Source organism: Exiguobacterium sp. s152 (genome assembly GCF_018618335.1).
Taxonomy (GTDB): Bacteria; Bacillota; Bacilli; order Exiguobacteriales; family Exiguobacteriaceae; genus Exiguobacterium; species Exiguobacterium chiriqhucha.
On the sequence record NZ_JACSLX010000002.1, the window covers coordinates 457340 to 515010 of the forward strand.

Sequence of the window (57671 nt, forward strand, 5' to 3'; positions counted from 1 at the left end):
GTGAAAACGTTTGCATCCTCACCTCAATTTTTATTATACAGTTGTGTAAGCGTTTTACAAGACTTTTTTTTTAGGAATTTTTCCTGCTGTTGTCCCATTTATCTCTTTTTGAACTTTTTGTAGGTGTTTTTCTTATGAAACAAGGAATCGAACGATTGACAAAATGTAAACGCTTTATTACCCTTTGCTTGAGCAAACGTTTTCACAACTGTTGTTTCTTTTCTGAACAGACAGTGTAAAATGGTTATAACTCTTAATAGAGAAAGGAATTCAAACCCATGATCAAAGAAGCCATCTACCACCGCGCCATGTCCCCTTTCGTGTACAAGTACGACCGAGAAACGATACATATTCGATTCCATACGAAAAGAAATGATATCCAATCTGTTGACTTAATTTGGAACGACCCGTACGACTGGCATTCGGAAGACCCGGCCATGTGGAACTTCGATCCGGACAAGCCGAGCTTTTGGCGCACGTTCGAGACACCGATGGAAAAGATCGGACACGACGACCAATACGACTATTGGTTCATCGCCATCAAGCCGCCATTCCGCCGGCTCCGTTACGGCTTCCGTCTCCATGACGGCAATGAGACGGCCGTCTATACGGAAAAAGGTTGGTTCGAAGATAAGCCGCTCGATGACACGGGCTACTATTTCTGCGTCCCGTTCATCAACCCGGTCGACATCTTCCACGCCCCATCGTGGGTGAAGGATACGGTCTGGTATCAAATCTTCCCGGACCGGTTCGCGAACGGTGACCCTTCTAACGACCCCGAAGGCACGCTCCCATGGAATAGTACCGAGCCGACGGTCACCAACTTCTTCGGTGGCGACTTCCAAGGAATCATCGATCATATTGACCACATCGTCGACCTCGGCATCACCGGCATTTACTTCTGCCCGATCTTCAAAGCGACGACGAACCATAAATACGACACGCTCGATTATATGGAAATCGATCCGCAGTTCGGAACGAAAGAGCAGTTCAAACAACTCGTCGATCTTCTCCACGAGAACGGTATCAAAGTCATGCTCGACGCCGTCTTCAACCATGTCGGCTACAACCACCCTTGGTTCTTAGACGTCGTCGAAAAAGGACCACAGTCAGAGTACCGGGACTGGTTCTATCTTCGTGACTTCCCGATCGAGACGACGCCGAAGCCGAACTACGACACGTTCGCGTTCGAAAAAAACATGCCGAAAATCAATACGGAGCACCCGGCGTTGAAAGCTTATCTATTAGAAGTGGCCCGCTACTGGGTCGAAGAATTCGGCATCGACGGATGGCGGTTAGACGTGGCCAACGAGGTTGATCACGCGTTCTGGCGCGATTTCCGTAAAACGGTCAAACAAGCGAATCCGGATGCGTACATCCTCGGTGAGATTTGGCATGACGCGCAGCCGTGGCTTCAAGGCGATCAGTTCGATGCGGTTATGAACTACCCGTTCACGAACGCGAGCCTTAACTATTTCGCGCTCGACCGGACGTCCGCTTCCGAGTTCCGGGATGAATTGACGCGCGTCGAGATGATGAACACGACGAACGTGAACGAAGTGACGTTCAACTTGATCGACTCGCACGACACCCCGCGCGCCCTCACTCGGGCAAAAGGGCATAAAGGGAAGTTCAAGTTGCTCATGACGTCGATGCTCACGTACACGGGCAGCCCATGTATCTATTACGGTGATGAAATCGGTCTCGAGGGTGAACAAGACCCGGGCTGCCGCCGTTGCATGCCGTGGGATGAGACGCAGGAAGACCGTGAACTGTTCCGCTATATCCAAAAATTGATTCGCCTTCGTAAAGAGCACCCGGTGCTCGCCAACGCCGGCTCGTATCGTTTCAACCTCGTCGATGACGAGTCGAACGCGCTCATCGTCGAACGCTGCACGAAAGACGAGACGTATTTGATATACTTCAATAACTCAGAGACGGTATCGAAGCTGAACCCGCTCTGGCATACAGGAAGCGCTTACGATTTGCTTCACGACCGCGATGTAGACTCACTCGAAGTCGAGCTCGCACCGTTCAGCGCGACGATTTTGAAAATGAAATAAATTCGGTTTTGCACCCGTCTCGGCGGGTGTTTTTTTGTTGAAAATAATTTGCTAAATCCCTTTCTTTTTCATTTCAAAAGGAGTAACATGACCCTTGTGATTTTGACAACGTAAATATTTCATAGAGAGAATTGTAGAAACAAGGGAGAATACACATGCCGAATAAAAACACCGAACAGCTCAGTTTATTTAAAATATCGTGGCCAATCTTCATCGAGCTCGCGCTCCATATGGGGACCGGGATTATCGCCACGCTCATGCTTGCCCATTACTCTGATGCCGCCGCTTCTGCCGTCGGCGTCGCCAACCAAATTTTGAACGTCTTCTTAATCGTCTTCAGCGTGACGTCGGTCGGCGCGACCATCTTAATTGGTCAAGCCATCGGCGCCAATCGGATGAAGAAGAGCCGTGACTTCGCCCGTTCTGCCGTCAGCTTGAACATGTGGCTCGGTGTGATCATGGTCGCCGTCGTGTTCTTGTTCGGTGAGACGTTCCTTCGCCTGTTCGGTCTATCGGATGAGCTGTTCGACCACGGTCTCTTGTTCTTACAAATCGTCGGGTTGTCGCTCTTCACCGAGGCGCTCATCATGGCGCTCAGTTCCGTCCTCCGGAGTCACGGGATGACGAAACATGCGATGCTCGCGACTCTTCTCATCGATATCATCACGGCCATCGGAGCCATGATCGCCGTCATGGGTTGGTTCGGCCTCCCGGTGACAGGTGTCGCCGGTGTCGCCTGGGCCATCGTCATCGCCCGTTTCTCGGCGATGGTACTCTTGTTCTGGATCGTCAAGAAGCGACTCATGCTCCGCTTCCCGCTCAAAGAATTGATTAAGCCGCAACGCGATGATATCCGTGCCTTGCTCCAAATCGGGGTACCATCGGCCGGAGAGAACTTGTCGTATCAGTTCTCACAAATCATCATCACCGGTTTCATCGCCACGATGGGTGAGGCGTCCCTCGCCGCCCGCGTCTACGTCATGAACCTGTCGATGCTCGCCTTCTTGTTCACGGTCGCCGTCGCGCAAGGGACGCAGCTGTTGATTGCCCGTGACATCGGCGGGAAACGGTTTAAAGAGGCGTATACCCGCGCCGTCAAGACGTTGAAGCTCGCCATGTTCGCATCACTCGTGGCCTCACTCGGACTTGCCGTCTTCGGTAAGTCGTTGCTCGGCCTGTTCACGTCGAACCCGGACATCATCGCCGTCGGCGTACCGATTTTATGGGCGACGCTCATCCTGGAGCCAGGTCGTGCCATGAACATCGTCTTGATGGGCTCGCTCAAGTCGGTCGGCGACGTTCGCTTCCCGGTCATGATTGGAATCGCCTCGATGTGGGGCGTCGCCGTCGTCTTCAGTTATTTGTTCGGTCTCCAGATGGGGCTCGGCGTCCTCGGGATTTGGCTCGCCTTCTCACTCGACGAGTGGTTCCGCGGTTTCTTCGCCTTCCGGCGCTGGAAATACGGGACGTGGCAACAAAAAGGCTTCCAGTTCGAACCGAAGCCAACTTCATAACCAATCAAAAAGAAGCGGTCGCTGTGACCGCTTCTTTTTTATCGATTATCGATTTAAGAATGCCTGCATCGCCTGGCGATGAACGTCCGTCTGCCCACATTTCCGTTGCCAGATAATCTCTTGCTCGAGCCCGTCCTCGAACGAATCGGCTCGGAACAACGCCTTCATGCCTTGCACCGCTGTCGGTGACTTGGCTGCGAGCGTCTCGGCGTATGTCGTCAACCGCTCCAAGTATGCCTCATCCTCGACGAGCTCCGTGACGAGACCGAACGTCTCGGCCTGTTCGGCGTCAATCGTGCTGCCGCTCCACATCCAAGCGAGCGCGAGATCTGGTCTCATCAAGCGTCGTAAATGGTATGGTCCCCCGGCGTCGGCGACGAGACCGATTTTGATGAACGCCGAACTGAACTTCGTCGACCTTGCGACGAGCCGGACGTCCGCGGCGAGCGCCAGACTGAGACCCGCCCCCGCGACGACCCCATGAATGCCGGCAATGATTGGTTTCGGACAGTCGGCAAGCGCCCGCACGAGCGGATGATACACCTCTTCTAAATACACTCCATAGTCGGCGTCACTCTCAATCGTCAAGTCCTGTCCCGATGAGAAGGCACGTCCTTGCCCGACGAGCACGATGACGTGGACGGCCTCATCCGCCACGAGCTGCTCCATCGCTTCCCTCGCCTCGCGAAGCAACGTCTCATTTAATGCGTTCAATTTTTCCGGCCGGTCCCATTTCAGCCAGCCGACCCCGTTCCGCTGTTCCAGTTGAATCGTTTCCATCCTAATTTCCCCCTTCATGATAAAATGAATCACTATTCATTTCTCTATCATGGATTCTGTTTCCTTCTTGTCATGAAAACTTTCCGAGTTCGATTGCCCGACGCTACCACTATTTGCTATTCTTAAAAGAGTCGTTCAACGAAAGGGTGGGACCGATGCAACTGACAAACGCCGCAAGACAACTGAAACAACGGAACGTCCCGTTCACGTATCACACATATGAAGTGGACGAGTCCGACGTCTCGGCCAAGCATGTCGCCGCATCACTTGGTAAACCGCTCGACCAACTGTATAAAACGATTTGTCTCGAGAACGAGCAACGCCGATTCGCCTTCTTTTTGATTTCAGGAGAGCTCGATATCGACTTAAAAGCGGCCGCAAAAGCCTGGGGCGCCAAAAAGGCTTCGCCCGTACCGGTGAAGGAACTCGAGGCACTGACCGGGTACATCCGGGGCGGGGTCTCGCCGATTGGTGCGAAGAAACGATTCCCTGTGTTTCTTCACGACAGCGCCAAACAAAAAGACACGATTATCATCTCGGCCGGAAAACGCGGCTATCAACTCGAACTCGCTCCGGCTGACTTGCTCGGATTCACGGACGGTCGCTGGTTCACTCAATAACAAAGATGGAGGCAATACCTATGTGGAAAGAACGAATCCGCTCGTGGATTCCTAACTCATTTACGTTCGGCAACTTGTTCTGTGGCGTCTTGGCCATCGTCTATGCGGCGCGCGGCGACTTTTCGAACGCGACGTTACTGATTATCATCGCCATGATGCTCGATAGTCTCGACGGACGGCTGGCCCGTATGCTCGGAGTGGCCGGTGACTTCGGGAAAGAACTCGACTCGCTCGCCGATGTCGTCACGTTCGGGGTCGCCCCGGCGTTACTCGCCTACTACACGTTCTTTATCGATTACGGCAATTACGGCCTCTTCTTCGCCGCCCTATTCCCGCTGTTCGGCGCCTACCGCTTGGCCCGCTTCAACTTATCGGCGACGAACGTCACGGCCAGCTACTTCTCAGGCGTCCCGATCACCGCGGCCGGCGGACTGCTCGCCGTCGTGACGACGTTCGGGGACCAGATTAATGAACTGCTCACCCCAATCTTTTTCACGGGTCTCGCCCTGCTCATGGTCAGCCGCGTGCGTATCCCGAGTTTCAAAGATGTGCCGCTCCCGCGCCATTCGTTCATCATCACAGTCAGTCTCATCTACTTGACGTACATGATTTTCGCCCGGTGGAAAGAATGGCCGTCGTTCTGGTTCATCGCCGTCACATTCTACGTCTTATTCATCGCCTTCTCGTTCGTCAAGAAACGAAAACGGATGGCGAATTGATGGGTCCCTCTCGAGGGGCTCTTTTTTTGCATGCATTTATTAGACGGATGTCACAAACCTCTCTAGAATGGTAATAGAGGTGATGAAATGAAAGTGTATCCATGGATTTGGAAATGGTTTTTAGTTTGGTATGTCATCGGGGTCGTCCTCGTTGGCTTTGATTTGTTGCCGAGTTGGCTCGAATGGGCAAACCCGGTATTCTTATGGCTCGCTGGGGCCATCGGTGGTTGGGTGATCGCGGACGGCGTCCGCCACGCCCGCTGGATTGTCCCGTTCATCTTCTTCGGCTCAATCGCTGTCGAGACGCTCGGTGTCAAAACCGGGTTCCCGTTCAGCGAGTATATCTACGCCGAGGCGTTCGGTCCGACCGTGTTCGGTGTACCGGTCACAATCGGTGCAGCCTGGCTCGCCGTCATCGGCTCGAGTTTTGCCGTCGCCCGCTTGTTCTCGTTCAAGAACCGCACGCTCTGGCTCGTCCCATTCCTCGCTGTTTGGCTCGATATGGCGATTGACCCGGTCGCCGCGAACGTGAAAGGCTATTGGGAATGGGCCAATGACGGTTTGTATTATGATATCCCGACGCAAAACTTCGTCGGCTGGTTCGGACTGTCTCTCATTTTCTCTTGGTTACTCGACCGGTTTGAAGTCGAGGCGGAACCGATGTTGCTCGGGCACGGCCGTTATTTGTTCGTCATGCTTCACGCCTTGTTCGGAGTCACGGCCGTCAACGCCGGTCTCTACGGGATCGGTGTCCTCAGCCTCGTGACCGCCGCAGGTCTCATCTTGATAGAACGGAGGAGCCGTCATGATCGAAGCGAGCAAAAAGAAATGGTTCAATAACCTGTTCTCGACGTTCGTCAAAGAGCGTCAAATCCGTCCGTTTTTCCATACGATTCACGTCCGGACCGATGACGTGCCGACACCTGGATTGTTTTTGAGCACACACAGCTCGTGGTGGGACGGGATGATTCTGCTCATGTTGAACGAATATTATTTGCGTCACGACGTCCACGTCTTGATGGATGAGGATGGACTGCGCCGCTTCCCGTTCTTCCGCCACTTAGGTGCGTTCTCCATCAAAAAAGGCAAACTATCGGACGTGCGCGCCTCGCTCGACTATGCTAATCGGCTGTTACTCGCTGGCAAGTCCGTCTGGGTGTTCCCGCAAGGACGTGAGTATCCACAGGAGCATCGCCCGCTCGAGATCGGTTCCGGTGCAACGATGCTGATTCACAATCCAGAAGTCCGGTTGTGCGCCATCTATTATACGTTCGCGTCCCACGCCGCCCCGCTCGTCTATGTGCGGTTCCGCAACCATACGGTCGTCTCTAAGACGCGACGTGACCAAAAACAAGAGCTCGCCAAAGCACTTGAGCGACTATATGACGATACGCGCGACGACGTGATCGCACAATCCGACCGCTATATCGAGCTGTTCCCTCCGAAGCGCAGCTTGGCGGATTGGACAGAGCACGTGCTCCAACTCGGAAGAGGCCGCTCATGATTCTGTTCGTCATCACGTCCCTGATGCTCGTCTTCACGCTGGTGAACTTGCTATTCCTCCGGCCGCTCACCGCTCCGGCCCCTGTCCCTTCGACCGCGATTTGCATCCCGCTTCGGAACGAGGAGCGGAACGTGCCGAAACTCGTCACAAGTTTAAAGGCAGCCTTGACGGATGAATGTCACGTTTATTTGTATGAGGACCGGTCCGAGGACGGTACATATGAGGCGCTCGTTCAAGCGATTGCGGGCGATTCCCGCTTCACCATCTTCCGTGGGGTGCCGCTCCCGGAAGGCTGGGCCGGTAAAGTCCATGCATGCCATCAGTTGGCGACCCGGACGACCGAGCCGTATGTATTGTTCCTCGATGCCGACGTGACGATCGACCCGACGTTCATCGGTCGACTTCACGGCACACTCGCCCGCGAAGGAGCGGTCTTCTTGTCCGGCTTCCCCCGTTTCCCGACACCGACTTGGCTCGGCAAACTGTTGATTCCGATGCAGCACGTCTTAATCGCCCAGCATTTGCCCCTGTTTTGGCGAAAAGTCCGTCATCCTGCCTTCGCCGCGGCCAACGGGATGAACGTCCTCGTCGAGCGGGCGAGCTACGAGGATGTCGGAGGGCACGCCTCGATTCATGATTCATTGATTGACGACATCGATCTCTGCCGCGAGTTCAAACGTCGGAAAAAGATCACGTCGCTCGTCAACGTCTCGCCGTATATCACGTGTGACATGTATGCAACGAATGAAGAAGTCTGGAATGGGTTTTCAAAGAACGTATTCAAGGGAATGAATGAAGCAGTGGGCATCGCCCTTTATTTCTTTCTCTACTACGGCATCCAGCTGTCTGCTTTCATCGTCTTTCTCGTCCGCATGGACTGGATTTCATTCTTGGCGTGCGCGTTCGTTTTGCTCGCGCGCCTCGCCATCGATGTCAAATCGGGTGGCCGCCAGTTTTGGCTCCACCCGTTCAGTCTCATCGCCTACTTGCTCCTCTTGTCGAGCGCGGTCGTGCGCAAATGGCGACGGAAGCCGATTTCATGGAAAGGCCGGACGTATCAATAATTAGGAGGCATACTATGAAACATATCGCCATTATCGGGGCCGGTCTCGGCGGCTTGAGTGCCGCCGTCACCTTGGCCGCCCGCGGTTACGACGTGACCGTCATTGAAAAGAATGAGCATGTCGGTGGGAAGCTCATGCCGATTATCACCGATGGACACCGCTTCGACTTCGGACCGAATACGATTACGATGCCGGACGTGTTCCGCTCCGTCATCCGCAACAGCGGCGCCAACCCGGATGACTATTTTGAGCTCGTCAAACTCGAGTCGCACACGGTCAACCACTTCTCCGACGGTTCGACGTTCACATTCGATTCGGACCGCGAAAAAATGGAAGCTGAGGTGCGCCGTCTGACCGGCGATAAAGCCGATAAAAATCAATTGGCCGCTTACTTAGACGAGGCGGAAAAACTGTTCGAGATTGCCAATCACCGCTTCTTCACGCGGATGGACTCGAAAATCGATACCGGTCTTTGGGCCGATATGATGAAAGTACATCCGCTCAAGAGCCTGCATGCGCTCCACAAAAAGTACTTCAAGGACCCGCGCATCATCCAAGCGCTCGATCGATATGCAACGTATATCGGCAGCAGCCCATACGTCACTCCGGGCACGTTCGCGCTCATCTCGCATCTCGAGCTGAATGACGGCGTCTATTTCGCCAAAGGCGGGAACTGGACGATTGCGAAAGGCTTCGCGAAACGGGCGAGCGAGCTCGGCGTCGAGTTCCGGCTCGGCCATGAGGTGACGAAAATCGAAGTGACGAACGGGAAGGCACACGCGGTCGTCATCGACCACGAAGAGGTCATGTCTTGCGATGCCGTCCTTCTGAACGGGGAACTGCTCACGCAATATCCGCGTCTCGTCGACGCCATGGACCGTCCCTCGTTCCCGGTACCGACACGCGACACGATCGAGCCATCGGTGTCCGCTTTCGTCATCATGATCGGCTTGAACAAACGATTGAACCTCGCCCACCACAACGTCTATTTCTCAGACGACTACGAGGCCGAGTTCCGGGCCTTGTTTGAAGAGGAACGCTATGCCGATGAGCCGACGATCTATATCTCGAACTCGGCCCATACCGACCCGTCAATGGGAGAAGCAGGCGATAACTTGTTCATCCTCGTCAATGCGCCGGCCCATATGACCGATATCGATGCCGAGACGTATGAGCATTTGATTCGTCGACGGCTCCGCACGTTCGGTGTCGATTGGGAAGACAGCGATGTCTTGTTCCATCGCCGCGTCACTCCACTCGATTTGACCCGTGATTTTTACGCCTATTACGGAGCGTTGTACGGGACGTCGGCCAACTCGAAAAAAGGAGCGTTCTTCCGTCCGTCGGCCCGTTCCGAAGACGTCTCAAACATCTGGTTTGCGGGCGGTTCGACCCACCCTGGTGGCGGTAGCCCGATGGTGACGCTTTCAGGACAATTCGCGGCCCGATCGATGTTAGAGGACATACCTCTGACAATTTGAACATTTTGTGAACAGAGGATTCGACACTTGTCGACACGGGACAGACGTGATAATATCATATTCGAGTTCAAGCAGTTTTGTAACGTTAGTTACACCTGTAGCGATCGAATGGCTTCCCCGAGCCTATCGCGTTTTGAACTTGTCACACCCGAGAAAAAAGTGATGAGCGAGTTTCCCCACTCGTATCCCGCAGCTGGAACAGCATGCATCTGATGTTCCCCCTTAGTCCATCAAGCATCCTGCTTCAGCGAAGATGCCCCATTGTTTCATTCCCCATGAAACGAGGCACATCTTTAGGGTTCATCACGTCCGATTCGTTCGTTTCCCCGATGAACGAATCACATAACGCTTACACCACTTTTGGTCCCCCGCCAAAAGTGGTTTTTTTGTGCGCAAAAAAGGCAGCCGTCTCAAGACGACCGCCCTTGCTTATAATCTGGTCAACAGTTTGCCTTTTTGAATCGTCGAGACATACGCCCGCTTCGTGAAGACGTCATGCCCGTTCTGCCGGGCCGCATCTAAAATTCCTTCATAGAGGAGCGCTGCCGCCGCGACAGGCTTCCGGCTCGTCACAGGATACAAGTGATGCGTCTCCCGGGCGCTGCTGTATAACGCTTCCGCGCGACGGGCCACTGTCTCCCAGACGTCGATGAACGCCGGAGTCACTTGCCGCGCAAACAAATCGGCTTCCGCGACACCGAACTCGGCGAGCAACGATTGGGGCACATAAATCCGGTCCCGATCGAGGTCTTCCCCGACGTCGCGCAAGATGTTTGTCAACTGCATGGCAATTCCTAAATCGATGGCGCCTTGCTTCAATTGCTGGCGTCCAGCCGCATCGGCGTCCGGCGCGAGAATCGGTAACAGCATCAAGCCGACGGTGCTGGCCGCGTAATAGCCATACTGCTCCGTCTCCTCGAGCGTCGCATAGCGCGTCTTATGTAAGTCCCATTTCATGCCTTCGGCCAACTCGAAGAACGGTTCGACGTCCATGTCGTATCGCTTCCAGACATCCTCGAGCGCCACCCAAAGCGCATCCGGCAATGGTTCGCCCGCCAAGAAAAGATCGAACTCGGCCAAAAAATGCGTCAAACTTTCCTCGGGGCTGTCAGATTCGTCGACCGCGTCATCGAGTGTCCGACAAAACGTATAGACCGCAGCCACGGCTTGGCGGTCAGGTTTAGAGAGCAGGGAAAAGGCCCGATAGAACGTGAGCGAGCCTTTTTTCATTACGTCTTCACATTGACGATACGCTTCTTGTGTCGTCATGGTACAATGCCCCCATTTCTTCTTCCATTCTTTTCACTAACAGTTGCGAGCCGATCATGACGATCGGAACGCCTCCGCATGGATGGACCGATGCCCCGACCGCATAGAGACGGTCGATCTGGGCATACGGACGGGCCTGCGGTTTGAACGCGGCCGATTGGGCCAATTTCGGGGCGATGCCGAAGCTTCCACCCTCGAACAAGCCGAATCGTTCCGCGTCCATCGGCGTCCGGACTTTCATTTCCAAGACACGGTCTCTGAAATCGGGCACCATCCGTTCGATGCGGCCGATCAAATGCTCGATCGCACCGCTCGCTTCGAAGTCTTTCCGTTCCAATTTACGCGGTACCGGTACGAGTACGTACAGCACACTCGTCCCCGTCGGCGCGAGCGAGTCATCGATGAGGGACGGATTGAACGTATACATCGCTGGATACTTGCTCAGTTTACCATCTTCGAAGATGGTCCGCATCGACCCGGCGAAATCAGTCGGCAAATCGAATTGGTGGACCGGCAAGTCGATGTCCCCGTTCACGGTAAAATACAACAAGAGCGTCCCACTCGACGGTTCATACGACTTTGGCTTGACGCCATCAATCAAGCGTTCCATGAGCGGGAAGTCGCCGTTGACGACGACCGCATCATACGGATGGACGACTCCGTCGACGACGACCGCATCCGCCCGACCTTCGGCGACGCGGACGCGTTCCACGTTCGCGTTCAGCTTGAACGTGACGCCCCGGCGCTTCAACTCTTGTTCTATTTTCGTCGCCAGCGAGAAATATCCTCCTTTGACGTACCAAATCCCCTCTTCTTGCTCCCGATACGGAATCAAGCCATAGAGGGATGGCGTGTCATACGGGTTGCCGCCGATGTAGAGCGTTTGCAGACTATAGGCGACACGAAGACGTTCGTCCTTAAAGAAGCGTTTCATGTTCTCGTGGGCCGTCTCATACGCCTTCAAGCGCATGAGGAGCATCAATAACTTCGGCTCGAACAAATCTGTCTTGCTCTTATAGCCCCGGTCCAAGAACGCGTCGAAGCCGAGGCGATACTCTTCTCGTTTTTGGGCCATATATTTTTTGAATCCGGCACCCTCGTTGAAAAGACGGTCGATTTCGGCCGCCTGGCGCTCGATATCGCGATATTTATAGAACGTCGTCCCATCCTCATAACGGAGGCGATAGAGCGGGTCGACTTCAAGCAGTTCGAGCTCACGTTTCGGGAACCCGGCTTCTTGAAGCTGACTTTTCAGTTTCCCGGGTAACAGGACGATGGTCGGCCCCTCATCGACGCGGGCGCCGTTCTCGAATTCGACATAATTGAGTCGCCCCCCGACGCGGGATTCTTTCTCATAAATGGTCACGTGTAGCGACGGATATTTATGGGTCAGGAGCAAGGCCGCGTAAAGCGACCCGATTCCGGCACCGACGAAGCTGATGTTCATTGGCCGACACCTGCCCGGTCACGCAATAGGTTCGCCGTGATCCGCGCCGACTCAAAAATCGTCGGCAGTCCGCTGCCTGGATGAGTGCCCCCTCCGACGAGCCAGACGTGATCGAGTTCCTCGAACTGATTGTGCGGACGGAAATACATCATCTGCGATAAGTTGTGTCCGAGATTGAACGTGGCTCCTTCATATACACCAAACGCTTCCCAGTCGTTCGGCGTGAGCGGCTGCATGACCTCGATATGGTTACGAATGTCGCGATACGGTGAACGCGTCTCAAGCGCATCGAGGACACGTTCCGTCATCGTCGCCTCGAGCTTCTCCCAAGGCAAGTTCGACAGATTATTCGGGACCGGCACGAGGACGTAGAGTGACGATTTACCGGCTGGTGCCAGCGTCGGATCAATGTTTGACGCGTTCTGCACGTAGAAGGAGAAGTCTTCACTCAGCTTCAAGTCTTGCGTCATCTCTTTCACGTTACGCTCGTAGTCGTCTGCGAAATGAATCGAGTGATGGGCGACGTCGTCATAGACGCGATCGAGCCCGAGATAGAGCATGAACGTCGAACACGAGTAGCGCTTCTTCTTCAGTTGTTTCGGACTCCAACGCGTGAGCGCATCGCTCGGGACGAGCGTCGTCATCGCATGGGCGAAATCGGCCCCGACAATCACTTCATCGAACGCGTAATGCACGTTGTTCGCCACGAGACCGTTGACACGCTTCCCATCGAGCAAGAGACGGTCAACGCCTTCTCCGAGACGAATCTCACCGCCCTCTTCTTCGATGACGCGCGCCATCGCTGTACATAGTTGGTTCACGCCGCCAATCGGATGATGGACGCCGTAGGCATGCTCCATATACGACAAAATCGAGAAGCCGCCAGGGCAATCCCAAGCCGACATCCCTAAATATTTGGCTTGGAACGTGAAGGCGTACTTCAGCTCCTCGCTCGTGAAGTATTCCGATAACACGTCATATAACGATTTACCAATCGACAAGAACGGCAACGCCTTCAAGACGCGTGTAGCCACGTAATCCGTCAGCTTGTCATGCGCCGTCTGCAGGACCGGCATCAACTTCGACAGCTTGATGGCTTGTTCGGACATGAAACGTTCATAGCCTTCCCCGTTCCCAGGGAATTGCTCTTCAATCGCCTGATGCATTTGATCACGGTCGGTCGTCATCGACAGTACCCGGTTCCCTCGATCGAAATAAAGGTCGTACATCGGTTCAAGGCGTTTCATCTCGACGTAGTCATGTAAATCGCGACCCGTCTCTTCGAAAATCTCTTCTAAAATATACGGCATATTTAAAAAAGTCGGGCCACGATCGAACGCGAATTCTCCGACTTGAAGACGAGACGTTCGTCCACCGACGAACGCCTGCTTCTCAAATACTGTTACCTTCACACCACGGCTTGCGAGCAGCATCGCAGCCGCAAGTCCTCCTGGTCCGGCCCCGATCACGGCGACTCTTTTTTCCGACACGTTGAACAACTCCCTATGTGAATAGTCTCTTATGCTTCTATCTCATTATAGAAATGACTGGAGACAAGTTCAAATTTGAATCGGCTCGTCGTGTGTCCGCCATGTGTCAATTGCCGCGTTCGGCAATGACGATATACCATGATCCTTCCGGGATGAATGGGATAAAGCGAATATTTTCAAAGCCGACTTGCTGCATTTGACGGCGCAACTCTCGAATTGTCGGTAACGGATGCAAGTTGTCGTGAAGGGTCATGAACGCATTGAACGCCGAGGCAAACCGAGAGCCGAGCGGCGTCTCTGCGAGCGGAGTGACGAGGACGGCGACACCGGACGCTTCGAGGTTCTCGAGCATCCGTTCGAGCAATTCGATTCGTTTTTCTGGCGAGAAGTAATAGAGCATGTTATTCATCATGACGGCATCGAACCGGTCCTCATGATCCCATTCCATGAAATCGGCCACTTCGTAACGAATATCGCCTGACTCATCCTGCTCCCGGGCTTCGGCGATGACGTCCTCTTCTAAGTCAATCCCGGTCAACTTCCACTCTGGTTCGAGGCCATGCAGTTTACGCAAGTAACCACCGTGCCCGCATCCGATATCGAGCATCGTCTTCACGTCGGCCTGACGCAACAGTTGTTGAACGACTGGGAAAGCGACCGTCTCGACGAGCGTCGACGTCTGTGCGACGACCTGTCCATGCGTCGCCCCATCGAACGACTTCTGTTTGCCCGACTCTAAAAAGTCAGGGTAAGCGATGAGCGCCGGGATATGCAGCTCCATCATCTCTTGCAGCATGAAACCGATGCTGCGCTCATCCTCATGCGACAATTGATATTTCAAACTACGTGTCGGGAAGTAACGCCAGCCTCTCTTCTTCAAATGACGAACGGCGACCCCCACTTCAAGCCAACGCTCCAGCGCGAGCTTCGTCAACGGTTGCTTCAAGCGAAGCGTCATCTCCGCAAAGCTGGCCCCGCCTTGGAGTGCATCGAACAATCCATATTTATAGCCGATATATCCGTGCCAAAGCGGCAGGAACGATTCCGTTTGTTTCATCCATCTTCGCGCGTGCAAGACACGTGACCATTCATTCATTTGTTGTTCCATCATTTCACCTCATCATCGTTATCACTGATTTTTTTATTTTCCCCTAATAATTTACGGACAAACAAAAAAATCCCACTCCGATGTGCGAAATGGGAATCAACCTTAAATGAAATTGCTAAAGAACGACTGTCCGTATGGCAACGCATAGCCGATGAAAATCGTCACGAGTGCAAGTACGACGAAACCGCCGAACATTGCGTTCGCTGGTTTTTTCTTCTTCACACGAATGAGCGTCATCTCACCGAAGATGAGCGTGAGCAGTCCGACCGTGATTTTCACGTGGTAGAACATGCCGCCACCGTTCAATTGTAAATACAAATAAAGTCCTGTGCCGAACGCGACGAGCAACATGAGTCGAAACACCATGTGGGCAATCTTCCCGCTCTTGTTCGCGTTCTTATAGCCGACGTAGGCGACAGCGAACAAGACGAGTAATAAAATCCAGCTCGTGACGTGCGTGTGTAGGAATGCAGTCAATGGCATTCAAAGTCCCCCTTTCCATTATGTACAATCTCTATTGTACACGAGTCGCTCGCTTTACGGTCAAGCGAGTGATTGAAAAATCTTCGCTTCCACCAAAAAGGCGCCCCATCGATGATCGATAGGCGCCTTGCGCTGCTGACGTGATTAAGCTGTCGTCGTTTCTTGTTCACGGACGGCGTATTCATAACTTGGAATGACGACCATGAACGTCGAGCCTTGATGCTGCACCGACTCGACATGAATCTGACCGGCGTGACCGCGGACGATCTCCTGACAGATCGGAAGGCCGAGTCCGGTACCGCCGATTTCACGGCTGTCCGAATTGTCGACACGATAGAACTTGTCGAAGAGTCGGTCGAGCGCATCGCTCGGAATCCCGATTCCTTGGTCTTTCACTTTAATCGAAATGGATTGGTCGTGATGGGCCAGTTCGACTGTGATTTTCCCGCCACGCGGCGAATACTTCACGGCGTTCGAGAGCAAGTTACTCATCAACTGTTTGAACTTCTGACAGTCGGCGAACAGTTCGTACGGGCGGTCATCGGCTGTGACGAGCTCGAACTGGTGTTTCAACGATGACGCCTCATAGAACGTCATCATATCGCGAATGACCGGCTCGACGTCGAGCTGTTCGCGGTCATACATTTGACTGCCGGCTTCCATCCGTTGTACGTCAAGGAAGTCGTTGACGAGATGCGTCAAGCGCTCCGTCTCGGCATGAATCGTCTGCAAGTATTTCGCTTGCTTCTCGTTCGGCAACTGCTTCTTGACCATGAGCTCGGTGAACCCATAAATCGAAGAGAGCGGGGTCCGTAATTCATGGGAGATGGTCGAGATGAACTCGCTCTTCAAGCGCTCCGCCTCGGTCTCGCTCGTGATGTCACGGAAGACGAGTAACGTCCCTTTCGATAACCCGCCGACGACGATGCGTTCCGCATACATCTGTAGGTTCATTTCCCCTTTACGGATCGAGAAACTCACGCTGTCATGCGGGAAGTCGTCCGTGAACAAACGATCGGTATACTTCAAGAAATCGTCTTCTTGATCGACCGTCGTTGAAATCGTCTCGCGCCATTCGTTCCATGATAGTTCCGCGAGTTCGCTCGACGTGATGTCGTCAAGCTCAGGGAACATCTCATAGAGCGGACGGTTGACGAAGACGTCATCGGTCGAATGTTCGACGTAAATGACCGCCTCGCGAATCGAGTCGAGAATCCGTTCCGTCTTCCCTTTCTCACGGGTCATCTCTTCAAACAGACGCATCCGGAGAAGCGAGAGCGACAACTGACGGGCGAACGACATGATGTCGCCCATTTGTGTCTGCGTGAAACGGTCCTTATAACGGACGAGATAGATGAACGCGATAATCGAGTCATCCGTCGGGTCATGGACCGGCACGGCCGTCTCATACATATAGTATGGATACGGGAGCGGATGGTCGCTCGCGACTTGTTTCGACGAATGGACGGTCGTCCGCAGCGTCATCGCCCGCGTCAAGACCGAGTTCTCGCTATCGAGCAATTGACGCGTGAGCATCTCGTTCAAGCCGTGGCTCGTGATCGAGAATGAGCCTGTCGCATCGAGGAAGACGAGCGCCCCGACTTCAGAGTCGGTGATGGCGACGAGCTTCTCGATAATTTCTGGATAGGCCGTCAGCGAATCGCGGGCCGCGAGCGTCTCGGTCAATTCGTTGCGGTAAGCCAAGTGCTGCTCGTTCTGTTGCGTCTGCTCCAAGATCTCTTCAAGCTCTTGCTGTTGCGCTTGAAGCTCTTCTTGTTGAGCAATCAACTCTTCTTGTTGCGCTTGCAACTCGTGGTTCTTCTCAATCAAGTGACGTTCGTTGTCACGAAGCGTCTCGGCCATTTTGTTGAACGACCGTGACATCGTCCCAATCTCATCTTCACGCTCCATCTGGTCGCTCAAATCGACGATCTCGCCTTTAAGCAGACGGTCCGATGCGATCGAGAGACGTGAAATCAAACGCGTTTGACGGCGCAAGAACGGTTGGATGAACAATAAAATCAAGGCCGCGAACGACAAAATGCTCGCAATCCACAAGAACTGAAGAATGTCGTTATTCAACTTCCAAGCATCGTACACTTTTTGTTTCTCGCTATTCATCAAAGATTTATAATCTGACAATGATGTCTCAATCTGTTGAATCGGTCCGAGCGTATCAATCCCGCGCTCTGGGCTGTACGGGACGACGCCCTGCTCAATCAAACGCTGGGCTGTCGGCAACGCCAACACCGTCTCTGGGTCGATGGTCGTCTCGGTGATTTCACCTTCTGCCCGCAATTGACCGTACTCCGTCGTCACCGGAAGGATGACACCGAAATAGAAGTCATGAAACTCTTGCAAGTCCTCCGCGAAAATCTCACCTTGCTTCGTCTGGACGACGCTCTTGAACCAGTTTATTTCTTGTTGGAACTCGTTCTCTTTCTCTTTAGCCCGCTCAAGCGCCTCGGTATCCCCAAACAAGAGGAAGCCGCGGGAATCATATTGAGCGCCTTGCCAGTCGTCCCAAAGCACGTTCAACCGGTCAATCCGCTCATCGACATCTTGTAACCGTTGTTCGTTCGCCGCAACTCGTTCTTCCATGTACATGTACATGAAAATCGAGCCGACGAGCGCGAGCGCGAGGAACGAGTAGAGGACGACCATGAGTTCGCGCCCGAGTTTTTGTTTAAACCATCTGTTCAATTCACGATGCCTCCTATAATCTTCACCAATTCAAGGGGACTGAACGGCTTCGAAATAAAGTAGTCGACGCCAATCTCATTCGCGCAATCACGATCAGATTGTTGGCTCTTCGCCGTGAGCATCATCACTTTCGTATGTTGGCGTCCTGGCAGTTTTCGTACTTTCTCAATGACCTCAAGACCGGTCATGCCTGGCATCATATGGTCGACAATCACGAGGTCGTACTCGTTCTGTTCGATTAGCCGATAGGCTTCAAGGCCGTCTGGCGCTTCATCAATGTCATATCCTTCATCTTCTAATGTATCTAAAACAAGCATGCGTAATACTTCTTCATCTTCTGCTAGTAAAATTTTTACCATGACGATTCCTCCATTTTTTATCCCATTCCATTATTTTAACGGATTCAGTTCGTAATCACAAAAAATAAGGGTGTACGGTGTATAACCGTACCCCTTTTTCTTCACAACGTCTACATTATAATACAACAATTTCCTGCAATTCGAGCGAATAAATGAGCATCTGCCCGACCGTGATTCCCCAAATCGCCTCAATCGCCTCACGATAAAGCGAGAGTTGGACGTGATAGCGGTCACGTAACATCTGTTTTGCCGCGTCACGGGAGTCGCTCGAGAAAAGCACAGAGTCCGATTTATAATCGAGAAGTACATACGTCTCTCCGTCATAAAACAGACAATCGATAATCCCTTGGATCAGCACGTGCTCGTCGGTGAACGTCCCCGTTGGATTGACTCGCTCGGCCGGGACCGTGTACGTGAATGGTAGCTCACGCCAACCTGTCCCAGTTTGAAGCGCTGCTGTCAACGCGCGTCCCGTTTTCGAGGCAAAGAACGCCTCGATTTCAGGACTCGCAAGCCGTGCCGTTTCGGCCTCGACCGGGCTGAGCATGCTTTCCGCTTCCCAGCGGTCGATTTGGACATCGAGCGGCTCGGACGGGTCGATCAATTGGAAGACGAGATGTAGCGTTGTCCCCCGTTCGGCTCCTGTCTGCGGAGATTGCTTCCATTTTGGTTCTCGATACGGGGTGTCCGTCGCCCGGTACGTCTCTTCGAACGCCGCCTGTTCAAGCTGGAGCGCCCGCTTCAATTCGGTCACCGTTTGTTTGGCCGCTGTCTCCGTCGCAGCCTGTGCCGGATAGGCGTAGGCGAACGCCTTGTGGACGAACTCACTGACGTTCGCTTCGTCTTTCACCGGAAAATCGATCGCCTCGAACTGTTTGACGTGATGGAGCTGCGCCATCATCTCTTGGAGCGTGGCGACTTCTGCCAAATCTTCCTCACCGATGATGCGATACGTCCACGGTGTCGCTTCTTGTTGCGGAGCGATAACCGGCAAGCCCTGTTGTTCTAAGAACGAGGCAGCCCCTTCAAGTTTCAGGAGTGCCGGAGCGACCCAATCGAGATACGTCTTCGCGTCACGACGCGACTCGGCCGATAACGTCGTCCCGGTCTGCTCGACGTGCAGCCACTGCTGAATCTGTTTCCCCGGTTCTTTAATCGTCCCGACCAAAATCAATTTCTCTTTGGCACGGGTGAGGGCGACATACAGGACGCGCATCTCTTCGGCTTTCATCGTGGCATCGAGATCGCGGCGAATCATCTCTTTGACGAACGTCTCCGTCTTCGTCCGGGTGACGACATCGATGGCGTCGAGCGAGATGCCATACCGTTTATGGAAGATGACGCGCTGCATTTGGTCGCGTTTATTGAACTGCTTTCCAAGCTGGGCGACGATCGTGACCGGGAATTCCAGTCCTTTCGACTTATGGACCGTCATGATTCGGACGACGTTCTCTTCTTCGCCGAGCGAACGCGCCTCTGACAAATCCTCACCGTTATCTTGCAGTCGGTCCATCACGCGGAGGAAGCGATACAAACCGCGGTATCCGCTCCGTTCATAGGACAAGGCCCGATCATAGAGCGCCTTCAAGTTTTCTTGGCGTCCTTTCCCACCTGGCAAGCCACCGGCGAAATCGTAGAAGCCGGTGTCGTTGAACACTTGTTGAATCAGCTCCGACAAGCTATGGTTCCGTGCGAACGTGCGCCACGCTGACAACGCGTCGAGCACATCGCCGCACTTCAGACCGAGGTCATCCTCATCGTCCGCTTTCGCTTTGAGCGCCTCGAAGAACGAGTCCTCCGATTCAAGACGAATCTTGGCCAGTTCTTGGTCACTGAAGCCGAACATCGGTGAACGGAGCGCTCCCGCGAGCGGGATGTCTTGAAGCGGATTGTCAATCAGTTTCAACACGGCGAGCATCATGCGAATCTCGGTCGCCTGGAAATAGCCGCCGTCTGAATCGGTATAGGCCGGGATGTTGTACTGTGTCAAAATATCCATCAGCTGTTCGACGCGCTCTTTTTTTGAGCGGACCAAGATGACGATATCGCGATATTCGCACGACCGCAGCAAGCCGGTCGCCTCATCGGTCACTTTGAACGGTTCCTCGCCCGAGACAAGTTCTAAAATCCGGGTCGCGATGGCGCGTCCTTCGAGCTCTTGTTTCGAGAGATCACGACTCTCACCATTGACGAGAATCAGCTCAGGTCTCGCCTCGAGCTCCTCATACGCCCGGCCTGGCACGAGTCGGGCCGCCTCATCGTATTCGATCTCACTTACTTCCTCGTCCATCAACCGGACGAACAAGTCGTTGATGCCATGGAGCACTTCGGCCCGGCTCCTGAAGTTTTGGGACAGGTCGATCCGTTGTCCCGAACCACCTTGTTTGAACCGGGTCGCCTTTTCGATGAACAGACGCGGCTCGGCATGGCGGAACCGATAAATCGATTGTTTGATATCGCCGACCATGAACAAGTTGCCGACGTGTTCGGCTTCGTGGCTGACGAGTGCGATAATCGTTTCTTGGATCTCGTTCGTATCTTGATACTCATCGATCAACACTTCGGCGAAGCGCTGTTTATAGAGCGATGCGACCGAGGACGGTCCGTCCCCGTCGCGCAAAATCGCGAGCGCATAATGTTCAAGGTCGCTGAAATCGACGAAAGCGCGGTCCCGCTTCGCCTGCTCATAGGCAGCACCGAACGTCCGGACGGTCTTGACGAGCGTCTCGACGAGCGGACGTTGCGTCATCAAGACCTCTAAATAGTCCGCTCCGCTCGTGCCGGCCTGTGCGGTCGCTTCGCTCAACTTCTTCTTCGCCTGGTCGTAGGCCGGTTTCAACACCGTGTGGTAGACATGATGTTCCTCTTTCTTTTGGACGGATTTCATCGTCCCGAATTTGACGGCGCGGGAAGCCGTCTCGAGCTCGCTCCACTTGAACGAGTCCGGATCAAGGTTCGCGAACGGCAAAATCGCCTGTTGCACGTTCTCGGATTGCGTCTCATAACCGGCGAGCCGAAGCTCGATGGCGACGCGACGAAGTTGACGCAACGCTTTCTCGATGTCTACCCAAAGCAGGTGACCGAATTCGATCAGCAATTGCTCATCGTCCGGGTCCCCGTCAAATTGATATAACGAGACGAGCTCATCCAGATAGGCTTCCGGGTCAGGCAGTGTTCGCGCATAGTGATAAAGTCCGAGAATCAACTCCTCAATCTCACTGTCCCCGCGGTCGGACGTATAGGCGTCAATCAAGGCGAAGAACGCTTGGTCTTGTTCGCCATAAGCGTCTTCGAGCACGTCTTCGAGCACATCGTCCTGCAAGAGCACCAAATCACGCTCTTCAGCGATTTTGAACGCCGGGTCGAGGTCGAGCAAATAGTAATTCTCTCGAATCACCTCGAGACAGAACGAGTGAATCGTCGTGATGAGTGCTCGGTTGAGCATTTGGCGTTGTTTGCGAATATATGCGTTCTCCGGGTCGTCACGAAGCGCTTGATCGAGCGCTTTGGCGATTCGCCGCTTCATCTCGGCCGCGGCCGCATTCGTGAATGTGACCACGAGCATGCGGTCGGCCGTCAGTTCGTCCGTCTCATCCAAGAGACGGCTCGCAAGTCGTTCCACGAGGACTGCCGTCTTGCCGGAACCGGCTGCCGCCGAGACGAGCACGTGCGATCCTCTGGCATCAATGGCCGCTTGTTGGTCATTCGTCCACTGCATCGACGTCACCTCCTAATCTTGACAAGACGTCATCTTTTTCTAACTTTTTCAATTGCCGTGCCTCGTTGGACAACGCCTCATCAAAGTGACAGACACTTTGGAACGGGCACGTCTGGCATGGCCGGCGTTCTTTATACTCATACGGTTCGACCCCGATTTCACCGTCATACATCGCCTCGGCGCTCGATTGGGCCAAATCGATGGCATGGTCCATCAACTGTTCGAGTTGCGGTGGCGAGACGACTTTTTTCGTCGTGTTCGCATCGAGCGTCCCGTCTTTCTTGTACTTGACCGGGATGACGATTGATTTTTTCTGGTCGAGTTTCGCCGTCCGGTCCATCATCTCTAAAATGGCCGGATCATCGACGAGCAACCCTTGCATCTGATACGACTCGAGCACCTTGCGTTCGGTGTCGGTATCCGTCTCGGCCGGAGCGACGAGCGGGCGATGGACGTGGAAATAGAGCGCGGCCGCTGGGGCGACGTTCTCTTGCGTCCAGGCGTTCGCCTGCTCAATCAACACTTTCAAATAGATGAGCATCTGCATCGCGAGCCCGTAATAAATCTCGGCGAAGTCGATCTCTCGTTTACTCGACTTGTAATCGACGATCCGAACGTACAATTGGTCGTGAATCGAAGCCGTATCGACCCGGTCAATCCGACCGACGAGTTCGCACGTCGCCCCGTTACTGAGCGTGAACGATACCGGCGGGAAATTGCCGCTGCCGAAAGCGAGCTCAAAGGCGACCGGATCGAACCCGTCTCGTTTCGACTGCTCGATTAACACTTCCGCAGTCTTGCTGACGACGTCGGTCAATTTCTTCTTCAAATAGCCATACCGGTTCGAACTCATCAAAATCGCGTTTTGAATCTCTGGTGTGACGAGCTCGACGGCCGCCTCAGCGAGAGAAGAACATTCCTCCCGGCTCACATCACGCCATTCTTTCCCTTCCATCTGCACGGTCTGCGACATGTGCTCGATGGTGCGATGATACAAGTTGCCGATATCTGGCGCCTCTAAGCGATACAAACGGCGCTCTTTTAAACGAAGGCCGTAACTGGCGAAGTGACGGTACGGACAGGCTTGGAACGTCTCCAGCCGCGAGACGCTCGCCCGAATCGAGTTCGTGTACAGCGACTTGGCGACGTCTTCCGGTAACGGCTTGGGCACGTTTTGATAGAAGAGCGCGCTCGTCAATAACCGGATCCGCTCGCGGCCTTCCGGATGTTTCAACAGCTCGTTATATACCGTGAACCACGTGTCTTGAATCGGGTAGTGGCGACTGAGCCGCTGTAATTCGAGCGCCGTGACCGCTGCCGTCTGATTCACGTTCGTGATGAACGACAACTGGTCGCTCGGGCGATGTTCCCCGGCTTCTGCGAAGTGGGTCGTCACGACCTTGCCACCGCCAAGCCGCGCCTTCAGGTCCGCGATGAAGCTGGCCGGCTGAATCGCCTTGCCGGCGCGGTCGACGAGGGCGTAGCTGACGAACAGCCGATGACTCGGTGCAGTGAGCGCCTTATACAAATAGTACGTCTCATCGTCAAACAAGTGCTCGGTCGCTTTCCCAGCCCGGACGCCGTTCTCGTGCATGAAGTCGAGGTCCTGGTCGGTCAATAGTTTCGACTGGGTCGAGACGAGCGGGATTTGATCTTCGTTCGCTCCGAGCAGGAAGACGACTTTCTTATCAAGCAACCGGCCCCGAACATAATCGGTGACCGTCAATTGATCCAAAGAAGGCGGGACGAGCGCATAGCGCAGACTATCGAGCCCGGTGTCCATCATTTGGAGGAACAGCTCGGTCGAAAGCGTCTCGTCCGGTGCGGCCGCCTCTAGCTGTTCGAGCAAGTGCAACACCGCGTCCCATACTTGCGTATGTTCGCGCGCCTCGAGCAAGCGTGCCTCTTCGAGCGCCTCATCTCGCCAATGGGCAAGACAGGACGCCACGCCGACTCGTTCCAAGAATGCGTAGATGGCATGCGTGTAAGCCTGCATCGTCTTCGCTGCCTTCAAGTCATCCAACAACGGGTCGAACGTGTCGACGACGGTTTGCCGATAGCGATTGAGCGCCGTCTCTACGTCGAGTTCTTCCCCGGTCAACCGTGCCTCTTCCTCGGCACGACGTTTCAAGTACCACGCGTCATGCCAATGGTAATGTTTAATCCCCCGTTCAATCACGAACGCCTCGAGCCGGTCGACCGATGTGCGTCGATGCTCCTCATCGAGCAGAATCAATTCCGTCTTCAGTGCGCGAAACACCGGCTCTTCCCGGTATCCACGGAGTGCGACTTCAATCGTCGCCTTCAGTAATTCGACGACCGGATGATCGAGCATCGGTTTTCGCTCATCGAGGAAGAACGGCAAGTTCATTTTTTGTAGCGCCTGCGTCGCCAAATCGCCGTACGCTTCAAGCGAACGGGACACGAACGCGATATCGCGGTAACGGAAGCCTTCCTCACGAACGAGACGCACGACTTCACGGACGGCGGCCTCGACTTCCACCGACCGGTCGACGGCCGCGTGTAACACGACGTTCGAATCGGGACGGGTATACGGGGCTGCCGTCACTTGCCCAAACGTGGCCTCGAGATAGGCCAAGCTCGGATGTTGGAAGCGAGGCGCACCCGTATGAGGCGTGTCACTCGACGAGATACCCCGTTCGGATAACAGCTCTTTGAAGCGCATGAGCGTACGCTGTGTCGGTCCGAACGACGGATGGGGCCGGTAGAGCGAATCCGGGTCGATCGTCAACAGGACATCGAGCGGCGCCTTCTCCGCCAAAGCGACCAGCACTGCCAGCTCCTGCTCGGAAAATTCATTGAACCCATCGATGTAAAACCGGGTCCCGGTCAAGTCGATGTCCGGTAACAGTTGCAGCAGCACGTTAAAGTAATCTTCGGCGTGCAGCGATTTCCCCGCTGTCATCGTCAAGAAACCTTCATACAGGATGGACAGGTCCTGCAGTTTCAGCGAAAGGTGTTGGTCTTGTTCGCTCAAGCGGAGCAACTGCTCCGGATCGACGAGTCCTCGTTTGAGGAGCGTGATCAACGCATTCAATTCCTCATAGAAACCGAACTGATTCATCGTCCGGCGGAACAAGGTCAAGCGTTCCTCGTTCATCTCGACGACACGGCGCAACAGCAAATGTGTCCCCGTCTGGTCCAAAAACTGTTCGGTCGCGACGCCACGGTCGCGCATCATCAAAAAGGCGAGACGGCGCATCGATAAGACTTGAATCCGGGTCGACCCGTTCAAGCCGTCGGTCATCGCCATCTTCCGTTCCATTTCAAACGACATTTGGTCTGGGACGAGCATATAGATGGTCGGTCCGCTCGGGTCACGCTTCAGCTCTTCGATGACTTGTTTCGTCATCCATTCGCTTTTTCCGCTCCCGGAACGCCCGACGTGAAAAGTGACCGTCATTTAGGCGAACACCCCTTCCCTTTTTTCTTTATTATGACCCATTCCGCGCAGTTTGTAGAGGGAAATCCTTCGAGACCCCAGCAAGAAAATTGACCAGCCCGCATCCTTCCCAATTTCAGCGAAAATCGATTAGACTGGACGTATGAGGGGGAAATGAACATGAGTGCATATGAACAATTCGGCGGCGAGCGTGGAGTCCAACAGCTCGTAGACGCCTTTTATGATCTCGTCTACGCCGACCCGGTCTTGTTGCCGTTGTTTCCGGACGACAAAGAGCGGGTCAAAGCGCATCAATTCGAATTTTTAACACAGTTGCTCGGGGGACCGAAACTGTATACGGAACGTCGTGGTGGCGGTAACTTGGCGATGATCCATCGTGACCACCCCATCTCTGAGACTCATGCCGGACATTGGCTCGGCTGCATGGAGCAAGCGCTCAAAACGGTCGATGCGCCCGAGTCGATCAAACAACAGCTGTTCCATCGCTTGATCATGTCATCCTCGAACGTCGTCCGCGTCTGCTCGCACCATTTTGAGTAGTCAGCCTTTCGAAAAGCGGGTATGATAAGAAAGTAAGTAAAGGAGGTCGTTTTTCATGACAGAAGAAGAAAAGAAAGAGGCCGTTTCGTCTGAAGAAGAAACGGAAGAAGTAGAACCGACGGCAGTCCTCGCCGACGCCCTCGAAGAGGACGAAGAGGAAGAAGACCAACCCGAAGAAAAGAACATGGACCACATTAAAGGTGTGTTCAACTATATGCACGAGAACGGACGAGAGTACCGCGTCGTCTTTTATCAGGACCGCAAAAACCTCGTCTTCCGTGAACTCGGCAACGGGAAAGTCGAATTCGTCGGACGTTTCACTGACGAGGCATACGATGAAGAGAATGAAGCAGAGATGCGCGAACTCGGCGAGCAACAGCTCGAACGGATTCTTGCGGATCGTCTCAAATAAAAAAATCGCCCGAGTTGGGCGATTTTTTTATTTTCCTTTGTTCCGCTTTTTCTTGCGCAGTGCATAAATGACTCCGGCAATCCCACCAGCGACGGCAATCCCGGCCATGGCAGGCACGAGGATTTTCTTCGTCGGAATCATCTCTTTGACCCGCTCGTACGGTGTCGGCACCGACAACTCGAGTTGAACGGCCGACTCACCATGACCGTTGGCCCGCGCTTTGCGTGCCGCATCGGTGATGACGACGCGCCCCGTCGTATAACGGCGATTTCCATGCTCATCCGTATACGGACGACGTACGCGTTTGACACCGCGAACCGTCTTCCCACGGGCTGCATCCGGACGAACGACGCGTTCGCTCGTCCACGCCCGGCCCCCTGTCGCACTGTAAGCCGGGCGAATCGTCCGGCGGTTTAACCATGTGTATGAATCATTCATCTTTGATTCCCTCCAATATTGTGAAGTCCTTCTCTTATTATACCCATAGAGCATCTCACAAAAACATACGTCTCCCGACGTAAACGAACAAAGGATGGCCCACCTCGGGCCATCCTTTGTCGTCATGCAATTACTCTGTGAACGGTTTATCCCGGTGGCGACGTTTCGCCAAAATCAAGTAGTAAGCCGGAACGAGCACGAGCGTCAGTACCGTCGAGAACAGAATCCCTGACACGATACAGATGGCAAGTGGTTTGAAGAGTGGGTCTTGTCCGAACGCGACCGGCAAGAGGGCGACGACGGCGGTCAAGGCCGTCAACAGGATCGGACGAATCCGGGCCCGCCCTGCCTCATAGACAGCGGTCGTGACAGCCATGCCGTCCCGAATCCCTTGCTCGATGAACTCGAACAAGACGACGGCGTTCCGAACGACGATTCCGGCGAGCGAGACAATCCCCATCGAAGCCATGAAGCTAAATGGCGTCTGTGTGATGAACAGTCCGACGACAGCTCCGGCAATCGCCAAGTAAATCGTGAACAGGACGAGCATCGGTAGTGACAATGAATTGAACTGGAACGCGATAATCAAGAAGATTAAGAACAAGACGACGACGAACAACGTGGCGAGTTCAAGGAAGAACTCGTTTTGTGTGTCACTTGCCCCCGATTGATCAAAGGCAATCCCGTCATCGGTCAATGCAGATTCTGCATCGGCGAGCACGCGGTCGACGTCTTGTTTGAACGCTTCCTCGTCCATACCTTCGCTCGCAAAGATTTGGAGCGTCACGGTCCGTTCTCCGTTTTCACGCGGAATCTGTTGAATCTGTTCCGTCGTCGTTTCGGTGACGAACGTGCTGAGCGGTGCGACCGGTGGGCCGGCTTCCGTTTCGACTGGGACGAGAATATCGTCTAAAGCGAGCGCCTCACGGTTTGCTTCCGCATCGACGACAATTTTCACATCGCGCTGTTCGACACCATCATCGAACGTTCCGATCGGAATCCCGTCCGTGACGAGGCGAATCTGGTCACTGATCGCTTTCGCGGTCACGCCAGCGGCCGCCATCGCGTCACGGTCGAGCTCATACGTGAGTGTTTGGAACGGCTCTTTAATGTTATCGAGGACGAGTGCGCCGTCAATCTCTTCGAGGTCTGCTTTCACGGTATCCCGTGCCGCCACGAGCTCGTCGATTGTCTCGCCGCGCATCGTGAACTCGACAGGTGCCGAAGTCGGCGGTCCTTGTTGTTGCGTATCCAAGAAGATTTCAGCGTCCGGGTTGTTTTCCCGGATTTGTGTCGTATACTCATCAATCAATTGAATCGCATCGATTGTCTCGTTATCGACACGGACGACGATTTGGCCGGTGTTGTCACCTGTTTGGTCGAGACCACCCGTGAACAGGCTCGGTAACCCGCTCCCGGCAAAGATGGACGTCTCGGTGACGCCATCGATGCTTTGGAACTCTTCCTCGATGGCTTGAAGTCTCCGTTCCGTCTCTTCCAAGTCGGTCTGGACCGGTAATGTGACGCTCGTCACGACTTCTGGTCGGTTCGCGGCCGGGAAAAATTCGAATGGTGTCAATAGAATCAATCCGTACAAGGCGGTCGTGATGACGAAACCGACGAGTCCGAACGTCCATGGACGCTTCGCAACTTTTGGCAACAACGTGTCCGCATAGAAATTACTGAGACGGTTGAGTGGTTTCCCTAACCAACCCGGCTCTCGTTTCGAGACTTTGACTTGTTTCCGGTTCAACCAGTATTGGGCAATCGGGACGAGAGTCAAACTGATGACCATCGAAGCGAGCACCGATAACGCCAATACGGTCGGCAAGGCGCGGATAAAGTTCCCGTTCGCACCTGACAAGAGGGTCAATGGCAAGAAAGCGAAGACGACGGCGAGCGTCGAAGTGACGATCGAGCCCCACACTTCTTTCGTCCCGCGTACGGCACCTCCCATCGCCGTATCCCCTTTCCGGTAACGACGCAGGATGTTGTCGTTGACGACGATGGCGTCATCGACGAGAATCCCGAGGGCGATGATGGCACCGATGATGGAGATTTGGTTCAAGTCGACCCCCGTGAAGCGAAGCGGGATTAACGCGAGCAAGAACGATAATGGAATCGCCAAGCTGACGATGATGGATCCTGATACCGTCAATCCAATCGTCGTGACGACGATGACGGCAATCATGGCGACGATGAACTCTTTTGTCAACGACGAGAAGATCGCGTCGACCGCTTTGGCCTGCTCGTAATAAGGGACGAGCTCGACGCCAGAGACGTCTCCGACTTCTGCGGCGACGACTTCATCGACGCGTTCTTGCAGCGTCGGGATATCTTGTCCCGACTCGATTGTGACCGTCAAGGAAATGGCGGGCATCCCATCGAGCGAGACGAGGTCGGTGACCGCTTTTTCCGTCTCTTCGACCGTACCGACGTCTTCGAGTAGAACGGGCGTCCCGTCTACCGATCCGACGACGACTTGGCCCATATCATTGACGTTCGTCAAACTGTCGATCGCCAACTGATAGATGCCCTCTTCCGTCGACTGGCGTCCGAGCGGTGTCGTCTTATATTCTTCATTGATGGCCGTCAAAACGTCCGGGAAGGCGAGTTGACGCTCCCCGAGTTCGGCCGAGTCGAGCGAGACGACGAATTCGGTTTCTGGCAATCCTTTGATTGTCACACCGGTCACGCCTTCGGTCCGCAACAATCGTTCCTCCAACCGCTCGACATCTTCTCGAGCCGCTTGCAACGTTTCGCGGTCGTCCGAAGTCAACAAATATGAAGCGACCGGCAATTGTCCGATCGAATCATTGACGGTCGGTGCCAGCGCATTCTCAGGCAAGCGCGGTGCGGCATCCGAGATGGCTTGGCGCACGTTCGCCTGGAGCTCACTTCGGTCGAAGCCGTCTTCATACTCGACTGTGATGTTTGAGAACTCGGATGCGGATAATGATGACACATTCTCGATTCCTTCGAGTCCTCTCAATTCAGTCTCCAAAATATTCGTGACGTTCCGTTCGACCGTCTCTGCGGTCGCGCCTGGATATGGCGTCTGAATCAAGATGATATTGACACTCGTCTCCGGAATTTCACGCTTCGGAAGTTGGAAGAACGTGAGCACCCCGACAACGACTGCGACGAGTAAAAACACGATGACCAGTTTTCCTCGTTCAATCATTTTTTGAAAAAACATGTTGACCCCTCGCTTTCAGATAATGTGCAAATACACATATGAACTATTCTTCTTCATCATAGAGGGGGTTGTCATCGATTTCAATCTTTAAACCTGACTGAATGTGTTTCAGTGAAAGCGTTTCTGGAAGGAGTACGATAATTGGATGGCGCGTTGTTTTTGTTTGTCGACCGTGTGACTGGATACCGGGACATCGACCGTTTCTCCCGAATGGAATAAAATTTTGCTCCCTTTTCCACTTTTATTCGCCTTGTGCACATGTGAAAAATTGATCCAAGCACAGTCCGGGCTTTCTTTGGCGATGGTCGGGAAAAAGATTGTATCTGCGTGCCAATCCATGATGACGGGCGTTTTCCGGTGCGGGCCGAGTACGCCACGGGCCGCTTCAATCCGTCCTTGGATACTTGAACCGTAATATAGACAGGCGGATTCGAGTAAGTGAAGGGGTGAGCCTTTCAAGCGTTGAACCCCATCGGATTGATAGACGAGCGTCTCCGCCTCCCCGTACTCATTAAACACCGGAATCAAAGCTCTTGTTTCATTCGTCAACTTAGTCATCTGATCTGCCTCCATCATGGATGTATTGCCTTACCTCTCATTCATAACAAGGAATCATCGTTTTCACAAATCGAACTCCAATATTTCCCATTAAAAAAATCAGCCAACGAGTGGCTGATTTTTAATTTCGAGAATCTAACTTTAGTTTTTTTATCGAATTCGAGGGCGGAAAGTGAAAATGCACAGCAACTCCGTCACTTGTATTTCCCAATGCGACCGTCCCCTCATGGAGCGTCACAATCCGTTGAACGATGAAGAGACCGAGCCCAAACTTTCCTTGTTTTCCGCGTGAGAATTGATGGAACAAGTCGAGGTTCTCATCGACAGGTGGGCCATCGTTCTCAATCGTGATCTCGACGCCTGCCTCAGTGTGCGACAGACGGATATGAATCCTCGATTCGGCGTAACGCAAGGCGTTATCGAGCACGTTCTCGAACGCGACGCGAATCTGTTCCCCATCACCGAGCATCTCACCGGCATGTCCTTCGACCGTCCAGTCCAAGTTGCCACGCAATTTGAACCGGCTGACGAGCAGCTCCACCAATTTATCGAGATTGATTGGTTCAAGCCGCATCTCTTGGCCTTTGAAATATTCCAGCTTGGTGACGTACAACAAATCGACGACTTTCTTCTCGAGACGCGATGCCTCTTCATCAATGACTTCGGCCGACCCTTTCAAGTCTCCGGTCGGATAGATGCCGTCCCCAATCGATTGGGCGTAACCACGGATGACCATGATTGGCGTCTTCAAGTCGTGGGAGATGTTTTGAAGCAACGCCTGTTGGGCCACGTCCTGCTCTTGCAGCTCTTGCCGCATCGCATCAATCGAGCGGGCCAATTGGCCGAGCTCGTCTTGACGGGCGAGCGGGAGCACCGTCTCCCATTGACGGTTCGAGATTTTTTCGACCGCCCGTTCCATCTCGACAATTGGCTTCGTCAGCTCACGCGACATCCATAAGGCCGGAATCAACGACAGTAAGCTAATGACCCCGATTAAAATCGAGATGCGCCAGTAGAGCGTCGAAACGAGCTCACGGCGATAGGCGTCCCACGCATAAGATGCCTGATAGATGAGCTCCCCGTCGTACTCGTTTTGACGGATGATATAGTAGACATCCTCTCCGTCAATCGTCGTCTGATATTTAGCGACCTCGCTCGTCTGTTCGATCGCCTCTTGATACATCCGGTTCGTCAGTTCGAGCGGGGCCGACCCATAAATGATTCGTCCGTTCGGCAGAAAGATGAGCTGGTTGACCGAACGGGACTCTTGTTGCCGCCGATCATATTCAATCGGATTTTGCGGGATATTTTCCAACTCGTTCGTATTACCCAGGTAATAATCGACATCTTGCAACGTCTCATACACTTGTTCATCGATGAACTGCGTGATCGAGGAACGAATCGTCAATAAAATCATCAAGGCGAGCGTCACGATGATGAGGAGAATCAACACCCAGATTTTCCACATGAGCCGCTTCGGCTGAAGGTGATCGAGCTTCATGGCTTAACGAGTCGATAACCGACGCCATAGAGCGTCTCGAGCTCCAAGCGATGCAATTTCTTCCGCAGGCGCCGCACCAAATCATCGACGACGCGGTCCGAACCGAAATAGTCATGGCCCCAGACACCTTCGAGAATCTGTTCACGCGACAACGCCGAACCCGGATGTTCGAGGAAGAGGAGCAATAAGTCGAACTCTTTCGACGTCAAATCGATTTCATCCTGTTCGTGTCGGATGAGACGTTTCTCGGGATAAATCGTATATTCCCCATACTCGATATGTTCGTTCGATTTTGAGCCGTACACCCGGTCAATCAACTTCTTCACCCGGATGACAAGCTCGCGCGGCAAGAACGGTTTGGCGATGTAATCGTCAGAACCCATCTCGAGCCCGATGATTTTATCGATGTCTTCGTCACGTGCCGAAATAAAAATCGTCGGCGTGAAGGCGTTCGTCGCCTTGATTTGTTTCAACAGTTGGAACCCGTCCAAGTCTGGAAGCATGATATCGAGCACCCATAGGTCCGGCTCGTCCTTGATGGCAGCTTGAGCCGAGATTCCGTCCGTGAACGACCGAACGCGATACCCTTCCTGCTCCAAATATGTGACGAGCATTTTGTTCAAATTGATTTCGTCATCCACTAAATAAACTGTGTACATTCGAGTCACCTCTGCAACGTTTTTACATATCATATCAAACAATTATGGACAAAAGATGGGAATGAGGTCGTTTCTTGGGCGCTGAATGTGCTCGCCACACGTCAACGAATCGACAAAAAAAGAAGGGTCTCCCCTTCCTTACCGTGTCGGCCGAGTACGCATCTGTTGCGCGAGGAATACTGTGCCTCCACTCAGTAAGGCCAGTACGCCGCTAATCATTACGAGTTCCATCTTGCCCCCACCTTCCCCATTGATAGCGATTCTCATTATCACCTATAATATAGCATGTTTTGACTCGCTTGAACATCACAAAAAAAGCTCCCGCCGTCAGGCGAGAGCTTTGAATCATGCGTTGACGTCGTAGCCTTGTTCTTCGATGGCTTCAATCATCGCTCGTTTCGAGATTTTATCGTTATGGATAACATCGACCCGATGGTCCTGGAGCGAAACGATCGCTGATTCGATGCCGTCTAATTCCGTCAGCGCCCCTTCGACCGCTGCTTTGCAATGGTTGCATGTCATACCTTCTACTTTTAAAGTCGTTTCATTCATGTTGATTTTCCTCCTTGTGTTTTCAATCGTAACGCATTCAAGACGACAGAGACCGAACTGAACGCCATCGCTGCCCCGGCAATCCAAGGGGCGAGCAGCCCCGCTGCTGCGACCGGGATGCCCAGACTGTTATAAGCCAGCGCCCAGAACAGGTTTTGCCGAATGTTACGCATCGTCAATGAACTCATCTCGATGGCGCGATTCACGCCCTCGATGTCTTGTCCCATCACGGTGACGTCAGCCGCTTCTAATGCGACATCCGTCCCGCTTCCAAACGCAATGCCGACATCCGCGACGGCGAGAGCCGGTGCATCATTCATGCCGTCCCCGACCATGGCGACACGTCCTTGGCGCTTCAACGCTTCGACGTGATCCGCTTTCTCGACCGGTAGCACCTCGGCGATGACGTTCGTTTCGGGAATCCCGAGTTGACGTGCGATATCGAATGCGACTTCTTTGCGGTCGCCGGTCAAGACGTACACTTGTCTCGTCAAGGCTAGATGTTGCACGACGGCACGGCTCCGCTCTTTCAATTGATCTTGTAGACCGAACGCCGCGACGATTCCAGACTCGTCAGCCACATAGACAGGCGTCATCGCCTGCATGTCCCAGTCCGGTAAGGCGAATCCGGCTTCTTGCATCATGCGGACTGAACCGATACGTAGAGGTTTCCCATCCACGACCGCTTTCAATCCTCGACCGGCCAACTCTTCGACACGTTCGACCTGGCCGCTGCCTTCACCACGACCAATCGCCTCGGCGAGCGGGTGTGTCGACTGGCGTTCGGCCATGATGGCCAACTTCAAGAACGCCGCGTCTCCGAACGTCGCCACCACTTCCGGCGTCCCTTTCGTGAGTGTCCCCGTCTTATCAAAGACAACGATGTCGACACCATTCAACGATTCGAGTTGGCCACCACCTTTAAATAAGACGCCTTGTTCGGCGGCACGGCCTGTCCCGACCATAATCGATGTCGGCGTCGCCAAACCGAGCGCACATGGACAGGCGATGACGAGGACGGCGATCGAGGCCCGAATTGCCATGTCTAAATCGTTGAACCCGAGTGTCCACACCCCGAACGTCAAGGCGCTGATGGCGACGACGATTGGGACGAACACACCCGAAATTCGGTCGGCCTGCCGTTGAATCGGCGCCTTGTCCGTTTGGGCCTGTTCGACGACGCGGACAATTTGAGCGAGCATCGTCTCGCTACCGACACGTTCGGCGACCATCAACACCCGATGTGAACGGTTAATCGTTCCGCCGACGACGTCAGCTCCGACAGTTTTCTCGGATGGAATCGACTCCCCGGTCAGCATCGACTCATCGATGACCGTCTCTCCTTCGACGATTTTCCCATCGACCGGCACTTTCTCACCTGGACGAACGACGATGACGTCACCGGCTTTGACCAAATCGATCGCGACCGAGCGTTCTTCACCGTCTACGAGTAAAATCGCCTCTTTCGCCTGTAACGACAGAAGCGATTTGAGCGCGTCTGTCGTTTTCTCTTTCGCTCGGGCCTCTAACCATTTTCCGAGTAATACGAGCGTGATTAGGACGGCACTCGTCTCAAAATAGAGTGACGGATGCATCGGATGGGCGAGCATCTCGAAGACGGAGTAAAAATAAGCCGCCGACGTCCCTGTTGCCACGAGCACGTCCATATTGGCCGCGCCGCTCTTCAAACTCTTATAAGCACCCTTATAAAACTGGGCCCCAATCCAAAACTGGACCGGCGTGGCGAGCGCGAATTGCCACCACGGGCTCATCAGCCAATCGGCCTGGAACGCCACACCTGGGATGTGCGTAATCATGACGAGCAGAAGCGGTGCCGACAACAGCGCCGAGATGAGCACTTTTCGCTCGAGGGGGCGCAGGTCGTGTTTTGGCGTCAGTTCCGCCTTTCGTTCTGCGCCGTAACCGATTTTTTCGATGCGGGCGATCAGCTCGTCTTCGGTGATGCCGTCGTCGACGCGAATCGTCGCCGTCTCGAGCGGCAAGTTGACGGTCGCTTCGACACCGTCCATTTTATTTAACACTTTCTCGATGCGGGCCGAGCATGCGGCGCATGTCATTCCTTGAATCGACAGTTCGACGGTTTTCATCGGAACACCTCCTTACTTCTTGATGCGGCTGACGATTGTCATCAATTCGTCAATGTACGGGTCCATGTCTTCCGTTTCACTCGCATGGACTAAACATTTACGCATGTGACGTTCGAGCAGTTGCATCTCGACTTGTTTGAGTGCCGCTTGAATGGCTGACGTCTGGGTCAAAATATCGACGCAGTAGCGGTCGCTCTCGACCATCTTGTGAATCCCACGTACTTGTCCTTCGATTCGGCGCAGCCGTTTGCTGAGCGCTTCACGTTCTGCGTCTTCACGCGGAACGATTGGTTGGTCATGCATGAATTCTTCCATGATTATCACCTCACCATCAATATACCCCTACCCGGTAACGGTGTCAAATCTTTTGAACAAAAAAAGGACGACTGATTTCGTCGTCCTTCTCTCCCGTCAATTGCGTTGGAATTGCTCGCTCTTCAAGACGGTCCGTAAAATCTTCCCGGTCGTGTTCCGCGGCAGCTCCTCGATGATTTCGATATGCGTCGGCTGTTTGTACTTCGCCAGTTTCGTCGCCGCGAACGCTCGAATCTCGTCGAGCGTCACCTGTTCGTCTCGCGTGACGATGAACGCTTTGACCGCTTCCCCTTGTTCGGCATCCGGTACCCCGATGACGGCTGCTTCGACGATACCCGGATGTTGATAGAGCACTTCTTCGACTTCGCGTGGATAGACGTTATAGCCACCGACGATAACCATGTCCTTCTTCCGGTCGACGATATAAAAGTAACCGTCTTTGTCCCGTTTCGCCAAGTCGCCCGTATAGAGCCATCCATCGCGAAGCGTCATCGACGTTTCTTCCGGTAATTTATAATAGCCTTTCATCACGTTCGGTCCACGGACGATCAGTTCACCAACCTCGTCGACCCCGACCTCTTCGCCGAGTTCGTCGACGACCTTGTTCTCGACGTGGACGATTGACGGACCGATTGACCCGGCTTTCCGCTCGCCGTGGAGCGGATTGAAACACGTGACCGGTGACGCCTCGGACAGACCGTATCCTTCGAGGATCTTACACTCGAACTTTTGCTCGAACGATTCGAGCAACTGTACCGGCAGACTCGCTCCACCGGATACGAAGACGCGGACATGCTTGAGCGCCGAGGCGTATGCTGGAACTTTCATCGCCGTCTGCAACAGGAAGTTGTACATCGTCGGGACACCGGCAAAAATGCTGACGCGATGTTTTGGGACGAGGTCGAACACGTCCTGCGGTGAGAATTTTGGCAAGATGACAATCGTCGCCCCGCGCAGGAGCGGTGCGTTGACGATGACCGTCAAACAGAAGACGTGGAACATCGGTAAGGCGGCGAGCGCTTTGTCTTCCGGCGTGATCTCCAAATACTCCCCGATCGAATGGGCGTTCGAGAACAAGTTGAGATGTGTCAACAAGGCGCCTTTCGGTTTCCCGGTCGTCCCGCTCGTATACAGGATGACAGCGACCTCGCCCTCATCGACTTCGACCACTTCAGCTTTCGTCGTCGCGAACGCCTCGCTGAACGGTAAGAACTCGATGTCCCCATCCCGCTTCAACGCCGGTACGTCTGCATACGGGACCGAGATGACGAGTCGGAGTTGCGGTAAGTTCGTGAGTGCGGCTTCCGCTTGCGCGACGAGCGGCGACAACGCGACAATCGCCTTTACGTCGCCATCGAGCAAGATGTAGGCCATCTCATCCGGTGTGTATGTAGGGTTGATCGGAATGACGACCCCACCTCGGGCGAGCACCGCGAAATACGAAATCAAGAACGCGGGGCTGTTGCCGAGGACGAGCGCGACGTGGTCGCCTTGACCGATGCCTTTTTGCTCGAGCGTCGCCGCCATCGCCTCGACTTGTCCATAGAACTGTCCGTAGCTGACCGTGTCTTCCCCAAACACGTAGGCCGCCTTGTTCGGATGCGCGGCCACCACGCCTTGTAGTGCCGTGACTAAGTTTGCCATGATAATCCCCCTTTGAAAATGAATGACTATTCACTTTTGAGCCGTAAAAAAGAGCACGGCAGCCGCGCTCTTTTTCAGTTATCTTCATTGTACATGAAACGCCTCAATAAGAAAACGCTTTCAAGTCCATCGTCTGCAAATGATACAATCCGGTCCGGCTCTGTACGTGCACGAGCGCCTGTAACGTCTCATCGTCCATGAGCAAGTCGTCCATCAACTTATGGAGCGCCGACTGTTTCGCTTCCGTCGTCGCCGTGATGAAGAAAATCGCTTCGGCCCGAATACTCTCTCCCGCAATCGTCTGCATCGCAAACGGTTGATTGAGATGCAACAAGGTGATGCCGTCTTGTTTTGCGACGTGAAGCGGTACATCGACGACAGCGACCGGTACGGCGACATCGGTAACGCCCGACGGGATCGTCCGCTCTTGCTCCGTCACGACGCGCGCGAACGTGTCATTGACGATACCTCGACCTTCGAGTTCAAGTCCAATCGCTTGGACGGCGAGATCAAATGTCGGTTGCTCCGTCACCCACATCAAATTCGTGTCCATCCATTCAGTGATAAATCGATACATATCGTTTCCTCCCATTGGTTGACTCCATCTCACGAAAGCGCTTGCACTGATTATGATACGCCTCGCCGGAACGACACGCAACGGTCCAGACAACCTGTCACGAAAACGCCAAAAAGAAAGACCTCTGTAGGGAGGCCCTTCTGCATGAAAACCCGCTTCAGCTAATGAGATCGACGAGTTCTTCGAGCTCGACGTTGCCGAAGTAATGTTTGACGTCAAGCTGTGACAATTGTTCCCGAATCGCGCCGCGTTCGAACCGCGTTCCGACGAGGGCTTGTTCGACGTCATGGATATCCCCGACACCGAAGAAGTCCCCATAGATTTTCGCTTCCGTGATTGTACCCTTGTTGACGTTCAAGCGGACGTCGATCGTACCAATCGGGAATCGACGTTTCGACTCGACATCAAACTTCGGCGATTTCCCGAAGTTCCAGTCCCAGTTCGCATAGCGCTCTTTCGAGATATCCTGAACGATTTCCCAGTCCTCATCGCGAAGCACGTAACGTTCTGGTTCCTGTCCGTCATAAATCGAATGGAGTAGCGCCTCGACAAAGTGCTCCATCGCCATCTCTTCTTCTAAGAACTCCGTGATGTTGGCGACACGGCTACGGACCGACTTGATGCCTTTTGAACGCATCTTCTCTTCCGAGACGTTGAGCGAGTTGACGACTTCCTCGATGTTCGAGTTGAACATGAGTGTTCCGTGGCTGAACATACGGCCGCGCGTCGTGAACTGGGCGTTCCCGCTGATTTTCCGTTCGCCGACTTGGATATCGTTACGTCCCGTCAACTCTGCCTCGACGCCGAGTTGCTTCAAGGCGTCGACAATCGGTTGCGTGAACTTCTTATAGTTGTTGAACGAGTTGCCGTCATCTTTTGTGATGAAGCTGAAGTTCAAGTTGCCCTCATCATGATAGACAGCACCGCCGCCTGACAAACGACGGACGACGTCAATCCCGTTCTCTTCGATATACTTCAAGTTAACTTCTTCTGATGTGTTCTGGTTCTTGCCGATGATGATCGACGGGCCGTTAATATAGAACAAGAAATAATCCTCATGCTCGACGTTCAAATGTTTGAGGATATACTCCTCGACCGCCAAGTTGAGTTTCGGGTCCCGGATATCCGGGTTGAAAATAAATTTCACAGTAGGTTCCTCCTAAGGATAATCGTTAATTGTATTATACGAGACGGCGGCCCGGCGCTACAACTTGTTTACTTCCATTCCCCGTTCATGACGCGCTTCAATGCGTTCGCGACGCCGTATTCGTCATGACGCTCTGTGACGTGGTGGCTAATGGCAATCAAGTCTTCGTGACTATTGCCCATCGCGATCGCTTTACCGGCCACCTCAAACATCGGGACATCGTTCAAGTTGTCCCCGATGACGACGACTTCCGATAAATCGACGCCGAAATGCTCGGCCAATTTTTTGACGCCGCGCCCTTTATCAGCCCCGTTCGCCATGACTTCGATATTGTCATTGCCTGAAGACGTGACGTAAACGCCTTCCACGCGCTCATCGATTTCCGTCCATAGTGAGGACATCTTCTCGAAATGACTCGAAAAGGCGATGAATTTATAGACGCGTCCGGCCTCATTCTTGATGAAATCCTCGATGTCTTCGACGAGACGGACGTCCTCGTTGACGTAATAACGTTTTTGGAAGAACTCATACATCTCGAGCGACCGCTCATCGCCGTTCTGCTTCAAGTTCTCCATCGTCGCATCGATCAAATCGAGTCGGCTCGCGACGAGGCCCGCCTCTGAATACATTTCATAGAAGACGTCCGAATATTTGTGGTCTTGATGCAACACCGACACGACCTCGAGCGCCTCTTCTGTCGTCAAATCGATTTCATGTAGCACTTCACCCGTTTCCGTCAGCACGCGACCGCCGTTCGAAGAGACGATCGGGCACGTGAGGCCCACCTCGTCGAGAATCTCTTTCGCGTTGAAGTAATTGCGTCCCGTCGCAATCGCAAAGCGAATCCCTTGTGCTTCTGCCGCACGGACGATTTCTGCCGTCTCAGGTGCAATTTTCGTGTGGTTGTGCAGAATCGTGCCATCCATATCGGATACGAACAATTTGTACGTTGTCATCAACATCCACTCCTCTTTTTCTGTTTCGCTTATAACTATAACAAAAAGAGAGGCCATCGGAATAATCCGACACCTCCCTTCATGAATCTTTAACCTTCTTCTGCGAGCGCTTTGATTTGTTCATGGACGCTCTTGATGCAGTCTGGCATGCCGATTCCGTCATAGGCGATGCCTGCGAGCAAGATCCCTGGATAGACGCGGCCCATCTCGGCGCGCAACGCGCGGACCCGATCGGAATGGAAGACGGCGTAAGGTGGCAACCCGTCCCGAAGCCGGCTGACGACCGTCTCGAGTGGCGCTGCTTTAATCGTCATCAAGCCTCCAAGGTCACGTAACGCCGTCGCGACAATCTCCTCATCTGACGCATCGACGATCTCATCGGCGCCCGGACGTCCGAGAAAGACGCGCAGGACGTGATACCCTTCCGGCACGGCATGCGGCCATTTTTGGTCGATGAACGTGCACGCCGTAATCGTCACATCCGCCTCTTGGCTCGTGACGAAGCCCGTCCCGATGAACGGCAACTCGATATCGTCTTCTTTGAATACGAGCGAACACGTCGCCGTCGCGTGCGGTTTCATATCCGCGAGAAAATTACTGTCGACTTTCGGTAAGAACTGACGGATGAGCCGAGGCGGGACCGTCAAGATGAGGTGGTCGGACTCGATATCGCCTCGATTCGTCAGCAGGCGATAGCCGCCTTCAATCTCCTCGACTTGTTCGACCGAACAGTTCAAGATGATCTCGGTGCGCTCTAGTCGCTCGGCAAGACGATCAGTGAGCGACTTCAAGCCTCGCTTGAGTGAAGCGAACTGTCCAACTTTCTTGGCGCCGACTTCCGCGACCCGTTGTTCAGGACGCAAGTGTCGCATCCCTTCATACAAGTTCCCATGTTTCTTCTCGCCTTCGATAAACTGAGGGAACGTCGACAAAGCGCTCATCTGATCGATGTCTCCCGCGTAAATCCCGGAAAGAAGCGGTTCGATCAGCCGGTCGACGATCGGGTCCCCGACACGTTCACGCAAGTACAAACCAAGGGAGACGTCCGTTTCCGGTGCTTCGACGTCCGGTGGCGATAAGAGCATCGCCCGGAGCGCGGCATGTTCTTCGTCCGATAAGAGTGTCGTGTCCTTGAACGCATCGACGTCGAGCGGGATGCCCATGACCGTCTGTTTCGGAATCGGATGCAGCCCGTCATGATGGAGCACGTACGCTTGCCCGACCCCGTTCCGGACGATTTCATCGCCGAGACCGACGTCATGAATCAAGTCCGTCATCGCTGTCTTGCGGAACACGTACGAGTCGGGACCTCGTTCGACCGCAAATTCTCCCGTTTCAAACGTATCGATTTTCCCGCCTAACCGTCCGCTCGTCTCGACGAGCTTGATCGTGACGTCGTTCGGTAAATAACGCTCGGCATAAAAAGCGGCGGTGAGACCTGTGATCCCACCACCGACAATCGTTACATTACGCATGATGTACAATCACGCTTTCCATGCGATCGGCGATGGCTTCAATGAAGCTCCGCTCCGCGTTTGGCATGTTAGGACGCGCGTAGTGAACGCCGAGGCGGTCACAGACGACTTTACATTCCACGTCGTTATCGAAGAGCACCTCGAGGTGATCCGCGACAAATCCGACCGGCGTGTAAACGAACGCTTCATAGCCATGCTTTTCATAAAGTTCAGCCGTCAAATCTTGGACGTCCGGCCCGATCCACGGGTCAGGCGTGTTGCCTTCCGACTGCCAACCGACCTCATAGTTCGGTACGCCCGCCGCTTGAGCGATTTTGTCAGCCGTCTCTTTCAATTGATCCGGGTACGGGTCGCCACCTGCCAAAATCTTCTCTGGGAGACTGTGCGCCGAAACGATCAAGCAAGCCTTCTCGGCCGGCACCGGCAAGTTCGCGAACGTCGTTTTGATGGCTTCCGCCCACCAATTGATGAATTTCGGCTCATCGTACCACGATTCGACCGAACGGATCTCGATGCCGTATTTCGCGGCTTCTTCATGCGCCCGTCCGTTGTACGACTTGACGCTGTATGACGAGTAGTGCGGGGCCAATACGACCGAGACCGCTTCTTTGATGCCGTCGTTCGCCATTTGCGCGACCGCGTCTTCTACGAACGGTTCGATGTGCTTGAGCCCGATATAGAGCTTGAAGTCGATTTCGCCCACGTGGCGCTCGTTCAAGATGTCACGGAGCGTCTCCGCTTGATCGATCGTGATTTTCGCGAGCGGCGACACGCCACCGATGGCCTCATAGCGCTCCGTCAAGTCTTGGAGTGCTTCCGGTGAAGGCTTGCGACCATAACGAATGTGCGTATAGTAGCGCTCGATATCTTCAGGTTTGTACGGTGTCCCATAAGCCATTACGAGTAATCCGACGGTTTTCATAATGATTTGCCTCCCATTTTTTCACGTGAGTAGTCATGGATAAATGCTGTCAATTTGACGAGCACAGACGGATCGACTTCCGGGAACACCCCATGTCCCAAGTTGAAGACGTATCCAGGTTGTTTCATCCCCTCATCGAGGATTTCTTTCACTTTCGCTTCGATGATCGGCCACGGAGCTAGCAAGAATGACGGGTCAAGGTTACCTTGGACCGCTTTCGTGATACCGCGGTCGCGCGCTTCTTGAATCGACAGGCGCCAGTCGAGTCCGACGACGTCGAGCGGCTGGTCTTGCCACTCTTCGACGAGATGGCTCGCTCCGACACCGTGCATGATGAGCGGGATGTCGAGCTTGCGCAACTCGGTGAAGATCCGTTCTGTCGTTGGTTTGATATAACGAACATAATCTTTGCGGCTGAGCGTCCCGACCCATGAGTCGAACAACTGGAACGCTTGAATGCCGGCCTCCGCCTGCGCCGTCGCATACGTGATGACCATGTCGCCAAGCTTCTCCATAAGTGCGTTCCATACGTCCGGCTCTGCGTACATGAGCGCTTTCGTCCGATGGTAACTCTTCGATGGACCGCCTTCAATCATATAACTCGCGAGTGTGAACGGTGCACCCGAGAACCCGATGAGCGGTACTTCCAAACGTTCCCGAAGCAAACGAATCGTCTCGAACACGTACGAGATGTCGTCCGTGTTGAGCGGTTTTAAGCGTTCCACGTCTTCCATCGTCCGGTACGGGTTATCAATGACCGGACCGATGCCGCTCTTGATTTCCACATCCACGCCCATCGACGGAAGTGGCGTCATAATATCTTTATACAGAATGGCCGCGTCGACTCCTAGTTGTTTTACCGGGAGTTCTGTCACGTAGGCACACAATTCGGCATCATGAGTGATTTCGAATAATGTCCTCGTTTTTTTGATCTCACGATATTCTGGTTGGTAGCGTCCGGCTTGGCGCATGTACCAAACGGGCACATAGTCTGTCGCCTCTCCTTTAAACGCCTTCAAAATAGTATCGTTCATACGTCGCGTCATTCCCCTCTATAATTCTCCTACACTCTTCTTCTATAGGTATGTGAACTCAAAAACATTATACAGAAATTAATTAGAATAATGCTAATGTGAAGCATTTTCATTGTGTTTTCTTTGTGTCATTTCTTTGGCGGATACGTGCGGAAGGCCGAATTAAGCTGACCACGAATCAAATCGTCACGCTGTTTCGTCGACAAGCGCTTCTCGCGATCTTTGATGTCTTGAATCCGCCAACCATCTTCGAGCTTCGAGGCCACATCAATCAATCGTTCCACATCATGGAAAGAATATTTACGTGAACCGCCTTTGGTTCGTTCTGGAAAGACGAGCCCTTTTGACTCATAATAGCGGACTTGTCGCTCCGAAAGTCCCGTCAGTTCAGTGATGACGCCCATTCCAATCACTTTCTTCGACTTATAGTCCATCTCTCGCCCTCCTCCCTCATAAAAAAACTATGTCAGATAATCTGACAATTTGCAATCCAAGTCGAATTTTTCGCCTTACACTGAAAACAACTTTTGAATCATCAATCGTTAAAAAGGAGGAATCGCAACATGGAAGACATCTTATATTATATGGACACGCTGTTCGTACTCATCGCCGCCTTGCTCGTCTTGACGATGCAACTTGGATTTGGGTTGCTCGAGACGGGGACGCTCCGGGCTAAAAACGCCGGGCACGTCGCAGTCAAACAAATCATTAGCCTCTCTGTGGCGGCACTCGCCTTTTGGGCTGTCGGCTTCGGCCTCTCATTCGGGGACGGGACCCGTTGGTTCGGGACAGAAGGATTCTTCATGAACGGATCGTTCACGAGCCTCGATTGGGCCAACGTCTCGATCGACATCAAATTCTTGTTCCAGTTGTCATTCGTCGCTGTCGCGCTCGCCATCGCCTGGGGCGGTTTCGCAGAGCGGGCTAAATTGTCTGCTTACGTCTTGTTCGGCGTCTTCTTCGTCGCCATCCTGTATCCAATCGTCGCCCGCTCGGTATGGGCTGGTGGACTTCTCGGGACGATGGGCATGCAAGACTTCGCCGGTTCGGCTGTCGTCCACCTTCAAGGCGGAATGGCTGCCCTTATGGCCACCATCATCTTGAAACCACGTCGTAAAACGGAATCACTCGCCGGTCATAACCACGTCTTGACGGTCGTCGGTGGACTCGTGCTCTGGCTCTGCTGGTTCGGTTTCAATGCCGGGTCGACAATGTCGGTCGCGGACGGATTCTTCGGTTACGTCGCTCTTACGACGATGCTCGCCACGGCTGCAGGTGCGCTCGGTGCGCTCGCCATCGTCATGATTCACAAGAAAACGGCGGACATCCCGACAATCGTCAACGGTGTCCTCGGGGCACTCGTCGCCATCACCGCTGCTTGCGCCTTCGTCGAACCTTGGGCCGCCATCGTCATCGGTGCCCTCGCTTCGATCGCCACGTATGGTACGAGCATCCTTATGGCGAAATATATTGACGATCCGCTCTGCGCCTTCTCAGTGCACGGTGTTGCCGGTATCATCGGGACGCTCGCGCTCGGATTCTTCGCCTCGCCTCGCTTGGTCGAGATCACAGGCATCGGTTCGGCCGGCCTTTTCTACGGCGGCGGCTTGACTCAACTCGGTGTCCAAGCACTCGGTGTCTTGATCGCGATGGTCATCGCCGGTGGCGGTAGCTACGCCTTCTTAAAACTCCTCGACGTCACAATCGGTCTTCGTGTCACAGAAGAACAAGAAGATATCGGCCTCGACATCGCCGAGCACGGTGTATCTGCTTACGGTGAAGTCGAGACAGAACCAGAAGCACCGGCACGTCTTCCGAAAATTCTCGGGTCGAGCGTATCGGTCATGTCACCTAAGAAATAACGACAACAGTCAGGGACACTCAATCCGGGTGTCCCTGTTTCATGTCAATCGACTCAAGTAATATCGGACGACCAAATACGCGAGGCCGAGACCGACGAGCGCGTCCCACGTCGCCCCGAACAAGAGCGAGGCAACACCGAGGGCGAGCAGTTGCGCGAACAATAACCGCGTCGCCCACCATTTATAGGCGACGAGCCTTTCGGTACGTGTAATCGGTAACCACGACGCCATCGATACCGTGTCGAGCCGTTTAAATAATGGGACGAGTTGGAGCGCCGTCAACCCGACGAAGAGCGGGACGACCAACCCGACATACCATCCGCCCGAGAGCCACATGACGACGAGCGCGACGGCGGAAAGACGCAACACGAGGTCGAGCGAATCGTTCGAGCGCATGACCCGGAGCCCGTACACGTAACGGGCGGCATCAGCCCGTTTCAACACAGACCGCTCGAGCAGACTGACGATGAACGACCGCTCCCTCACATCTTCCCGCATCGCCGGCACATCGACGAACCAACTGACGACCCGGTTGAACTGGGCTTTGCTCTTTTCTTCGAGCGTGAGCCAGTCAAGCAGCGGGATGCGCCGATTCCGTCGCACGTGGAGCAGGACAAACGGGACGAGTGCGGGCACTGGCGTCAACAGTGGCACACCGAACAGCATGAGGAAGCCGCTGGCGAGTGCGCTCGGCAAGACGACGTATTTAATACCCTCCAACTTGGCGAGACGACCCGCGGCTGAAAGGAGCACACTCGTCGCGAGGATGGCCCCGACTTCGACCGACGTGAGCGTTTGTGTCCGGACGAGTAGCGGCAACACGACGAGCATGACGAGGAGGGCACGGACGGTGGCGAAGACGACATTGAATGCGCGAACGCCTGTCATGAACGCTTGAATCTCACCGAGTCGTGGCAATAAGAAGACTTGATCTGCTTCTTGAATCAACGTCCGGGGACGATGACCGAGCGGAAGCAGCAACCAAATCAGCGCCACGATCCATTCACTCGGAAAAACCGGGTCCAAATCCGTCAAAAATTGGTTATACACGAACGCCCCGTAGATGAGCGTGAAATAAAGCGTGAATAACAAGCCGCCGTTCGCGACGTAGCGGCTGTATTTCACGACGTCTTCCATCCAGACGCCAAATCGTTGTTTGAATACGTTCATCGTTTCCGCTCCTCGGTCTCAATCGCCTCGACATAGATGTCATCGAGCGTGGCGTCCGGACGCAGACCGTATGTGTCACGAAGTTGCGCGGCCGTCCCGGTCGCGATGACCGATCCTTGGTGCAAGAAGACGAAACGGTCGCAGTGGCGCTCGGCCGTCTCTAAGATGTGCGTCGACATCAAGATGGCGCAGTCTTCCTTATACTCGTCAAACAATCGCAACAGTTGGCGAATCGCAAGCGGATCGAGTCCGACGAACGGTTCATCGACGATGAGGAGCGGTGACTTCGTCACGAGCGCACAGAGAATCATCGCTTTTTGGCGCATCCCTTTCGAGAAGACGGACGGGAACCAGTCCAGTTGCTTCTCCATCCGCATATCTCGTGCCAATCGCTCGGTCCGGGTCGTCAAATCCGCCACGTCGATGTCATACGCTTTCCCGATCAACGTCAAATGTTCACGCAACGTCAGCGTGTCGTACAAGATAGGGGTCTCGGGTATATAACTAATTTTCTTACGATAATTCTTTTCTGACGAGCTGAGTGTTTGACTATCGACTTCGACCGATCCTGAAATCGGATCAAGCAATCCTAAAATATGTTTGATTGTTGTCGATTTTCCGGCTCCGTTTAGCCCTATCAGCCCGACGAGTTCACCTTTTTTTACATCAAACGAAATATCGTGTAACACTTGTTTACCTATATAACCGCCATTCAAGTGGTCGACGTGCAACATGAAAACTCCACCCCTCATTTTCAACTTTTTTTTGTGATATATGTTTTAAAAGCTGTCACATGGGAATAATCTGAAGTGTAAGGCATTTTAAAACTTATTCAGTACTTCCATTGTTCCATAAAATTGTTAGTGAGAACAATGGACAAAACAGAAAGGAGAATGTTTTTATGGGTTGGATTATCACTTTAATCGTTGGGGGTATTATCGGTTGGTTAGCAGGTCTTATTTTAGGTAAGGATGTACCAGGTGGCGTCATCGGGAACATCATTGCTGGTATCATCGGTGCTTGGCTCGGTGGCCTCATCTTCGGAGACTTCGGTCCTGCAGTTGGCGGCATCGCGATTATCCCAGCACTTCTTGGTGCGATTATCTTAATCTTGATCGTATCGTTCGTTATGAAATCAATGAACCGTAAACGTTAATCTACGGCTCACGTAAAAGGGACCCTCGCCGAGGGTCCCTTTTTTTGTCATGTCAAAATGAGATAGATGGCTTCATCCCGCTCGATGAACCGTTTCTCGCTCTGTAAGCGCAAGAACGTGAAAATCGACTCGAGCAACGTTCGGTCGTAGCGCCATTCGAGGCCGAGGTCCGTGTCGACTTTTTCATTCGGTTCGCCCAAGAGCGCGAGCAGGTCGTCGGGCCGTTTCTGTAAATCGATATCAATGCGATCGACCCGGCCGTCGACAAACCGGAGTTCCATCCCATCATAGCGCCAGACGTCGCCCCGTTCCATCGGTTCACCAATCTCGTCGACGACTTTCTGTTCCCGTTTGTTCATGAGCGCCTCAAGCATCTCAATCGAATGACCGGTTTGCGCCTCGACCTCGATTTCAATCAATTCGGCTCGTTCGAGGTCGAATTGTCCGGCCACCGTCTCGTCCTGGTCCGGCAATAACCCAAACGCCAGTTGCGCATCTTCCGTCAATGTCACGGCCTCGGTTTCGGTCACTGTTTCCCCATCGACGACGGCGACGGCTTTGACGTCGTAACGGCCCGGCATGCGAACCACCTCAACTGCTGTGCCTGCCTCATCAATCCGTCCCGCCTGCACCCCATCTATCCAAATATTCGTCAGTGGAACGTCTGCCAAAGCACGCAACGTCTTCGGCAACAACTCAATCCGATAATCCGCAAAGCCGAACCGCCCTTCGCCCGTATCGACGAGCCGGAACAATCCGTCCGTCTCTATGCCTTGTGCCCGGTCCGACCTGTCCTGCGCCACTTCCGAGATGGCCTCACCACGGATCGACTTCTCTTCATTCAACCACTCCATGAAACGGAGCGCTTCGGCTCGCGTGAGCGGTTCCGCTTCATATTCGACGTTTTCCTGGAAGAAGCTGACGTCTTCGGTCAACAGTGCGTCCTTGAAGCGGACGTGAATCTTGTCGTTGGCAGCAGCCGGTTTATATTCCCATTGATAGAACGCACCGACCGCGAGGCCGACACCGAGCGTCACGAGCAGCCCGAGATAGATATTTCTTCGCCGTGACGGTTTCTTCGATCGTACATACGCCATCCGTTTTCTTCCTCTCTCTACTTGCTATTGGTTTCAGTGTAAGGGGCATCGTCTGTCCGGACAATCGTTCTTCCGCCCGAATTTCCATGTTATGATGAGATGGATTAGTCATTCATGAATGGAGGAGTCAGCATGCACACTGAGGACAACTGTATCTTTTGTAAAATCGTTAACAACGACATCCCGTCGTATAAGGTATACGAGGATGACGCCGTCGTCGCGTTCCTCGATATCTCTCAAGTCACGAAAGGACATACGCTCGTCATTCCGAAACACCACGCCCGTAACATCTATGAATTGCCGACCGATGTGGCCCGTGACGTCTTCCAAGCCGTCCCTGCCGTCGCGAACGCGATTCAGCGTGAAACAGGCGCGATCGGGATGAACGTGTTGTCTAACGCCGAAGCGATTGCCGGGCAGACCGTCTATCACTTCCACATCCACCTCTTGCCGCGCTACGGGGAGACGGACGGATTTGGCGCCAAATGGGAAACGCATCAAGACGCGTACTCATCTGACGACATGCAGGCAATCGCTGCCGGTATTAAAGCAAACCTGTAACAAATAAATGGACCGATCGCCCAATGTGCGACCGGTCCATTTTTGTCTCGCGCCTCATGACGAGTTGATTGAATCGAGATGGCGCTTCCGCTCCTCTTCGATTTGGGCACGCTCGACTTGTAATTTAATCGCCTGCTCGTATAACTGTTGCCGCGATTTGACAGATTCCGCTTGTTCGAATTCTTTTCTTAACAAATTTAGACGGGCGTCTATTTCAATAAGTCGCTTTTCAAGCAAAGTTTGTTTCCGCGTCTGTTCGTTCTGTTCCGACGCTTCATATCCCGCCTCGAGTGCTTCCATTATTGTCTGTGCCCAAGGGTCATCTCCCAGTCGCTTGGCCGCGTTATACAGGTCTAACATGTCATCAACCCAACGCTTTTGCATATTCACTGGAGGTCACCTTCCTTTACCCATAGTTTAAAATAAAATGATTTTTCGGTCAAAATTGAATGTTCTGAAAAATTTTATTTAAGATATAGGTTTTTAATCTCTCTTTTTTGGTAAAATAATATGAAAAGAATGTATTCTAGTATCAGCGTGCTCGAGGAGGGGAATGTATTGTCGAATCACAATCGTCGCGATTGGGTTGCTTTCGGCTTTGTCGTAGCGTTTCTAGGAGCTGTGACCGTGAAAAAACTCGCCCGTGGAACGGCGAATGACGCGGCGGCCAATCAACACCGAGCGTCTACAATCACTACGTTGAAAGAACAATTCCAAAAAGTCGCTAAAGATGCGTCGCAAGTTGCGGCGGCAGGTAAGTTACAAGGTAAAGAATTGACAGATCAAGTAAAAGCCGAAGTCGAACGCTATCAACAAGACATTCAGCCTTCAATCGAGCGGATCCAAGGAAACCTAAACGAGCTTTCGAACGTACAGTCAGATGCGACCGAAGCGAAAGCGGAAAAGGCCAACTGACCGGTCTGTCGTCATCGCCCGTCGTTTTAGTCACATTGTATCGGAAAGGATGGATCGACATGGAACACGAAAAAGAATTCACTGGCCCTGAGGCCATGCTCTATAGTCATAAAATCATTCAGCTTAGTAAGGCACTGTGGAAGACGGTCGAGAAAGACTGGCAAAATTGGATTAAACCGTTCGACTTGAACATAAACGAGCACCATATTTTATGGATTGCTCACGCCCTCGGCGGCGCCTCGATCTCAGAGATCGCCAAATATGGGGTCATGCACGTATCGACGGCGTTCAACTTCTCGAAGAAGTTAGAAGACCGCGGTTTGCTCACGTTCTCGAAAAAGGAAACGGACAAACGAAATACGTACGTCCAATTGACGCCTGAAGGTGAAGCGCTCTTGCTCGAGACGATTCATGCGTTCGACCCGGAAGAGAACGGCGTCTTCCGCGCCTCGCTCCCGCTTCAAGAATTGTACGGGAAATTCCCGGACTTGACGGACATCACCGCGATCGTTCGCCGATTGTATGGCGACAACTTCATGGACATCTTTGCAGAAACGTCGAAGATGATCACGGAAGAAGCCGGACGTCGCCCCGAGGACGACGAGATCAGTAAAGAAGCTTGACCTGCCGATACAGCGGTTCCGTGACGTCTAGCGCCATCCCTTGGCGCACGCACGCCGCGAGAATCGTCTCGGCCTCTAACTGAGGATGAAGCATCCCAACGAAATGAACGAGCAAAGGTTCCACGGACGACAGCCCGTAGCGCATTTGCTCGTTTTGTCGTTCTCGGATATCATCCAGCAACGCGAAAAATGCGACGACGTCTTGCCTCGTCAAATTCGCCTTGAGCACCTCATGTTCAAAGGGCCGCTCCGACCAATCGACCGCCCCGAGCAACAGTTCCATTTGAAACGATAATTGATTGATTTTCTCTTCTAACGACACGTTCTCCACCCCATCATTTCACATTCTCTTTCATCATTATACGACACGTTTCTGTGCTATGATACTACACAGGCAAGAGAACAGCTGTTATCATTAACAAAATGTGGTATAGTCGGATTTAGAAACTTATAGATTTATAGGGGTGGAATATATGTCAAACGGAATGACGAATGAACCGAACAAACAGAACAAGAAGTTTTCAACAGGCGCCCTCGTCGGCGCGTCAGCGATTGCACTTCTCATCGGTGTCGGCGGCACGTATGCGGCGACACGCGGCGGGGCTTCTGACAACTCAACAGTTGTTTCTTTTGAAGGCGGCGAAGTGACACGCGGCGAAATCGTAGACAAGAGCTACGATAGTATGGTCCCACAACTTGCGTTCCAAGAAACGATGAACGAATTGCTTGAAAAAGAGTATGGCGACAAAGTCGAACAAGACAAAGTCGATGAAGAGTTCAGCAAGACCGAAGAGCAGTTCAACTCGAAAGAAGAGTTTGAGCAAGCGATTCAACAAGCCGGCATGACTAGCACGGACGAGTTCAAAGAAGCGCTCCGCGGTCAAATGCTCGTCGATGCAGCGAAATCAGAGCTCGTCGAAGTAACAGACGAAGATATCGAAGCACAGTTCGCGAAAGAGAACGTCGAAGTCAAGGCGAGCCACATCCTCGTCGAGACAGAAGAAGAAGCACAAGCGATCATCAAAGAGTTGAATGACGGTGCCGACTTCGCTGACGTCGCGAAAGAAAAATCGACAGACACAGGTTCTGGTGAGAAAGGTGGCGACCTCGGTTACTTCTCAGCCGGCGCCATGGTCCCTGAATTTGAAGAGTACGCGTTCCAAGAAGACGTCGTTGGCAAAGTTTCTGACCCGGTTCAGTCACAATTCGGCTTCCACGTCATCAAAGTCATGGACCGTAAAGAAAAAGACCTTAAACTCGAAGATGAGAAAGATCGTATTCGTGAAGAATTAGCGACTGAAAAAGCCGCTTCTGTCGACGCGAATAAAATCTATGCCGAGTTGATCGAGAAATATAACGTCGATGTGAAAGATGCGAAAGCATCGAAGCAGTTCGACGCCGTGAAAGATGCGCTCAAAGCAGAAAAAGAAGGTACAGAAGAAACTCCTGCCGAGGAATCGACAGAGCAGTAATAATAAAAGACGTCCCGCGGGACGTCTTTTTTGTATGCCTTCATAACTTCGGTTTATAGAACGCCCGGTTGTCGAGCGCCATGACCCGTTCTGTGAACGTCCCTGGCTCGACGCCTTCGAACGCCTTATCGAACATATTCATCCGGGCATCGATATTGTCGATGAAGAAGAGCATCTCGGCTTCCGGGAGCTGCGGCGCGTTCGCCGATCCCCATTCCGGTTTCCCGTGATGGCTGAGGACGAGGTGTTGGAGCAACGTCACGACTTCACGGTCGGTGCCGAGCTCTCGGGCCACGACTTCGATTTCAGTTGCCATGAGCGCTAAATGACCGAGCAGCTTGCCTTCGAGCGTATACTCCGGTGTGATCGCGTCCGATAACTCGATCACTTTCGCCAAGTCGTGGAGCACGACGCCCGAGACGAGCAAGTCTCGATTCAATTGCGGATAGAGGTCGCACATCGTGTCAGCCAGCTTCAGCATCGACAGGACGTGGAACGCAAGCCCTGAATAGACCGCATGGTGATGGCGCACCGCTGCCGGATACGTGAAGTAAGCTTCCTCGTTCCGGTCGACAAGCGCCGTCACGAGTTGTTTCATCCCCACGTGCTCCATCGCCTCGATATAGCCGCGAATCCCTGTCTCGAGTTCTGACTTCGGCACTGGGGCCGAGCGCACGTATGGCGCGATGTCCGTCTCACCTTCGATGATGGAGATTTGTTTCAACTTCAACTGGGTCCGGCCACGGTAGTCCATCACTTCCCCGGAAGCATGGACAATCTTTTTCGTCGCATATTTGTCCGTATCGGCACTGTCCCATACTTTCGTCTCAATCTCTCCGCTCTCATCGCATAGGATGAGCGTCAAATATGGTTTGCCGTTTCCGGCGAGTCCACGATACGATTGTTTAATCATCACATATTGGTTCAACGTGTCGCCCACTTTGAGCTGACCGATTTTAGTAGTCGTCAAAAAAAGCACCTCTCTTCTTGTCAGTACCTACATCTTAACGAAAGTTCAGGTCAGATGCCAACTTTCTAAGAAAAGCGGGAATACTTCAGAGAGAAGCATATTGGGGGAATGAAAGATGAATTGGAATTGGTATACACGACCAGAAGAAATCGTACATGTCGACAATCACTATGAGGAAGCGTACACATATTGGCTCGAACAATTGACGACGGCGAAAGTCACAAAAATCATCGTCGAACGTGATTATATGTACGGGTCGCTCACGCTCGACTACGAACAACTCGAACGCGAACCACAAAAAATCGGGCACTATTTCGTGACCCGGGACTTTTTATGGACAATTGGATTCGATGAGCTGTATTGCGAGACAGTGGCCGCGAAGCAGTATGACTCGCCAATCGAGGCATTCTATGACCTGCTCTCTGAAAAGATGGACTATTATTTCCACGGTATCGATGAGTATGAAGAACGCTTGATGATGACCCAACGCGAGATGAGCGGGCAAGTCCCGCCCGAATTTATGAATGAGATTTTCGGGCTCCGCAGCGAGATTGAACGATGGTCCGACACTGTCGTCCCATATCGTGAGTTACTCATGGCCGGACGTGAGGCGTTCCTTGATGTCGACTTAGATGAATTGAAAGCCTATCGCCTTGCCACGTATCGGGTCGACCGTCTATTGACGTTAATCGAACATTATCAAGCCGATGTCATCGCGTTAACCGACCTCGCCTCGACGCTGTCGAACTTTCGCGGCAACGAGATTATGAAGGCGTTGACCGTCTTCACGGCTTTGACGACCCCGGTCGTCGCCTTGGGTGCCATCTGGGGAATGAACTTCAAAGAGATGCCTGAACTGAAGTGGCCGCTCGGTTATCTGTTCGCCTGGATGATGATTATGCTCTTCACAGGCTTGGTCTATGCGTGGTTGAAACGAAAGAATTGGATTGGTTCGCTCTTACAGTTCCCAAATCAAATTCGGAACCAAGAACGATTGGAAAAACAACGTAAGAAACGAAGTGAGTGAAAAGACTAAAAAAACGAACAAAAGTTCGGTATACTGAAAGGAGCAGATGAGACAGAAAGGTGATGTACATGGAACGATTGATTATCCACGTCGATATGGACGCGTTTTACGCCTCGGTCGAACAACGGGACCGTCCTGATTTACGTGATAAGCCTGTCATCGTCGGTGGCGCCCCCCACAGCCGTGGGGTGGTCGCCACCTGTTCGTATGAGGCGAGAAAATACGGGATTCACAGCGCCATGTCATCACGGCGTGCGTTCGCTCTCTGTCCCCAGGCGACGTTCGTCAAACCGCGGTTTCACGTCTATCGGCAAGTCAGCCAGCAAGTGATGGCCATCTTCAAGTCCATCACACCGCTCGTCGAACCGCTCTCGCTTGACGAGGCGTATTTGGACGTGACCGAGAACACACTTATGAGCACGTCCGGCCCTTATATCGCGCGGTATATCCTTGGGGAAATCAAGCGCCGGACGGGGCTGACGGCCTCGGCCGGAGTCGCCCCGTCAAAGTTCGTCGCCAAAATCGCCTCCGGGTTCAACAAACCGAACGGACTGACGGTCGTCGAAGCGGCCGATGTCAAATCGTTCCTCGCCCCGCTCCCCATCACGACGATGCACGGCGTCGGTAAAGTGACCGCCCAAACGCTGTTCAAACACGACTACCATACGATTGCTGACCTCCAGCGCGCACAACCCGAACAGGTTAAGGCCATCTTCGGCTACGACCGCGGCAACCAGCTATACGAACTCGCCCATGGCCGTGATTTCCGCCCCGTCGTCCCGACGCGGGAACGCAAATCGATCGGTTCCGAGACGACGTTCGCATTCGACCTCGATGACCCGGAGGAAGTATATGAACGCGTCGTCCCGGAAATCGAAGATGTGCTCCATCAACTCGACCGGCGTGAACTCAGCTGCCAGACGGTGACGATTAAAATCAAGACAAGCGAGTTCCAGGCCCGGAGCCATCAAATCAAACTGAACCATCCGACGCACGACCACGACGAGATTAAACGGCTCGCCCGCCGCCTGTTCGACGAGATGGCGATCACTGAACCGGTCCGCTTAATCGGGATGACGGTGTCCGATTTAATCACCCGTACAGAGACGGCACGTCAGCTCACGTTCGAAGAGCTGACAAAACCTTCGCTTGAAGAATGAATGACCATTCAGTACAATGAAAGAAAAGGGGGCAGACGGATGGAACAGTATACGATCACAGCGTTCGAGAACGACGGCACGACCGTCTTGAACGATTCATTTACCGCGGCAAGCGATGACGAGGCCAAAACGAAAGGCCTCACGTTGCTCGAGGAAGCCGGGCACCTCCACAAGGGAGCCCGCATCGCACGTCGCGGCCAACTGATCTACTTCGAGCGCTGTAAACTGCCAGGAAAACTGAAAGGCACGGCCTCATAACAAAAGCGCCTCGGGAATCCCGAGGCGTTTTCGTTCATTCGCTATATTTAGCTTCCCACTCGCTGCGCCACTCCGTGTAATCGGGATGCAGCTCTTCCGCCGTCCTCCCATCGAGTGAATAGCTCGATCCGGTAAGCGGCTCGGCCGAATCCGGATATGACGTCCCGCCGATGATTTTGCCGTCCACCATCATGACCGAGACGTTCGTCTGGCCGAGTTCTGCGACTTCATCGAGCGGATGGTTGCGGACGATAAAGTACTCATGTCGAATGTCACGTCCAATATAGTCATCCGGCGGCGTCGTCTGGACTTGCCACGTACTTTCCGTAGGCAACTCAAGCAGATCTTCCTTTTCAAAACTCGACGTTCTATTCCCTCTATAAGAGACGACGTCATAGCCTTGCTCCTCTAAATACGCCTTGGCTACTTTGGCATCCGCCCCGAGCGTCGGTGTCGATTGCTCGCCCTCATTCGAGCAAGCCGCAAGCAAGAGTGCACATACAATGATTCCGATTCGTTTCTACATCGTCTTTCCACCTCATCATTTAGCATTTATTTACATGTTCAACGGAGAGATCCACATGTCCTTCAAAACGGGAAGATGAGTAAAATCGTGAAAATCGCGATGACCGCTGTCACCACTTGCAGCGGCAAGCCGACTTTGACGAAATCGAAGAAACGGTAGCCCCCGATTCCGAACACCATCGCGTTCGTCGGTGAACCGAACGGGGTCATGAATGCGAGTGATGCCGCAATCGCGACGGCAACGACGAACGGGACCGGACTCACTTGAAGCGCCGCGGCGAGCGATACGGCGAGCGGTGCGAACAAGACGGCCGTCGCCGTGTTCGAGATGATTTGACTGAGCCCCATCGTCGCGAGGAAAATGGCGACGAGCACCCAGACCGGTCCGGCTTGACCGAACGAATCGCTGATCCACGTGACGAGCCAGGTCATAATCCCGGCATTGTCGAGTGCTTGACCGACGGGAATCATCGCGGCAATCAATAATAGCGAGGACCACTGAATCGATTCATAGGCGACGTCCATGTGGCGCACGGCTCCCGTGAGCACCATCGCCAGCGCCGCGAGCCATACCGCCACGGTCGGGTCGACCCATTCGAAGACGAGGAGCGCAACCATCATGAGCATAATCAGCCCCGCTGCCAGCTGATGACGCTCCGACACAGCCCGGTTCGCGACATCGGTTACCCGCTCATTGGCGAGCAATAAGGCCGTCTCGTCCCCGGCTCGCTCTAAGTCGTCCCACTCCCCTTGCGCGACGAGCATATCTCCGCGCTCGAGCGGGACGTCTTTCAATCGTGTGAGGGCAATCTCTTCGTTCGGACGGATGACTTGAAGCACGTTCAACCGATATTCGTTGCGCAAGTGACTATCCGATAAACAACGGCCGACGAGCGGGCTATCCGTCGGGATGGTGAAGACGGCAACGCCGCCCGCTTTCCCGTAGACGGCCTTCAAGTCGACCTGTTCGACCGCCACTCCTTCCCTTCCAGCAATCCGCCGGACATCCGCCTCCGCTCCGCTGACATACACTTTCCCTTCGATCAGACGTGTTTCCGCGCGAGCCGTGACGAAGCGGTGCGTCACGCTTTT

At 53.5% G+C, this 57671-nt stretch carries 53 protein-coding genes (1 of these 53 cut by a window edge); 19 read left to right on the plus strand and 34 right to left on the minus strand.

The window, feature by feature from the left end; translation table 11 throughout:
- Positions 1-278 precede the first annotated feature (278 nt).
- Both KNP72_RS06370 and KNP72_RS06375 read left to right on the plus strand, forming a co-directional pair.
- Positions 279-2063 carry a glycoside hydrolase family 13 protein gene (locus KNP72_RS06370; protein ID WP_214720255.1) on the plus strand — a complete coding sequence of 595 codons (1785 nt, stop codon included), beginning with the start codon at positions 279-281 and terminating at the stop codon, positions 2061-2063.
- A gap of 155 nt (positions 2064-2218) precedes the next feature.
- Entirely contained in the window at positions 2219-3577 is a 1359-nt protein-coding gene (locus KNP72_RS06375) for an MATE family efflux transporter (protein ID WP_021066671.1), read from the plus strand.
- A gap of 45 nt (positions 3578-3622) precedes the next feature.
- Here KNP72_RS06375 and KNP72_RS06380 read toward each other — a convergent pair whose 3' ends face one another.
- Complete coding sequence (locus KNP72_RS06380; RefSeq protein ID WP_029595950.1) at positions 3623-4357, minus strand: enoyl-CoA hydratase/isomerase family protein; 735 nt, start codon at positions 4355-4357, stop codon at positions 3623-3625.
- Between the two features lie 155 nt (positions 4358-4512).
- On the opposite strand from KNP72_RS06380, the gene ybaK reads away from it, so the two are divergent.
- The 6 genes from ybaK to KNP72_RS06410 all read left to right on the plus strand — a co-directional run bounded on the left by ybaK (position 4513) and on the right by KNP72_RS06410 (position 9745).
- Entirely contained in the window at positions 4513-4977 is a 465-nt protein-coding gene (gene ybaK / locus KNP72_RS06385) for a Cys-tRNA(Pro) deacylase (protein ID WP_058763054.1), read from the plus strand.
- A 20-nt stretch (positions 4978-4997) separates the two neighbouring features.
- Positions 4998-5696 (plus strand): CDP-diacylglycerol--serine O-phosphatidyltransferase, encoded by a 699-nt coding sequence (gene pssA / locus KNP72_RS06390; RefSeq protein WP_021066674.1) that lies wholly within the window; start codon positions 4998-5000, stop codon positions 5694-5696.
- 87 nt (positions 5697-5783) lie between these two features.
- The gene (locus tag KNP72_RS06395) at positions 5784-6536 is read left to right on the plus strand and encodes a carotenoid biosynthesis protein (protein WP_021066675.1); all 753 of its coding nucleotides are present in this window, start codon (positions 5784-5786) and stop codon (positions 6534-6536) included.
- A complete protein-coding gene (locus KNP72_RS06400) occupies positions 6502-7200 on the plus strand; it encodes a lysophospholipid acyltransferase family protein (RefSeq protein ID WP_214720256.1) in 699 nt (232 codons plus the stop codon). Before KNP72_RS06395 ends, KNP72_RS06400 begins: the two co-directional genes overlap by 35 nt.
- A complete protein-coding gene (locus KNP72_RS06405) occupies positions 7197-8264 on the plus strand; it encodes a glycosyltransferase family 2 protein (RefSeq protein WP_029595952.1) in 1068 nt (355 codons plus the stop codon). Before KNP72_RS06400 ends, KNP72_RS06405 begins: the two co-directional genes overlap by 4 nt.
- Positions 8265-8278: 14 nt before the next feature.
- Positions 8279-9745, plus strand: coding sequence for a phytoene desaturase family protein (locus KNP72_RS06410; protein WP_058763052.1), 1467 nt, complete (start codon positions 8279-8281; stop codon positions 9743-9745).
- A 429-nt stretch (positions 9746-10174) separates the two neighbouring features.
- Here KNP72_RS06410 and KNP72_RS06415 read toward each other — a convergent pair whose 3' ends face one another.
- From KNP72_RS06415 to addB, 9 genes are all read right to left on the minus strand, one after another.
- Complete coding sequence (locus tag KNP72_RS06415; protein ID WP_214720257.1) at positions 10175-11014, minus strand: phytoene/squalene synthase family protein; 840 nt, start codon at positions 11012-11014, stop codon at positions 10175-10177.
- On the minus strand, positions 10983-12461 hold the full coding sequence (locus tag KNP72_RS06420; RefSeq protein WP_214832544.1) for a phytoene desaturase family protein: 1479 nt from the start codon (positions 12459-12461) through the stop codon (positions 10983-10985). Before KNP72_RS06420 ends, KNP72_RS06415 begins: the two co-directional genes overlap by 32 nt.
- Positions 12458-13984, minus strand: a complete 1527-nt coding sequence (locus KNP72_RS06425) for a phytoene desaturase family protein (RefSeq protein ID WP_214832617.1) — start codon at positions 13982-13984, stop codon at positions 12458-12460. The genes KNP72_RS06420 and KNP72_RS06425 overlap by 4 nt, the downstream gene beginning before the upstream one ends.
- A 73-nt stretch (positions 13985-14057) precedes the next feature.
- The gene (locus tag KNP72_RS06430) at positions 14058-15059 is read right to left on the minus strand and encodes a class I SAM-dependent methyltransferase (protein WP_214832546.1); all 1002 of its coding nucleotides are present in this window, start codon (positions 15057-15059) and stop codon (positions 14058-14060) included.
- A 102-nt stretch (positions 15060-15161) separates the two neighbouring features.
- Positions 15162-15542: a YisL family protein gene (locus KNP72_RS06435; protein ID WP_029595956.1), complete on the minus strand. Its 381-nt coding sequence runs from the start codon at positions 15540-15542 to the stop codon at positions 15162-15164.
- Between the two features lie 144 nt (positions 15543-15686).
- Positions 15687-18245, minus strand: a complete 2559-nt coding sequence (locus tag KNP72_RS06440; RefSeq protein WP_214832549.1) for a sensor histidine kinase — start codon at positions 18243-18245, stop codon at positions 15687-15689.
- Complete coding sequence (locus KNP72_RS06445) at positions 18242-18604, minus strand: response regulator (RefSeq protein WP_021066686.1); 363 nt, start codon at positions 18602-18604, stop codon at positions 18242-18244. The genes KNP72_RS06440 and KNP72_RS06445 overlap by 4 nt, the downstream gene beginning before the upstream one ends.
- 115 nt (positions 18605-18719) lie before the next feature.
- Entirely contained in the window at positions 18720-22322 is a 3603-nt protein-coding gene (gene addA, locus KNP72_RS06450; RefSeq protein WP_214832551.1) for a helicase-exonuclease AddAB subunit AddA, read from the minus strand.
- Positions 22306-25746 (minus strand): helicase-exonuclease AddAB subunit AddB, encoded by a 3441-nt coding sequence (addB, locus tag KNP72_RS06455; RefSeq protein WP_214832553.1) that lies wholly within the window; start codon positions 25744-25746, stop codon positions 22306-22308. Before addB ends, addA begins: the two co-directional genes overlap by 17 nt.
- A gap of 159 nt (positions 25747-25905) precedes the next feature.
- On the opposite strand from addB, the gene KNP72_RS06460 reads away from it, so the two are divergent.
- A complete protein-coding gene (locus KNP72_RS06460; RefSeq protein ID WP_021066689.1) occupies positions 25906-26286 on the plus strand; it encodes a truncated hemoglobin in 381 nt (126 codons plus the stop codon).
- Between the two features lie 55 nt (positions 26287-26341).
- Complete coding sequence (locus tag KNP72_RS06465; RefSeq protein WP_021066690.1) at positions 26342-26698, plus strand: hypothetical protein; 357 nt, start codon at positions 26342-26344, stop codon at positions 26696-26698.
- 27 nt (positions 26699-26725) lie between these two features.
- Here the strand turns inward: KNP72_RS06465 and KNP72_RS06470 are convergent, their stop codons facing one another.
- The 16 genes from KNP72_RS06470 to KNP72_RS06545 all read right to left on the minus strand — a co-directional run bounded on the left by KNP72_RS06470 (position 26726) and on the right by KNP72_RS06545 (position 44217).
- Positions 26726-27136 carry a hypothetical protein gene (locus tag KNP72_RS06470; RefSeq protein WP_021066691.1) on the minus strand — a complete coding sequence of 137 codons (411 nt, stop codon included), beginning with the start codon at positions 27134-27136 and terminating at the stop codon, positions 26726-26728.
- Positions 27137-27266: 130 nt separating this feature from the next.
- A complete protein-coding gene (locus KNP72_RS06475; protein WP_214832555.1) occupies positions 27267-30335 on the minus strand; it encodes an efflux RND transporter permease subunit in 3069 nt (1022 codons plus the stop codon).
- A 108-nt stretch (positions 30336-30443) separates the two neighbouring features.
- Positions 30444-30893 carry a competence protein ComK gene (locus KNP72_RS06480; protein WP_251026131.1) on the minus strand — a complete coding sequence of 150 codons (450 nt, stop codon included), beginning with the start codon at positions 30891-30893 and terminating at the stop codon, positions 30444-30446.
- Positions 30894-31014: 121 nt separating this feature from the next.
- A complete protein-coding gene (locus KNP72_RS06485) occupies positions 31015-32394 on the minus strand; it encodes a sensor histidine kinase (protein ID WP_214720263.1) in 1380 nt (459 codons plus the stop codon).
- Positions 32391-33053: a response regulator transcription factor gene (locus KNP72_RS06490; RefSeq protein WP_214720264.1), complete on the minus strand. Its 663-nt coding sequence runs from the start codon at positions 33051-33053 to the stop codon at positions 32391-32393. Before KNP72_RS06490 ends, KNP72_RS06485 begins: the two co-directional genes overlap by 4 nt.
- Before the next feature lie 345 nt (positions 33054-33398).
- Entirely contained in the window at positions 33399-33605 is a 207-nt protein-coding gene (locus KNP72_RS06495) for a cation transporter (RefSeq protein WP_214832557.1), read from the minus strand.
- Positions 33602-35713, minus strand: a complete 2112-nt coding sequence (locus KNP72_RS06500; RefSeq protein ID WP_214720266.1) for a heavy metal translocating P-type ATPase — start codon at positions 35711-35713, stop codon at positions 33602-33604. The genes KNP72_RS06495 and KNP72_RS06500 overlap by 4 nt, the downstream gene beginning before the upstream one ends.
- Positions 35714-35725: 12 nt before the next feature.
- A complete protein-coding gene (locus KNP72_RS06505; RefSeq protein ID WP_214832559.1) occupies positions 35726-36028 on the minus strand; it encodes a metal-sensitive transcriptional regulator in 303 nt (100 codons plus the stop codon).
- 96 nt (positions 36029-36124) lie between these two features.
- Positions 36125-37672 (minus strand): long-chain-fatty-acid--CoA ligase, encoded by a 1548-nt coding sequence (locus KNP72_RS06510; RefSeq protein WP_214720267.1) that lies wholly within the window; start codon positions 37670-37672, stop codon positions 36125-36127.
- Positions 37673-37775: 103 nt separating this feature from the next.
- Positions 37776-38249, minus strand: a complete 474-nt coding sequence (locus KNP72_RS06515; RefSeq protein WP_131472251.1) for a PTS sugar transporter subunit IIA — start codon at positions 38247-38249, stop codon at positions 37776-37778.
- Between the two features lie 157 nt (positions 38250-38406).
- The gene (lplA, locus tag KNP72_RS06520) at positions 38407-39396 is read right to left on the minus strand and encodes a lipoate--protein ligase (RefSeq protein WP_021066701.1); all 990 of its coding nucleotides are present in this window, start codon (positions 39394-39396) and stop codon (positions 38407-38409) included.
- Between the two features lie 68 nt (positions 39397-39464).
- Positions 39465-40352 carry a Cof-type HAD-IIB family hydrolase gene (locus tag KNP72_RS06525; protein WP_251128897.1) on the minus strand — a complete coding sequence of 296 codons (888 nt, stop codon included), beginning with the start codon at positions 40350-40352 and terminating at the stop codon, positions 39465-39467.
- 89 nt (positions 40353-40441) lie between these two features.
- Entirely contained in the window at positions 40442-41827 is a 1386-nt protein-coding gene (hemG, locus tag KNP72_RS06530) for a protoporphyrinogen oxidase (protein WP_214720269.1), read from the minus strand.
- Positions 41820-42749, minus strand: coding sequence for a ferrochelatase (hemH, locus tag KNP72_RS06535; RefSeq protein WP_021066704.1), 930 nt, complete (start codon positions 42747-42749; stop codon positions 41820-41822). Before hemH ends, hemG begins: the two co-directional genes overlap by 8 nt.
- Entirely contained in the window at positions 42746-43795 is a 1050-nt protein-coding gene (gene hemE / locus KNP72_RS06540; RefSeq protein ID WP_021066705.1) for a uroporphyrinogen decarboxylase, read from the minus strand. Before hemE ends, hemH begins: the two co-directional genes overlap by 4 nt.
- Positions 43796-43911: 116 nt before the next feature.
- Entirely contained in the window at positions 43912-44217 is a 306-nt protein-coding gene (locus tag KNP72_RS06545; RefSeq protein WP_021066706.1) for a MerR family transcriptional regulator, read from the minus strand.
- Positions 44218-44346: 129 nt separating this feature from the next.
- On the opposite strand from KNP72_RS06545, the gene KNP72_RS06550 reads away from it, so the two are divergent.
- Positions 44347-45645 carry an ammonium transporter gene (locus KNP72_RS06550; RefSeq protein ID WP_214720270.1) on the plus strand — a complete coding sequence of 433 codons (1299 nt, stop codon included), beginning with the start codon at positions 44347-44349 and terminating at the stop codon, positions 45643-45645.
- A 39-nt stretch (positions 45646-45684) separates the two neighbouring features.
- Here KNP72_RS06550 and KNP72_RS06555 read toward each other — a convergent pair whose 3' ends face one another.
- Both KNP72_RS06555 and KNP72_RS06560 read right to left on the minus strand, forming a co-directional pair.
- Positions 45685-46815 carry an ABC transporter permease gene (locus KNP72_RS06555; protein WP_214832564.1) on the minus strand — a complete coding sequence of 377 codons (1131 nt, stop codon included), beginning with the start codon at positions 46813-46815 and terminating at the stop codon, positions 45685-45687.
- Positions 46812-47549: an ABC transporter ATP-binding protein gene (locus KNP72_RS06560; protein WP_214720272.1), complete on the minus strand. Its 738-nt coding sequence runs from the start codon at positions 47547-47549 to the stop codon at positions 46812-46814. The genes KNP72_RS06555 and KNP72_RS06560 overlap by 4 nt, the downstream gene beginning before the upstream one ends.
- Positions 47550-47716: 167 nt before the next feature.
- On the opposite strand from KNP72_RS06560, the gene KNP72_RS06565 reads away from it, so the two are divergent.
- Positions 47717-47971 carry a GlsB/YeaQ/YmgE family stress response membrane protein gene (locus KNP72_RS06565; protein WP_021066710.1) on the plus strand — a complete coding sequence of 85 codons (255 nt, stop codon included), beginning with the start codon at positions 47717-47719 and terminating at the stop codon, positions 47969-47971.
- 47 nt (positions 47972-48018) lie between these two features.
- On the opposite strand, the gene KNP72_RS06570 is transcribed toward KNP72_RS06565, so the two are convergent.
- The gene (locus KNP72_RS06570; protein WP_214720273.1) at positions 48019-49068 is read right to left on the minus strand and encodes a hypothetical protein; all 1050 of its coding nucleotides are present in this window, start codon (positions 49066-49068) and stop codon (positions 48019-48021) included.
- 132 nt (positions 49069-49200) lie between these two features.
- Between KNP72_RS06570 and KNP72_RS06575 the strand changes: the two genes are divergently transcribed.
- A complete protein-coding gene (locus KNP72_RS06575) occupies positions 49201-49629 on the plus strand; it encodes an HIT family protein (RefSeq protein ID WP_214720274.1) in 429 nt (142 codons plus the stop codon).
- 54 nt (positions 49630-49683) lie between these two features.
- On the opposite strand, the gene KNP72_RS06580 is transcribed toward KNP72_RS06575, so the two are convergent.
- Positions 49684-50013 carry a hypothetical protein gene (locus KNP72_RS06580; protein ID WP_241764606.1) on the minus strand — a complete coding sequence of 110 codons (330 nt, stop codon included), beginning with the start codon at positions 50011-50013 and terminating at the stop codon, positions 49684-49686.
- Positions 50014-50256: 243 nt separating this feature from the next.
- Here KNP72_RS06580 and KNP72_RS06585 point away from each other — a divergent pair, with 243 nt between their 5' ends.
- Together KNP72_RS06585 and KNP72_RS06590 are read left to right on the plus strand one after the other, a co-directional pair.
- Positions 50257-50544: a hypothetical protein gene (locus tag KNP72_RS06585; RefSeq protein WP_241764607.1), complete on the plus strand. Its 288-nt coding sequence runs from the start codon at positions 50257-50259 to the stop codon at positions 50542-50544.
- Positions 50545-50603: 59 nt separating this feature from the next.
- Positions 50604-51167: an HTH-type transcriptional regulator Hpr gene (locus KNP72_RS06590; RefSeq protein WP_021066715.1), complete on the plus strand. Its 564-nt coding sequence runs from the start codon at positions 50604-50606 to the stop codon at positions 51165-51167.
- Here the strand turns inward: KNP72_RS06590 and KNP72_RS06595 are convergent.
- A complete protein-coding gene (locus KNP72_RS06595) occupies positions 51151-51489 on the minus strand; it encodes a DUF1878 family protein (protein WP_242679007.1) in 339 nt (112 codons plus the stop codon). The two genes, KNP72_RS06590 and KNP72_RS06595, sit on opposite strands and share 17 nt — an antisense overlap.
- Positions 51490-51640: 151 nt before the next feature.
- On the opposite strand from KNP72_RS06595, the gene KNP72_RS06600 reads away from it, so the two are divergent.
- Positions 51641-52639, plus strand: coding sequence for a peptidylprolyl isomerase (locus tag KNP72_RS06600; protein WP_214832566.1), 999 nt, complete (start codon positions 51641-51643; stop codon positions 52637-52639).
- 40 nt (positions 52640-52679) lie between these two features.
- Here the strand turns inward: KNP72_RS06600 and KNP72_RS06605 are convergent, their stop codons facing one another.
- Positions 52680-53552: an HD domain-containing protein gene (locus tag KNP72_RS06605; RefSeq protein ID WP_214720284.1), complete on the minus strand. Its 873-nt coding sequence runs from the start codon at positions 53550-53552 to the stop codon at positions 52680-52682.
- A 172-nt stretch (positions 53553-53724) separates the two neighbouring features.
- Between KNP72_RS06605 and KNP72_RS06610 the strand changes: the two genes are divergently transcribed.
- The 3 genes from KNP72_RS06610 (at position 53725) to KNP72_RS06620 (ending at position 56054) form a co-directional block, all read left to right on the plus strand.
- Positions 53725-54636: a magnesium transporter CorA family protein gene (locus KNP72_RS06610; RefSeq protein ID WP_214832568.1), complete on the plus strand. Its 912-nt coding sequence runs from the start codon at positions 53725-53727 to the stop codon at positions 54634-54636.
- 68 nt (positions 54637-54704) lie between these two features.
- A complete protein-coding gene (dinB, locus tag KNP72_RS06615) occupies positions 54705-55796 on the plus strand; it encodes a DNA polymerase IV (RefSeq protein ID WP_251128898.1) in 1092 nt (363 codons plus the stop codon).
- 39 nt (positions 55797-55835) lie between these two features.
- On the plus strand, positions 55836-56054 hold the full coding sequence (locus tag KNP72_RS06620; RefSeq protein ID WP_214720277.1) for a YhzD family protein: 219 nt from the start codon (positions 55836-55838) through the stop codon (positions 56052-56054).
- Positions 56055-56088: 34 nt separating this feature from the next.
- On the opposite strand, the gene KNP72_RS06625 is transcribed toward KNP72_RS06620, so the two are convergent.
- Entirely contained in the window at positions 56089-56544 is a 456-nt protein-coding gene (locus KNP72_RS06625) for a hypothetical protein (RefSeq protein WP_214832570.1), read from the minus strand.
- A 98-nt stretch (positions 56545-56642) separates the two neighbouring features.
- On the minus strand, positions 56643-57671 hold the 3' portion of the coding sequence (locus KNP72_RS06630) for an SLC13 family permease (RefSeq protein WP_353048445.1). 735 nt of this gene lie beyond the right edge of the window; the window shows 1029 of its 1764 coding nt (coding positions 736-1764); its start codon lies beyond the right edge, outside the window — the gene reads right to left on this strand; the stop codon is at positions 56643-56645.

Bases quoted from the DNA above. Each gene is read 5' to 3' on its own strand.
- KNP72_RS06370 (WP_214720255.1), top strand. From the start codon at position 279: ATGATCAAAGAAGCCATCTACCACCGCGCCATGTCCCCTTTCGTGTAC.
- KNP72_RS06375 (WP_021066671.1), top strand. From the start codon at position 2,219: ATGCCGAATAAAAACACCGAACAGCTCAGTTTATTTAAAATATCGTGG.
- KNP72_RS06380 (WP_029595950.1), bottom strand. From the start codon at position 4,357: ATGGAAACGATTCAACTGGAACAGCGGAACGGGGTCGGCTGGCTGAAA.
- ybaK (WP_058763054.1), top strand. From the start codon at position 4,513: ATGCAACTGACAAACGCCGCAAGACAACTGAAACAACGGAACGTCCCG.
- pssA (WP_021066674.1), top strand. From the start codon at position 4,998: ATGTGGAAAGAACGAATCCGCTCGTGGATTCCTAACTCATTTACGTTC.
- KNP72_RS06395 (WP_021066675.1), top strand. From the start codon at position 5,784: ATGAAAGTGTATCCATGGATTTGGAAATGGTTTTTAGTTTGGTATGTC.
- KNP72_RS06400 (WP_214720256.1), top strand. From the start codon at position 6,502: ATGATCGAAGCGAGCAAAAAGAAATGGTTCAATAACCTGTTCTCGACG.
- KNP72_RS06405 (WP_029595952.1), top strand. From the start codon at position 7,197: ATGATTCTGTTCGTCATCACGTCCCTGATGCTCGTCTTCACGCTGGTG.
- KNP72_RS06410 (WP_058763052.1), top strand. From the start codon at position 8,279: ATGAAACATATCGCCATTATCGGGGCCGGTCTCGGCGGCTTGAGTGCC.
- KNP72_RS06415 (WP_214720257.1), bottom strand. From the start codon at position 11,014: ATGACGACACAAGAAGCGTATCGTCAATGTGAAGACGTAATGAAAAAA.
- KNP72_RS06420 (WP_214832544.1), bottom strand. From the start codon at position 12,461: ATGAACATCAGCTTCGTCGGTGCCGGAATCGGGTCGCTTTACGCGGCC.
- KNP72_RS06430 (WP_214832546.1), bottom strand. From the start codon at position 15,059: ATGGAACAACAAATGAATGAATGGTCACGTGTCTTGCACGCGCGAAGA.
- KNP72_RS06435 (WP_029595956.1), bottom strand. From the start codon at position 15,542: ATGCCATTGACTGCATTCCTACACACGCACGTCACGAGCTGGATTTTA.
- KNP72_RS06445 (WP_021066686.1), bottom strand. From the start codon at position 18,604: ATGGTAAAAATTTTACTAGCAGAAGATGAAGAAGTATTACGCATGCTT.
- addA (WP_214832551.1), bottom strand. From the start codon at position 22,322: ATGCAGTGGACGAATGACCAACAAGCGGCCATTGATGCCAGAGGATCG.
- addB (WP_214832553.1), bottom strand. From the start codon at position 25,746: ATGACGGTCACTTTTCACGTCGGGCGTTCCGGGAGCGGAAAAAGCGAA.
- KNP72_RS06460 (WP_021066689.1), top strand. From the start codon at position 25,906: ATGAGTGCATATGAACAATTCGGCGGCGAGCGTGGAGTCCAACAGCTC.
- KNP72_RS06465 (WP_021066690.1), top strand. From the start codon at position 26,342: ATGACAGAAGAAGAAAAGAAAGAGGCCGTTTCGTCTGAAGAAGAAACG.
- KNP72_RS06470 (WP_021066691.1), bottom strand. From the start codon at position 27,136: ATGAATGATTCATACACATGGTTAAACCGCCGGACGATTCGCCCGGCT.
- KNP72_RS06475 (WP_214832555.1), bottom strand. From the start codon at position 30,335: ATGTTTTTTCAAAAAATGATTGAACGAGGAAAACTGGTCATCGTGTTT.
- KNP72_RS06480 (WP_251026131.1), bottom strand. From the start codon at position 30,893: ATGACTAAGTTGACGAATGAAACAAGAGCTTTGATTCCGGTGTTTAAT.
- KNP72_RS06485 (WP_214720263.1), bottom strand. From the start codon at position 32,394: ATGAAGCTCGATCACCTTCAGCCGAAGCGGCTCATGTGGAAAATCTGG.
- KNP72_RS06490 (WP_214720264.1), bottom strand. From the start codon at position 33,053: ATGTACACAGTTTATTTAGTGGATGACGAAATCAATTTGAACAAAATG.
- KNP72_RS06495 (WP_214832557.1), bottom strand. From the start codon at position 33,605: ATGAATGAAACGACTTTAAAAGTAGAAGGTATGACATGCAACCATTGC.
- KNP72_RS06500 (WP_214720266.1), bottom strand. From the start codon at position 35,713: ATGAAAACCGTCGAACTGTCGATTCAAGGAATGACATGCGCCGCATGC.
- KNP72_RS06505 (WP_214832559.1), bottom strand. From the start codon at position 36,028: ATGGAAGAATTCATGCATGACCAACCAATCGTTCCGCGTGAAGACGCA.
- KNP72_RS06510 (WP_214720267.1), bottom strand. From the start codon at position 37,672: ATGGCAAACTTAGTCACGGCACTACAAGGCGTGGTGGCCGCGCATCCG.
- KNP72_RS06515 (WP_131472251.1), bottom strand. From the start codon at position 38,249: ATGTATCGATTTATCACTGAATGGATGGACACGAATTTGATGTGGGTG.
- KNP72_RS06525 (WP_251128897.1), bottom strand. From the start codon at position 40,352: ATGACAACGTACAAATTGTTCGTATCCGATATGGATGGCACGATTCTG.
- hemG (WP_214720269.1), bottom strand. From the start codon at position 41,827: ATGCGTAATGTAACGATTGTCGGTGGTGGGATCACAGGTCTCACCGCC.
- hemH (WP_021066704.1), bottom strand. From the start codon at position 42,749: ATGAAAACCGTCGGATTACTCGTAATGGCTTATGGGACACCGTACAAA.
- hemE (WP_021066705.1), bottom strand. From the start codon at position 43,795: ATGACGCGACGTATGAACGATACTATTTTGAAGGCGTTTAAAGGAGAG.
- KNP72_RS06545 (WP_021066706.1), bottom strand. From the start codon at position 44,217: ATGGACTATAAGTCGAAGAAAGTGATTGGAATGGGCGTCATCACTGAA.
- KNP72_RS06550 (WP_214720270.1), top strand. From the start codon at position 44,347: ATGGAAGACATCTTATATTATATGGACACGCTGTTCGTACTCATCGCC.
- KNP72_RS06555 (WP_214832564.1), bottom strand. From the start codon at position 46,815: ATGAACGTATTCAAACAACGATTTGGCGTCTGGATGGAAGACGTCGTG.
- KNP72_RS06560 (WP_214720272.1), bottom strand. From the start codon at position 47,549: ATGTTGCACGTCGACCACTTGAATGGCGGTTATATAGGTAAACAAGTG.
- KNP72_RS06565 (WP_021066710.1), top strand. From the start codon at position 47,717: ATGGGTTGGATTATCACTTTAATCGTTGGGGGTATTATCGGTTGGTTA.
- KNP72_RS06570 (WP_214720273.1), bottom strand. From the start codon at position 49,068: ATGGCGTATGTACGATCGAAGAAACCGTCACGGCGAAGAAATATCTAT.
- KNP72_RS06575 (WP_214720274.1), top strand. From the start codon at position 49,201: ATGCACACTGAGGACAACTGTATCTTTTGTAAAATCGTTAACAACGAC.
- KNP72_RS06580 (WP_241764606.1), bottom strand. From the start codon at position 50,013: ATGCAAAAGCGTTGGGTTGATGACATGTTAGACCTGTATAACGCGGCC.
- KNP72_RS06590 (WP_021066715.1), top strand. From the start codon at position 50,604: ATGGAACACGAAAAAGAATTCACTGGCCCTGAGGCCATGCTCTATAGT.
- KNP72_RS06600 (WP_214832566.1), top strand. From the start codon at position 51,641: ATGTCAAACGGAATGACGAATGAACCGAACAAACAGAACAAGAAGTTT.
- KNP72_RS06605 (WP_214720284.1), bottom strand. From the start codon at position 53,552: ATGATTAAACAATCGTATCGTGGACTCGCCGGAAACGGCAAACCATAT.
- KNP72_RS06610 (WP_214832568.1), top strand. From the start codon at position 53,725: ATGAATTGGAATTGGTATACACGACCAGAAGAAATCGTACATGTCGAC.
- dinB (WP_251128898.1), top strand. From the start codon at position 54,705: ATGGAACGATTGATTATCCACGTCGATATGGACGCGTTTTACGCCTCG.
- KNP72_RS06620 (WP_214720277.1), top strand. From the start codon at position 55,836: ATGGAACAGTATACGATCACAGCGTTCGAGAACGACGGCACGACCGTC.